Annotated in this window: 60 protein-coding genes, 1 tRNA gene and 1 pseudogene (1 of these 62 running past the window's edge); 17 read left to right on the top strand and 45 right to left on the bottom strand. The window is 50.8% G+C overall.

All coding sequences use genetic code 11. From position 1 onward, the window contains the following. A protein-coding gene (locus M6D81_RS20115) for a S1C family serine protease (RefSeq protein WP_262678797.1) crosses the window boundary here: on the bottom strand, nt 1-640 show its 5' portion. It extends 725 nt beyond the left edge of the window; 640 of the gene's 1,365 nt are visible here — the first part of the coding sequence; its start codon is at nt 638-640; the stop codon falls past the left edge of the window. A gap of 205 nt (nt 641-845) precedes the next feature. Between M6D81_RS20115 and M6D81_RS20110 the strand changes: the two genes are divergently transcribed. Beyond that, nucleotides 846-1,157, top strand: a complete 312-nt coding sequence (locus M6D81_RS20110; protein WP_410795765.1) for a hypothetical protein — start codon at nt 846-848, stop codon at nt 1,155-1,157. Here the strand turns inward: M6D81_RS20110 and M6D81_RS20105 are convergent. From M6D81_RS20105 to M6D81_RS20040, 14 genes are all read right to left on the bottom strand, one after another. After that, the gene (locus M6D81_RS20105) at nt 1,126-1,932 is read right to left on the bottom strand and encodes an MBL fold metallo-hydrolase (RefSeq protein ID WP_262678796.1); all 807 of its coding nucleotides are present in this window, start codon (nt 1,930-1,932) and stop codon (nt 1,126-1,128) included. The genes M6D81_RS20110 and M6D81_RS20105 overlap by 32 nt on opposite strands. A gap of 33 nt (nt 1,933-1,965) precedes the next feature. Beyond that, nucleotides 1,966-2,751 carry a two-component system regulatory protein YycI gene (yycI, locus tag M6D81_RS20100; protein WP_262678795.1) on the bottom strand — a complete coding sequence of 262 codons (786 nt, stop codon included), beginning with the start codon at nt 2,749-2,751 and terminating at the stop codon, nt 1,966-1,968. A gap of 13 nt (nt 2,752-2,764) precedes the next feature. Beyond that, the gene (locus M6D81_RS20095) at nt 2,765-4,480 is read right to left on the bottom strand and encodes a two-component system activity regulator YycH (RefSeq protein WP_262678794.1); all 1,716 of its coding nucleotides are present in this window, start codon (nt 4,478-4,480) and stop codon (nt 2,765-2,767) included. Next, nucleotides 4,477-6,324, bottom strand: a complete 1,848-nt coding sequence (walK, locus tag M6D81_RS20090; protein WP_262678793.1) for a cell wall metabolism sensor histidine kinase WalK — start codon at nt 6,322-6,324, stop codon at nt 4,477-4,479. The genes M6D81_RS20095 and walK overlap by 4 nt, the downstream gene beginning before the upstream one ends. After that, the gene (gene yycF, locus M6D81_RS20085) at nt 6,321-7,067 is read right to left on the bottom strand and encodes a response regulator YycF (protein ID WP_262678792.1); all 747 of its coding nucleotides are present in this window, start codon (nt 7,065-7,067) and stop codon (nt 6,321-6,323) included. Before yycF ends, walK begins: the two co-directional genes overlap by 4 nt. Before the next feature lie 120 nt (nt 7,068-7,187). After that, entirely contained in the window at nt 7,188-8,780 is a 1,593-nt protein-coding gene (locus tag M6D81_RS20080; protein WP_262678791.1) for a M23 family metallopeptidase, read from the bottom strand. A 138-nt stretch (nt 8,781-8,918) separates the two neighbouring features. Beyond that, nucleotides 8,919-9,635 (bottom strand): hypothetical protein, encoded by a 717-nt coding sequence (locus M6D81_RS20075; protein WP_262678790.1) that lies wholly within the window; start codon nt 9,633-9,635, stop codon nt 8,919-8,921. A gap of 178 nt (nt 9,636-9,813) precedes the next feature. Further along, on the bottom strand, nt 9,814-11,100 hold the full coding sequence (locus tag M6D81_RS20070) for an adenylosuccinate synthase (protein WP_262678789.1): 1,287 nt from the start codon (nt 11,098-11,100) through the stop codon (nt 9,814-9,816). Between the two features lie 143 nt (nt 11,101-11,243). Continuing rightward, nucleotides 11,244-12,605 carry a replicative DNA helicase gene (gene dnaB, locus M6D81_RS20065; protein WP_262678788.1) on the bottom strand — a complete coding sequence of 454 codons (1,362 nt, stop codon included), beginning with the start codon at nt 12,603-12,605 and terminating at the stop codon, nt 11,244-11,246. A gap of 49 nt (nt 12,606-12,654) precedes the next feature. Continuing rightward, nucleotides 12,655-13,098, bottom strand: coding sequence for a 50S ribosomal protein L9 (rplI, locus tag M6D81_RS20060; protein WP_262678786.1), 444 nt, complete (start codon nt 13,096-13,098; stop codon nt 12,655-12,657). Next, nucleotides 13,095-15,056: a DHH family phosphoesterase gene (locus M6D81_RS20055; protein ID WP_262678785.1), complete on the bottom strand. Its 1,962-nt coding sequence runs from the start codon at nt 15,054-15,056 to the stop codon at nt 13,095-13,097. Before M6D81_RS20055 ends, rplI begins: the two co-directional genes overlap by 4 nt. Nucleotides 15,057-15,075: 19 nt before the next feature. Then, entirely contained in the window at nt 15,076-15,990 is a 915-nt protein-coding gene (locus tag M6D81_RS20050) for a YybS family protein (RefSeq protein WP_262678784.1), read from the bottom strand. Between the two features lie 123 nt (nt 15,991-16,113). Then, nucleotides 16,114-16,524: a CBS domain-containing protein gene (locus tag M6D81_RS20045; protein WP_262678783.1), complete on the bottom strand. Its 411-nt coding sequence runs from the start codon at nt 16,522-16,524 to the stop codon at nt 16,114-16,116. 19 nt (nt 16,525-16,543) lie between these two features. Next, the gene (locus M6D81_RS20040) at nt 16,544-17,572 is read right to left on the bottom strand and encodes an LCP family protein (RefSeq protein ID WP_262678781.1); all 1,029 of its coding nucleotides are present in this window, start codon (nt 17,570-17,572) and stop codon (nt 16,544-16,546) included. A gap of 193 nt (nt 17,573-17,765) precedes the next feature. On the opposite strand from M6D81_RS20040, the gene M6D81_RS20035 reads away from it, so the two are divergent. Continuing rightward, nucleotides 17,766-18,122, top strand: a complete 357-nt coding sequence (locus M6D81_RS20035) for a DUF4870 domain-containing protein (RefSeq protein WP_317259153.1) — start codon at nt 17,766-17,768, stop codon at nt 18,120-18,122. 109 nt (nt 18,123-18,231) lie between these two features. On the opposite strand, the gene mnhG is transcribed toward M6D81_RS20035, so the two are convergent. From mnhG to M6D81_RS20005, 6 genes and pseudogenes are all read right to left on the bottom strand, one after another. After that, the gene (gene mnhG / locus M6D81_RS20030; RefSeq protein ID WP_262678780.1) at nt 18,232-18,612 is read right to left on the bottom strand and encodes a monovalent cation/H(+) antiporter subunit G; all 381 of its coding nucleotides are present in this window, start codon (nt 18,610-18,612) and stop codon (nt 18,232-18,234) included. After that, complete coding sequence (locus tag M6D81_RS20025; protein WP_410795767.1) at nt 18,596-18,874, bottom strand: Na(+)/H(+) antiporter subunit F1; 279 nt, start codon at nt 18,872-18,874, stop codon at nt 18,596-18,598. Before M6D81_RS20025 ends, mnhG begins: the two co-directional genes overlap by 17 nt. Beyond that, nucleotides 18,874-19,206, bottom strand: a pseudogene (locus M6D81_RS20020) (Na+/H+ antiporter subunit E); the annotation flags it as partial. The gene M6D81_RS20025 and the pseudogene M6D81_RS20020, both read right to left, overlap by 1 nt. Nucleotides 19,207-19,208: 2 nt before the next feature. After that, entirely contained in the window at nt 19,209-20,696 is a 1,488-nt protein-coding gene (locus M6D81_RS20015) for a Na+/H+ antiporter subunit D (RefSeq protein WP_262678778.1), read from the bottom strand. Then, nucleotides 20,689-21,027, bottom strand: a complete 339-nt coding sequence (locus M6D81_RS20010; RefSeq protein WP_262678777.1) for a Na(+)/H(+) antiporter subunit C — start codon at nt 21,025-21,027, stop codon at nt 20,689-20,691. Before M6D81_RS20010 ends, M6D81_RS20015 begins: the two co-directional genes overlap by 8 nt. Nucleotides 21,028-21,029: 2 nt before the next feature. Further along, nucleotides 21,030-23,906: a Na+/H+ antiporter subunit A gene (locus M6D81_RS20005; RefSeq protein WP_262678776.1), complete on the bottom strand. Its 2,877-nt coding sequence runs from the start codon at nt 23,904-23,906 to the stop codon at nt 21,030-21,032. Nucleotides 23,907-24,194: 288 nt separating this feature from the next. On the opposite strand from M6D81_RS20005, the gene M6D81_RS20000 reads away from it, so the two are divergent. The 4 genes from M6D81_RS20000 to M6D81_RS19985 all read left to right on the top strand — a co-directional run bounded on the left by M6D81_RS20000 (nt 24,195) and on the right by M6D81_RS19985 (nt 26,944). Next, nucleotides 24,195-24,428, top strand: coding sequence for a hypothetical protein (locus M6D81_RS20000; RefSeq protein ID WP_262678775.1), 234 nt, complete (start codon nt 24,195-24,197; stop codon nt 24,426-24,428). Nucleotides 24,429-24,546: 118 nt separating this feature from the next. Then, complete coding sequence (locus tag M6D81_RS19995) at nt 24,547-25,212, top strand: potassium channel family protein (RefSeq protein WP_262678774.1); 666 nt, start codon at nt 24,547-24,549, stop codon at nt 25,210-25,212. Continuing rightward, nucleotides 25,196-26,587, top strand: coding sequence for a TrkH family potassium uptake protein (locus M6D81_RS19990; RefSeq protein WP_262678773.1), 1,392 nt, complete (start codon nt 25,196-25,198; stop codon nt 26,585-26,587). The genes M6D81_RS19995 and M6D81_RS19990 overlap by 17 nt, the downstream gene beginning before the upstream one ends. A gap of 177 nt (nt 26,588-26,764) precedes the next feature. Continuing rightward, nucleotides 26,765-26,944, top strand: coding sequence for a hypothetical protein (locus M6D81_RS19985; protein WP_262678772.1), 180 nt, complete (start codon nt 26,765-26,767; stop codon nt 26,942-26,944). Nucleotides 26,945-26,990: 46 nt separating this feature from the next. On the opposite strand, the gene M6D81_RS19980 is transcribed toward M6D81_RS19985, so the two are convergent. The 5 genes from M6D81_RS19980 to rpsF form a co-directional block, all read right to left on the bottom strand. Further along, complete coding sequence (locus M6D81_RS19980) at nt 26,991-27,419, bottom strand: universal stress protein (RefSeq protein WP_262678771.1); 429 nt, start codon at nt 27,417-27,419, stop codon at nt 26,991-26,993. A 22-nt stretch (nt 27,420-27,441) separates the two neighbouring features. Next, nucleotides 27,442-28,893, bottom strand: coding sequence for a SulP family inorganic anion transporter (locus tag M6D81_RS19975; protein ID WP_262678770.1), 1,452 nt, complete (start codon nt 28,891-28,893; stop codon nt 27,442-27,444). Nucleotides 28,894-29,158: 265 nt separating this feature from the next. Then, complete coding sequence (gene rpsR / locus M6D81_RS19970; protein WP_262678769.1) at nt 29,159-29,458, bottom strand: 30S ribosomal protein S18; 300 nt, start codon at nt 29,456-29,458, stop codon at nt 29,159-29,161. Between the two features lie 24 nt (nt 29,459-29,482). Then, nucleotides 29,483-30,022, bottom strand: a complete 540-nt coding sequence (gene ssb / locus M6D81_RS19965) for a single-stranded DNA-binding protein (protein WP_262678768.1) — start codon at nt 30,020-30,022, stop codon at nt 29,483-29,485. Nucleotides 30,023-30,061: 39 nt separating this feature from the next. Continuing rightward, nucleotides 30,062-30,346 (bottom strand): 30S ribosomal protein S6, encoded by a 285-nt coding sequence (gene rpsF, locus M6D81_RS19960; RefSeq protein ID WP_262678767.1) that lies wholly within the window; start codon nt 30,344-30,346, stop codon nt 30,062-30,064. Nucleotides 30,347-30,379: 33 nt separating this feature from the next. Between rpsF and M6D81_RS31870 the strand changes: the two genes are divergently transcribed. Further along, on the top strand, nt 30,380-30,796 hold the full coding sequence (locus M6D81_RS31870) for a YjzC family protein (RefSeq protein WP_410795764.1): 417 nt from the start codon (nt 30,380-30,382) through the stop codon (nt 30,794-30,796). A 377-nt stretch (nt 30,797-31,173) separates the two neighbouring features. Here the strand turns inward: M6D81_RS31870 and M6D81_RS19950 are convergent, their stop codons facing one another. Further along, nucleotides 31,174-31,353: a hypothetical protein gene (locus tag M6D81_RS19950; protein WP_262678766.1), complete on the bottom strand. Its 180-nt coding sequence runs from the start codon at nt 31,351-31,353 to the stop codon at nt 31,174-31,176. A 155-nt stretch (nt 31,354-31,508) separates the two neighbouring features. Here M6D81_RS19950 and M6D81_RS19945 point away from each other — a divergent pair, with 155 nt between their 5' ends. Next, on the top strand, nt 31,509-31,985 hold the full coding sequence (locus tag M6D81_RS19945) for a small multi-drug export protein (RefSeq protein WP_262678765.1): 477 nt from the start codon (nt 31,509-31,511) through the stop codon (nt 31,983-31,985). 292 nt (nt 31,986-32,277) lie between these two features. On the opposite strand, the gene M6D81_RS19940 is transcribed toward M6D81_RS19945, so the two are convergent. From M6D81_RS19940 to M6D81_RS19925, 4 genes are all read right to left on the bottom strand, one after another. Next, nucleotides 32,278-32,366: transfer RNA gene (locus tag M6D81_RS19940), tRNA-Ser, on the bottom strand. A 105-nt stretch (nt 32,367-32,471) separates the two neighbouring features. After that, complete coding sequence (locus M6D81_RS19935; RefSeq protein WP_262678764.1) at nt 32,472-32,693, bottom strand: DUF951 domain-containing protein; 222 nt, start codon at nt 32,691-32,693, stop codon at nt 32,472-32,474. A gap of 3 nt (nt 32,694-32,696) precedes the next feature. Beyond that, a complete protein-coding gene (locus M6D81_RS19930) occupies nt 32,697-33,551 on the bottom strand; it encodes a mechanosensitive ion channel family protein (protein WP_262678763.1) in 855 nt (284 codons plus the stop codon). Between the two features lie 26 nt (nt 33,552-33,577). After that, a complete protein-coding gene (locus M6D81_RS19925; RefSeq protein ID WP_262678761.1) occupies nt 33,578-33,811 on the bottom strand; it encodes a putative Se/S carrier protein in 234 nt (77 codons plus the stop codon). A 117-nt stretch (nt 33,812-33,928) separates the two neighbouring features. On the opposite strand from M6D81_RS19925, the gene yyaC reads away from it, so the two are divergent. After that, nucleotides 33,929-34,537: a spore protease YyaC gene (gene yyaC, locus M6D81_RS19920; RefSeq protein ID WP_262678760.1), complete on the top strand. Its 609-nt coding sequence runs from the start codon at nt 33,929-33,931 to the stop codon at nt 34,535-34,537. 19 nt (nt 34,538-34,556) lie between these two features. Here yyaC and M6D81_RS19915 read toward each other — a convergent pair whose 3' ends face one another. The 12 genes from M6D81_RS19915 to rpmH form a co-directional block, all read right to left on the bottom strand. Beyond that, nucleotides 34,557-35,039 (bottom strand): DUF4446 family protein, encoded by a 483-nt coding sequence (locus M6D81_RS19915; protein WP_262678759.1) that lies wholly within the window; start codon nt 35,037-35,039, stop codon nt 34,557-34,559. Nucleotides 35,040-35,057: 18 nt separating this feature from the next. After that, on the bottom strand, nt 35,058-36,230 hold the full coding sequence (locus M6D81_RS19910; RefSeq protein ID WP_262678758.1) for an aminotransferase class V-fold PLP-dependent enzyme: 1,173 nt from the start codon (nt 36,228-36,230) through the stop codon (nt 35,058-35,060). An 86-nt stretch (nt 36,231-36,316) separates the two neighbouring features. Further along, on the bottom strand, nt 36,317-37,168 hold the full coding sequence (locus M6D81_RS19905; protein WP_262678757.1) for a ParB/RepB/Spo0J family partition protein: 852 nt from the start codon (nt 37,166-37,168) through the stop codon (nt 36,317-36,319). Beyond that, the gene (locus tag M6D81_RS19900; RefSeq protein WP_262678756.1) at nt 37,149-37,922 is read right to left on the bottom strand and encodes a ParA family protein; all 774 of its coding nucleotides are present in this window, start codon (nt 37,920-37,922) and stop codon (nt 37,149-37,151) included. Before M6D81_RS19900 ends, M6D81_RS19905 begins: the two co-directional genes overlap by 20 nt. Before the next feature lie 328 nt (nt 37,923-38,250). Continuing rightward, a complete protein-coding gene (gene noc, locus M6D81_RS19895; RefSeq protein WP_262678754.1) occupies nt 38,251-39,069 on the bottom strand; it encodes a nucleoid occlusion protein in 819 nt (272 codons plus the stop codon). A 248-nt stretch (nt 39,070-39,317) separates the two neighbouring features. Continuing rightward, the gene (rsmG, locus tag M6D81_RS19890) at nt 39,318-40,040 is read right to left on the bottom strand and encodes a 16S rRNA (guanine(527)-N(7))-methyltransferase RsmG (RefSeq protein WP_262678753.1); all 723 of its coding nucleotides are present in this window, start codon (nt 40,038-40,040) and stop codon (nt 39,318-39,320) included. Then, nucleotides 40,041-41,930, bottom strand: coding sequence for a tRNA uridine-5-carboxymethylaminomethyl(34) synthesis enzyme MnmG (gene mnmG / locus M6D81_RS19885; protein ID WP_262678752.1), 1,890 nt, complete (start codon nt 41,928-41,930; stop codon nt 40,041-40,043). A 13-nt stretch (nt 41,931-41,943) separates the two neighbouring features. Further along, nucleotides 41,944-43,323 (bottom strand): tRNA uridine-5-carboxymethylaminomethyl(34) synthesis GTPase MnmE, encoded by a 1,380-nt coding sequence (mnmE, locus tag M6D81_RS19880; protein ID WP_262678751.1) that lies wholly within the window; start codon nt 43,321-43,323, stop codon nt 41,944-41,946. 76 nt (nt 43,324-43,399) lie between these two features. Beyond that, complete coding sequence (jag, locus tag M6D81_RS19875) at nt 43,400-44,023, bottom strand: RNA-binding cell elongation regulator Jag/EloR (RefSeq protein WP_262678750.1); 624 nt, start codon at nt 44,021-44,023, stop codon at nt 43,400-43,402. Beyond that, on the bottom strand, nt 44,020-44,799 hold the full coding sequence (locus M6D81_RS19870; protein WP_262678749.1) for a YidC/Oxa1 family membrane protein insertase: 780 nt from the start codon (nt 44,797-44,799) through the stop codon (nt 44,020-44,022). The genes jag and M6D81_RS19870 overlap by 4 nt, the downstream gene beginning before the upstream one ends. Before the next feature lie 87 nt (nt 44,800-44,886). After that, entirely contained in the window at nt 44,887-45,264 is a 378-nt protein-coding gene (rnpA, locus tag M6D81_RS19865) for a ribonuclease P protein component (protein WP_262678748.1), read from the bottom strand. Nucleotides 45,265-45,606: 342 nt separating this feature from the next. Further along, a complete protein-coding gene (rpmH, locus tag M6D81_RS19860; RefSeq protein ID WP_168123258.1) occupies nt 45,607-45,741 on the bottom strand; it encodes a 50S ribosomal protein L34 in 135 nt (44 codons plus the stop codon). 582 nt (nt 45,742-46,323) lie between these two features. On the opposite strand from rpmH, the gene dnaA reads away from it, so the two are divergent. The 6 genes from dnaA to gyrB all read left to right on the top strand — a co-directional run bounded on the left by dnaA (nt 46,324) and on the right by gyrB (nt 52,622). Beyond that, on the top strand, nt 46,324-47,676 hold the full coding sequence (gene dnaA, locus M6D81_RS19855; protein ID WP_262678747.1) for a chromosomal replication initiator protein DnaA: 1,353 nt from the start codon (nt 46,324-46,326) through the stop codon (nt 47,674-47,676). Nucleotides 47,677-47,845: 169 nt separating this feature from the next. After that, nucleotides 47,846-48,988: a DNA polymerase III subunit beta gene (gene dnaN, locus M6D81_RS19850; protein ID WP_262678746.1), complete on the top strand. Its 1,143-nt coding sequence runs from the start codon at nt 47,846-47,848 to the stop codon at nt 48,986-48,988. Nucleotides 48,989-49,031: 43 nt separating this feature from the next. After that, nucleotides 49,032-49,247 carry a S4 domain-containing protein YaaA gene (gene yaaA, locus M6D81_RS19845; protein WP_317259152.1) on the top strand — a complete coding sequence of 72 codons (216 nt, stop codon included), beginning with the start codon at nt 49,032-49,034 and terminating at the stop codon, nt 49,245-49,247. A gap of 28 nt (nt 49,248-49,275) precedes the next feature. After that, nucleotides 49,276-50,394 carry a DNA replication/repair protein RecF gene (gene recF / locus M6D81_RS19840; protein WP_262678745.1) on the top strand — a complete coding sequence of 373 codons (1,119 nt, stop codon included), beginning with the start codon at nt 49,276-49,278 and terminating at the stop codon, nt 50,392-50,394. Nucleotides 50,395-50,410: 16 nt separating this feature from the next. Beyond that, complete coding sequence (remB, locus tag M6D81_RS19835) at nt 50,411-50,662, top strand: extracellular matrix regulator RemB (protein WP_262678744.1); 252 nt, start codon at nt 50,411-50,413, stop codon at nt 50,660-50,662. A gap of 49 nt (nt 50,663-50,711) precedes the next feature. Continuing rightward, nucleotides 50,712-52,622, top strand: a complete 1,911-nt coding sequence (gene gyrB / locus M6D81_RS19830; protein WP_262678743.1) for a DNA topoisomerase (ATP-hydrolyzing) subunit B — start codon at nt 50,712-50,714, stop codon at nt 52,620-52,622. Nucleotides 52,623-52,676: 54 nt separating this feature from the next. On the opposite strand, the gene M6D81_RS19825 is transcribed toward gyrB, so the two are convergent. Further along, nucleotides 52,677-53,444 (bottom strand): YheC/YheD family protein, encoded by a 768-nt coding sequence (locus tag M6D81_RS19825; protein ID WP_262678742.1) that lies wholly within the window; start codon nt 53,442-53,444, stop codon nt 52,677-52,679. A gap of 272 nt (nt 53,445-53,716) precedes the next feature. Between M6D81_RS19825 and gyrA the strand changes: the two genes are divergently transcribed. Both gyrA and M6D81_RS19815 read left to right on the top strand, forming a co-directional pair. Continuing rightward, nucleotides 53,717-56,203, top strand: a complete 2,487-nt coding sequence (gyrA, locus tag M6D81_RS19820) for a DNA gyrase subunit A (RefSeq protein ID WP_262678741.1) — start codon at nt 53,717-53,719, stop codon at nt 56,201-56,203. A gap of 54 nt (nt 56,204-56,257) precedes the next feature. Continuing rightward, on the top strand, nt 56,258-57,331 hold the full coding sequence (locus M6D81_RS19815) for an HD-GYP domain-containing protein (protein ID WP_262678740.1): 1,074 nt from the start codon (nt 56,258-56,260) through the stop codon (nt 57,329-57,331). 89 nt (nt 57,332-57,420) lie between these two features. On the opposite strand, the gene M6D81_RS19810 is transcribed toward M6D81_RS19815, so the two are convergent. Beyond that, the coding region (locus M6D81_RS19810; protein WP_262678739.1) for a hypothetical protein at nt 57,421-57,671 on the bottom strand (251 nt) is incomplete at its 5' end.

The raw sequence follows: 57,671 nt of genomic DNA, 5'->3' as shown, positions 1-57,671 counted from the left end.
TCGCAATGACGAATTCAGCCTCACGCAGCTTGGAGGAATCGCCAATCTCCGCCACAGTGTCGACACCCTTGCTGTCGATCTCCAATACGGCAAGGTCGGTTATAGGATCTTCGCCAACGATGGCCGCTTCGCGAATTTCGCCGTTCATAATAACCGCCTTCACCTTCTCGGCACCTGCCACGACATGGTAATTGGTGACAATATACGCCTTGCCGTCCCTCTTCTCGATGATGACACCAGAGCCTACTCCAGCTTCCCTCAGCACGCCTTCTTCCTCATCGCCTTCTACTTTCTTGCTCCCGAGGCCAAGCGAGAACTTCTGCTCGTTAATAATGCTGACGACAGCCGGCCTCACCTTCGCTGTTGCATGAATCGTCCATTCCGAAGGGTCGGCGCCGCCGATCGAAGCACTGGCTGCGGGCACGCTCGATCGGTCTGCAGCGCTGCCGAAGCCGAATATGAACCCGAACAGCAGGCATGCGGCTATCGCGCTTACGAGAGAGGAGACCAGGGCAATCCGAATAGTGGACCACTCGCCAATCGGCGCCCACTTCGGCGCGGCATCTTCTTTCTTCTTGAACTTGCGAACCGTACGCCTGGATACTCTGGTGGAGAAAAAATCATCATCGAACAGACTCATCTATTACCCGCTCCTCTCAATGTCATAGACATTAAGAATGTATTCGCACATATAGGAATGTTTTCGGTATATATGACTACAATATTAATAGAGACCAAGCCTATAAACAGAGTTTATGAAATCATCATAATGCATTCCACACCCGCCCGCCAGTGTTATTTCACAATCCCTCCGACCAAAAAAAGGATAGAAGGAGCGATCATTCATGAACACAAATCGCTTGAACGGTTCCAATCATTCGAGCAGCCCCGCCGACGCTTGCGGCAGCGATAGCCGGCAAGACGGTTCCAGAACAACGAACATCGGCTCATCCCCCGCCTGGGAGCAGGTACGCCTCGCCGCCAAGCTGGCGGATCTGAAGGAGGAGCATTACCGTACCGTCCTGACCCTCAGCGCCATGCTGGAGCTGTTCGTCGACAAGGGACTGCTGACCCGGGAGGAACTGGACGAGAAGTCCGCCACGCTGGACCGGCAGCTGGAGGAGCTTATTTCCGCATCACTTCATCCCATGGGGTAGCGCGGTCCGCATAGGTTTTGCGCAGCGGGAACTCCTCTTTCTTATAAAATATTCCGTTATTCTCCAAGATAGAATTGACTGTCAGCATCGCCAGATCCATCTGGTTGTGGTCGAGGCTGAGATGGGCCAGATAGACCCGCTTCGTCCGGTCCGTCATTAGCTCGATCAGCGCTTCGCCCGCCGCCACATTGGACAGATGGCCGACATCGCTCAGAATGCGGCGCTTAATATTCCATGGATAGCGCCCCATTCGCAGCATCTCCGTGTCATGATTGGATTCCAGCACGAGCACATCGGAATCGATAATATGCTGCTTCACTTTATCGCTCACATAGCCCAGATCCGTCGCCAGGCTCAGCTTCTCGCCATTCTCCTGAAAGCAGTAGCCGACGGGCTCTGCCGCATCGTGTGAGATCGGGTAAGATTGCACCCGCAGAGTCCCGAACTCCAGCTCCTCCCCCGTCTCGATGTACACCCGCTTCTCTTGCTCGATCTTGCCGACATGTCGCTCCATCGCTCCCCAAGTCGCCTCATTGGCGTAGATGGGCAGCTCGTACTTGCGGGCGAATGCGCCCAGCCCTTTAATATGATCGGAATGCTCGTGCGTCACAAGCAGCGCGTCGATATCATGACCGGATATGCCTTGTCCCCGCATCAGCTCGTCCAGCTTCTTGGCGCTAAGCCCTGCATCGATCAGCACCGTCCGCTCGCTGCCCTGCACAATGGTTGCATTCCCTGTAGATCCGCTTGCCAGAATGGTAAATCGAAGTCCCATAACCGTTTTGTCCTGTCCTTTCTCCCCTAACTTTCACTGGTCCGCTTGGCTCAGCGTCGATCCGCTGCCGCTTTCCGTATCGCCATCTTCCCCTTCTTCCTTGTCCGTCGCCACTTCACCGCTAATCGCGTGGACATAATACACTTTGCCATCCTCCAGCATCACCCGCCACGAAGGAGCAGCCACCTGCTTCTCGGAATCGAAGATTTGTCCATGATAGCCGAGCTGAATATCGGAGATGACCGCTCCCGCTTCCAGATATGTCTCTATCAGACTGGCCACGACCTTCGCAGCCGGCAGCACTTTATTCTGCTCGCCGGTGCTGATCAGCTCCACAAGCTGCTGACGATAGCCCGTAATCTTCAGGTTGCTGATGTACAGCTCCAGTCTCACATTGAACATCGGACGTCCTTCGAATACCCGATACATGACGAATACGCCATCGCGGTTGCTATGCAGATCGTAGCTGTACTCCTCAAGATCAGGCACCTGATCGCCAAGCGACTTCATCAGTTCCGACTTGGTGAATATATCGGCGCTATCCACCGGTTCAAGCAGCTGCACTGGCTCTTCCCCCTGCGCATCGTCTTCATGAAGCAGATAGGTCAGATCCCCGAGCTTCGGGGTTTCCGACGGCAGATTGGCCGTTAGCGATATTCGCTTCTGCTGCATGAGCTTCAGCTTGTCCTGAGGCAGCTCCGCTGTATTCATATTGGCGTCCAGCTGCGTTCGAATGTCCAGCCAGAGCTGATACCCCAGCAATATATTCAGCATCAGGAATGAGATAATAAGCACACTCTTCGCCCTGCCCCAATCCATCCATCTTCACCCCCTACTCTGCAGCAGCTAGCTGCTCTTCAATCTGATCTTCTGCGGGATCGCGGCCCTGCCCCTGATCCAGGCCCTGATTCTTGCTCCGATCCTTGTCCTTCGCTTGCTCTTGATCACCAGGCTCCTGTCCCTGCTCCGCTTCCGCCACAGGCTTCTCGTTCTTCCCGACCGCCAATGGCTTATCTGCCTCCGAGTCGCGTTCATCGGCTTCGTCTGATGTCTCTCCGTCGATACCTTCCGAGGCAGCCGCACCTTCTGCGGCGCGATCTGCCGAAGAATCGACCGTATCCTCGTCATGCTTGCTGTCCGCATTCGACTCGGAGCCCGTGCCGGAACGATTCGCAGCCGCGTCGTCCTGGCTTCCTTCCTCGGAAGTCGCCTCGACCTCTTGCGCCACTGATTCCTCCGGCGGCTGGAAGCCCGCCGGCAGCGCTTCGGACAATACCGTCTCCGTGCCGTCCTCATGTCTTGCCACCCATACCGGCGTGAAGCCCATGCGCTGATCTTCCAGCGGTCTGGCTTTCAATGCGGGATAGAGAGAAGTAACCTCATTGATCCGTTCATACCGCTTCAAGCGTTCCTCCAGCTGATCTCCGCCTTGCAGCCACCTCTCCCTCCTGGACTCCGAACGCGGGGACAGCGTAATGAGCGAACGCTCGTATTCCGTTACGGTGCCCTTCTGCAAGACCAGCCGCATATAGCCATAATGGAAGTAAGGGTCGCCCACGACGGGATACTGCTCGATATATTGGCGGAATTGCACATACTTCTTCTCCTCGGCAGGCTGCAGACTCATCAGGCGATGGGTGCCATCCCAGCCGCCATGCGTGTTAATGAAGTCAATCGAAGCATACACATTCTCGCCCAGCTCCACATCGCTGCTCTTCGTCGCCGCCGGATTCGTGTAGTTGATCCATGTCCCGTTCTGCTTCACCTGCAAGCCGCGCTTGCCGTCGGTAATAATCTGCGAGCCGCCGCGATCCTCCCAGGCAATCGTCGTGCCGGGATCGAAGAACAGGTTGCGCTGCATCTGCTGAGGGGAATACGTCTCATACGGAATGATCATTTCCGTAGCCTGTAAGAATGTCTCCGGAATATAGAGACCGCCCTTCGTCATCCGATATACCGGCATATATTCGCCGAAGCCGACATAATCCTCCACATCCCGGATCGTCAGATCCGCTCTCACCGATTCATAGACGGTCATGCCGTCGCTGCTGAAGAAGAATGTGCGTATCTCTTCGGCCACTGTCGTCTTGAATATCCAGATGCGATCAATCCGCTCGTTCAGGAACAGAGGATCTCCCTCCACCTTCAACAGCTTCTGCAGCAGCTCGATCGAGATGCCGCCATCGAACCGGAGCTCGACGCCAATCTCTTTCTCCCGAATATATTCCCAATCCATCAGACTGAGAGGACTGCGCTGGAAGCCCTTGAACTCCCGCCCCGCAATACGCTGCTTCAGAATCATATCGTAGAACTGCGTACCGGGATAGATGACCGCATGCTTGTTGTCCCCTCTATGCAGGATTAATTCGTTGGGGAAGATCATCTCTTCTACGTTCGCGGACTTGCCTAGCCGCTCGGTATGAAAATAGTCCTGATCGCTCCGAACCGTTGCTCCGAGCCCCGGCATCCGATAAGCCAGGAAGTAGCTCTGCAGCAAGCTCAAGGCAACGAGCGCAATAAGCAATCCCGTCTTCAGTCTCTCCATCATGCCGGCTCCCCCCCTTCCTGCAGCAGCGGAAGCGTGAACGTAACGGTCGTTCCCTCGTTAAGCTCGGATTGGAGAGAGATCGTGCCGCCATGCGCCTTGACAATTTCCCGGGCAATGGACAAGCCAAGCCCTGTACCGCCCATATTGCGCGATCTTGCCTTATCCACCCGATAGAAACGGTCGAAGATGCGAGCCAGATCCTTCTTCGGAATGCCTATTCCGGTATCCTTCACGCTAATCTCCAGCTCGGCTCCGTCCGTCGACTTGCCCGCAGTAAGCTTGATCGTGCCGCCATCCAGCGTATATTTGATCGCATTGGACAGCAGATTGTCCAGCACCTGATCAATCTGATCGCGGTCCACCCAGGCCGTCTTCAAGCCCGGCTCCACACGCACCGATGCTTTAATAGACTTCTGACGCAGCTGGAAGGAGAAGCGATCGGCCACTTCATCCAGCATCTCGTGTATCGGCGTCGGTCTCCGCCTGAGCGGAGCCCCGTTGGAATCGAATCGCGACAGATGCAGCAGATCGGTTACGAGCCTGATCATCCGCTCCGTCTCATTGCTAATGACGCCGACGAAGCGCTCCGACAGCTCGCGCTCCTCCAGCGCTCCGTCGTTCAGCGCCTCTGCATAGCTCTTGATCGTCGTCAGTGGCGTACGAAGCTCATGGGATACGTTCGCGACGAATTGACGGCGTGACTGCTCCAGCTTCTCTTGCTCCGTCACATCCTGAAGCACGACGATCGTACCGGTAACCCCCCGGTCTCTGCGATGTATCGGCGTGAATGTCACCTTGAGCAGACTTTCGCTCACTTCGCCCGCTTCCCTTTCCTGCAGCTCCTTGGTTAGCAGTATCGTCTGCACGCGTCCCTGCTCCAATTGCTCCAGCTTGTCTGCCGGAAGGCTCAGTACGTCGTACAGCTCCTTGCCTTGCACCGACTCCGCATCCAGCAGCTCCAGTGCCCGCCGATTCCAGATCATAATGACGCCGTACTCATCGGCGGCTATGACGCCGTCGCTCATATTGGACAGAACCGATAAGAGCTTCTCGTTCTCCTCCTCATTGGCGGAGAGCGCCTCCTTCAGCCGGATTGTCATGACGTTGAACGCCATGCTCAGCCGTCCGATCTCATCCTCTCCCAGCACCGGCGCCTTCAGATCGAACCTTCCGTCGGCGACCGCCTCCGCTTGTCTGGTCAGTCCTTGAATCGGCACAGTTATGGTATGCGCGAGAAGAATACCCAGCACACCCGTCAAGCCGAGCGCAATCAGGGTGCCGGAGAAGAAGATCTGGTTCACCCGGTTGACCGTTTCATACAGCTCCGTCATCGACGCGACGACATAGACGGCTCCGACTATTTTATCGTTGTGGGTAACGGGAAGTGCGATCGACTTCTTGCGCGTATTATCCTCGTCGATGAATTCTTCTTCATTGTCCGGAATATTCTGCAGAGCGCGGCTGACGGCCAACGACTTGTTCTTCTGCCCGATACGCGACTGATGCACCTGCAGCGATGTCGCGACAAGCCTGCCGTTCGCATCCAGCACCTGCACTTCCGCTCCGCTAATGCTGAACAGATTGCGAACGACAAGATTAAGATCCTCCGTCTTATTGTCCGGGGAATCGTTGTCCGTCTCCATATTGGGCGAGAGGCTGGGAGCCGCGAAGTTCGACAGGATGTCCGCCTGCTCCTTCAGATTGGTCGTAAAGCTGGTAATAAGCGAGTTCTTTACCGTGCTGATGAAATAAACGCCGATCAGCTGCATGGCGACGAGTATAAGCAGAAGGTAGATTATGACGAGCTTTACCTGAATCGTGCGGAAGAAGCTTCGCCATCTCATCCGTAGCCGAAGCCTCCAGACTTGGGATTGCGCATCAAGTAGCCCAGCCCCCGTCTCGTCATAATATACTCCGGTCTGCTGGGATCGTCCTCGATCTTCTCGCGCAGCCTTCGAATCGTCACATCCACCGTCCGCACATCGCCGAAGTATTCGAAGCCCCACACCGCCTGCAGCAGATGCTCTCTTGTCATGACCTTGCCGCTATTGCGGGCCATATAATGCACAAGCTCGAATTCGCGGTGGGTCAGATCCAGCGGCTCTCCGTTCTTATAGACGACATACATATCCGTATCGATGAACAGGTTGAACAGCTTGAGTCCTTGCTGCTCCTCTTCCAGCTCCTGCTGAACGCCTGTCGCCTCCGCTGCCTGCTCCGCTTTCTTCTGGCGGCGCAGATGTGCTTTCACCCTCGCGAGCAATTCTCTGGTGCTGAACGGCTTCGTCACATAATCGTCCGCTCCCAGCTCAAGGCCGAGCACCTTGTCAATTTCGGTATCCTTGGCCGTCAGCATAATAATGGGCATATTGAGCTTCGTCCGCACTTCGCGGCATACATCCATGCCGTCTTTCACGGGAAGCATCAGATCCAGCAGGATAAGATCGGGCTCTTCCTCCATCGCGAGACGCACCGCTTCGCCGCCGTCGAAGGCGCATATGACCTGGTACCCTTCCTTCTCCAGATTGAACTTCAATATATCCGCTATCGGCTGTTCGTCGTCGACCACAAGTATTTTTCCGTGCATCGTTACACACCGCCTGTCGCTTGTCCTATTTACTGTACTTATTTTAACATACGTGCGCCCCGGCTTCACAATGAAAAAAGCACCGCCGAGGCATGAGCCTCAAACGATGCTTGTCCATCATTATAAATATTTCAAAGGATTTTGAAGAACGCCGTTTTTATGAATTTCGAAATGCAAATGAGTGCCTGTGGAATTTCCTGTATTGCCCATAATGCCGATTGCGTCGCCTTTTTCCACCTTGTCGCCCTTGCTCACCTTAAATGAGCTCAAATGACCGTATACGGTTTTGAAGCCGTTCTTGTGGTCGATAATAATGGCATTGCCCAGACCTTGCTTCCTGCCTACGAACTCGACAACGCCGGAATCGGCGGCCATGATCGTCTTGTTGCCGATCATGTCAATGCCGTTATGCATGCGGCCCCAACGCTTGCCGAACTTGCTCGTAATACGGTAGCCGGATACCGGTATCGCGAAGCGTCCCGTGCCTTCGCCCAGCACGACCATGGTGCCCTTCTCTACGACTGCTGTAACAGGCTCCTGAATGACAACCTTGTCGATCAGCTCCTCCGATACCACATAGCCGTTCTGCTTCTCGATCAGATAAGTGAGGCTTTGCGTACCGTCGACGCCTTCCGTAATCGTCTTGCTCTCGCCGACGCGCATCTCATCGTTCTTGACAATCTCTACCGGTGCGGAGATCGCCTCGTGCTCGACCACCTTCTCCACCGTTCTGACCGTTACCTCCGGTTGAATAACCGTAAGGTCCAGCTCGTCGCCGACCGTAATGCGGTCGCCCTCAATCCATGAGTTGTTCTCGTAGATCACTTGCGGGGAAATATCGAACTTCTGAGCGATACACCCGATGCAGTCACCGGCTTGTACGACGTACTTCGTCGGCTTCGTGCTGCCTTCCACAATCAGTTTATAGATATCGTCCGCGCTGGAAATCTTGGCGGGATCAATATCCACCTCGTCGATCGCGACATCCTCTACGAAGCTCACTTCAGTCACTTGCACGCCCGGCTGAGACATCTGCACTTCTTCCTTCGCAGCCGCATCGGCTGCCGCGCCGCCGGAAGACTTGTGAGACAATGTCTTGACGGTTTTGAGCTCCTTCTCCTCATTGACCAGCTCCGGCGCATACTTGCTCTGTACCCGCGCCAGAATATTGTCGGCCGTCTGCTGATCATTAACGACGCCGATTACCTTGCCGTCTACCTTCACCTCAACGCCTACAGCATGGGATGTGAAGCGCTGCTCAAGTGCCGTCAGCGTGGAATCCGTCTCCGGCACTCCCTTGAACACCCGCTCATCCTCATATGTAATTGCTCCGGTATCAAGCACCATCCGCTTGCCCGGATTAGCTTGCGTCAGCTCTTCCGTCTCCAGCGCGACCAGCTTCTCTACCTCTTCCGGATTCCCTACCGTTCCTACCTTCTCGCCATTCATATACACATGATAAATATCGACAGTATTGCGTTCTACGTATGCGTTATATTGCTGTGTACCGACAATGCCGGCAGTCGTGAGCAAGATCAGCGCCCCGCCTATGGCAAGGGTCTGCTTTCTCCGCCATACGGGAAGCACTGCAGCCTCCTCGGCGGAATCCTGCTCGGTCTTACCATTAGAGTCTTGCTCGCGCATAGGACGAAAGTACCGGACAGTCTGTTCCCATACTTTCTTCATATGACGCATGCCCTTGAAACTGGTCATGGTAGTCTCCTTTTCACGATTCTATCAATTTTTTGGTATATATAACATAAAAAAGACGAATTCTCCTGTCGGATCATCCGCCTTTAACTTTAACACATGCTTTACAATAGGAGCAACTCATTCAAGCCGTTAGCAAAATTAATATTTTTTCAGAATTTCCATCATTTCATCGTATTCTTCCTTGTCGAGATGCTGAGCCATCAGCTGTTGAATGGATAGAAGCTCTTCCTCGGACAACCCTTCTTCGACATAATTCGATATAATTTGCCAAGTTTCTTGCGGTAATTTCGTAGATAATATTTCGAATAGTCGAAATTTATCCTCTTCACTTATGGCGTTTTTGACATTTTCTAGTTCTTCCGTCGTAAGTGCCGTCTCCGTTCCTTCTAGGTCTAATGACCCAACACCGTCGGACTCGCTGCCCTCTGTCGAGCTTTCCTGAACGGCGTCTTCCAATCCCTCCTCCGCCGCAGGCGGCTCCTCCTCCAATACCGCTGAGGAGTCGGCATCTCTTCCGCCTTCCGCATGGCTACCCGATCCCAAGCCTATATCCGTAAGAGGCGCATCCGCCAGTTCATCCCGCTGCTCGTCGGACGCGCTTGCCGCATCGTCAGCACGTTCCTCTTCGCTCTCCTCCGTCTCTACCGCCTGTGCCGTCAGCAACGGCTCCGATCCCCACATCCTGCCCCATACCCCCGACATCGCCATTGGCGGCACATCCACCGGAATGTTGTATTGCTTCAGCACCGTCTCTACGTAACTAGTGACAATATAACCCGTCGTCCAGATCGACAGGAAGCTGATCAGCAGCCCTGCAGCCACAATCTTGCCAAGCCAAGCCACACCTCTGAACATACTTCTCCTCCTTCTTCTCGCAAAAAGCGGCTTAGGGTTCTCCTTTCTATCATTATGGTCAACGAAGCCGGCTTGCATTCATAACGGGCATTAAGAGACTCCTCATTCTCTCTTGCAACTTCTTTATATACAAAAAAAGCAGCGGAGGAGCGATGCTCCTGCGCTGCTAGCGTACATCTTATTTATAAATCGTGCGAACCTGGTTCGTCTGCTCGCGGTTGCGTCCTACAGAGAAGATGGAGATCGGAATACCGGTTAGCTCCGATACGCGGTTCACATAGTTGAGCGCGTTCTGCGGCAGATCCTCCAGCTTCTTCACATTGGACAGATCCTCGGACCAGCCCGGCAGATCCTCATACACCGCTTCGCACTCCGATACGGCCTTCAGGCTCGCAGGATAGTGATAGATCACTTCTCCGCGGTATTTGTATCCTGTGCAGATCTTGACCGTCTCCAGGCCGGACAAGACGTCCAGCGAGTTCAAGGACAGCCCGGTAATGCCGCTGACGCGGCGGGCATGGCGCACGACGACCGTGTCGAACCAGCCTACGCGGCGCGGACGTCCTGTTACGGTGCCGTATTCATGCCCTTTATCGCGGATAAGCTGCCCGATCTCGTTGTCCTGCTCCGTCGGGAACGGCCCGTCGCCTACGCGCGTCGTATAAGCCTTCGCTACGCCGATGATCTCCTGAATGCGGGAAGGACCCACACCGGAGCCGATGCAGACGCCGCCTGCGGACGGATTGGAAGAAGTTACGAACGGATAAGTGCCTTGGTCAATGTCAAGCATGACGCCTTGCGCGCCTTCGAACAGCACTTTCTTGCCCTCATCAATGGCATCGTTCAGTATGACGGACGTATCCGTCACATAAGGACGAAGGGTCTCCGCGAAGCCCAGATAGCTGCTGATGATCTGGTCCGCATCCAGCGGCTCGCCGCCGTATACTTGCTGAATCAGCTGGTTTTTCTCCGCAATAATCGCCCGTGCGCGCGATTCGAATTCCGCCGCGTCCATCAGGTCGGCGATACGGATGCCGTTGCGCGACGCTTTGTCCATGTAGCAAGGTCCGATCCCTTTGCGGGTCGTACCGATCTTGTTGTCGCCCTTGCGGTCTTCCTCCAGCGCGTCCAGCACCAGATGATACGGCATAATGACATGCGCGCGATCGCTGATCACCAGATTGTCAGTGGAGAAGCCATTTTCATGGATGTAATTGATCTCGTTAATGAGCGCCTCCGGATTAATGACCATGCCATTGCCGATGACGCATACTTTATTATCGTTGAATATTCCCGAAGGAATCATAGTAAGCTTATATTTCTTGTTATCAATGAGGATGGTGTGTCCCGCATTGTTACCTCCTTGGTAACGGGCAATGACATCGGCTCCCTCCGCCAGGAAGTCCGTAATTTTCCCTTTGCCTTCGTCTCCCCATTGCGTACCGACAACAACTACCGTAGACATGTGTACATACCCCCGTGCGATGTAGAAGCACACCGAAAATTACCGCCTCTTAGGCAGCACTATTAGTGTAGCAGTCCATGATTCATAAGTCAAACGAAAAACGAACAATTGCGGATGCTGCGTTGCAATTGTTCGGATATAAATTATGATGCCTGGGATGGATCGCCGTGCGAGCGGTCCAAACTGACGAATTTATTGAAGTTTTTCAAGAAGACCAGCTCTACCGTGCCGACTGGCCCGTTCCGCTGCTTAGCAATAATAATCTCGATGATGTTCTTCTTCTCCGATTCCTTATCGTAATAATCGTCGCGATAAAGGAAAGAGACGATATCGGCATCCTGCTCGATGGAGCCGGATTCCCGAAGATCGGACATCATCGGCCGCTTGTCTTGACGCTGCTCGACGCCGCGGCTCAGCTGGGACAAGGCAATGACCGGCACTTCCAGTTCACGGGCAATCTGCTTCAGCGTACGGGATATCTCCGATACTTCCTGCTGACGGTTCTCGCCGGCTTTGCCCCGGCCTTGAATCAGCTGCAAGTAATCGATCAGTATCATGCCCAGCCCGCGTTCCTTCTTCAGACGACGGCACTTGGCACGAATATCCGCCACAGTGATGCCCGGCGTATCGTCAATGTAGATCTGGGCTTCCGACAGCGCGCCGATCGCCATCGTCAGCTTCTCCCAGTCGTCGCCCTCCAGAAGCCCCGTCCTCATCCGGGTCGCATCCACGTTCGATTCCGCGCAGATCATCCGCTGAACGAGCTGTGCGGCGGACATCTCCAGACTGAAGATCGCAACCGTCTCGCCGGCCCGCACCCCGACATTCTGGGCGATATTGAGCGCGAATGCAGTCTTCCCGACGGAGGGACGGGCGGCGACGATGATCAAGTCGCTGCGCTGGAAGCCTGCCGTCATTTTGTCCAGATCGACGAAGCCGGAAGGAATGCCTGTCGTGCCGCCGCGATTGGAATAGAGGAATTCGACCTTCTCGAACACTTCCATCAGCACATCGCGGATGGAGATAAAGCCGCTGCTGCTTCGCCTGTTCGCAATCTCCAATATTCGCTTCTCCGCATCGCCGAGCAGGACGCTGACGTCCTCGGAGTTAGCATACCCATCCGATACAATATTAGTAGCGGTGCGAATCAATCTCCGCAGCATGGACTTCTCTTCTACGATTTGCGCATAGTAATCGACGTTGGCCGCCGTAGGCACGGCATTGGCGAGCTTCGCCATGTAGCTGACCCCGCCGATCTCCTCCAGCAGGCCCTGGTCTTGCAGATGGGCGGTGAGCGTAACCAGATCGATAGGCTGATTGCCCTCGCCCAGTTCAATCATAGCTTCGAAGATACGCTGGTGAGCGCTGCTATAGAAGTCCTCGCTTTTCACCCGCTCCATTGCTGTAATGAGTGCTTCCGGCTGTAATAGCACAGCGCCGATGACCGCTTGCTCGGCTTCTATATTTTGCGGCGGAACCCGATCGAACGTCAGCTCCGTCTCCATAAGTCAGCATCTCCTTCCGTTATCTTCAAGCCGTATGTGTATCCGAACTTTACTCTTCTGCCGTTTGTACGCTCAGTGTCGCCTTTACATCCGTATGCAGCTTCACCGGCACTTTCGTTACGCCCAGCGTGCGGATCGGCTCGTCCAGCTCAATCTTCCGCTTGTCCACCTTGATGCCTTGCGCAGCCAGCGCCTCGGCGATCTGCTTGCTTGTGACCGCTCCGAACAAGCGGCCGCCCTCTCCGGCCTTCGCTTTCACGACGACCGTCATCTCTTCCAGACGCTTGCCCAGTGCCTCTGCATCCTCTTTCTCCTTGACTTTACGCTTCTCTTCCGATTTGTTCTGCGCATCCAGCGTCTTCAGATTGCCCTCCGACGCCAGCTTCACCAGACCTTTCGGCAGCAAGAAATTGCGCACATAGCCTTCGGACAACTCTTTAATCTGTCCCTTCTTCCCTTGACCCTTCACGTCCTGCAAAAAAATGACCTTCATTCGAACAACCCCTCTTCCGATTCAATTTGTGCCAGTATCTCCTTCAGCTTCTGGGCCGTCTCCTCTACCGTACCTTCCAGCTGAACGGCCGCATTCGTCAGATGTCCGCCTCCGCCCATGCGCTCCATCACCACCTGCACATTCATATGGCCGAGCGATCGCGCGCTGACGGCGATCAAGCCGTCCTGTCTCTCCCCGATGACGAATGACGCCAGAATGCCCTGCATATTCAGCAGCGCGTCTGCGGATTGAGCGATTAGCAGTTGAGAGTTGCGGCGCCCCGGCTCTACGACAGCTATAGCTATATGATCATAGTACAGCTCCGCATGCTTGATAATCTCCGCCTTGCTCACATAACCCGCCAGGTCCTCCTGCAGCATGCGCTGGATCAGCATCGTATCTGCCCCATTCCGTCGCAGGAACGAGGCAGCTTCGAACGTGCGCGCTCCGGTGCGCAAGGAGAAGCTCTTCGTATCCACTGTAATGCCTGCAAGCAAGCATGTCGCTTCCCTGACATCCAGCGATATGCGGTCATGAATATACTGCAGCAGCTCCGTCACGAGCTCGCAAGTGGATGAAGCGTAAGGCTCCATGTAGATCAGCATCGCTTGATTGATGAATTCCTCGCCCCGGCGATGATGATCGATGACGACGATGCGCTCCGTGCCGGAGATGAGCTTCGGCTCCTTCAGCAGGGATGCCTTATGCGTATCGACCACGACTGCCAGCGTCTGCGGCACGGTTAGCGCCAGCGCCTGCTCGGGCGTGATGAACCGCTGCGACAGCTTCTCATCCTCTCGGATCATCTCCATCATCTTCTCGATGGAGGGATTAACGCCTTCGATCATAATGTAAGCTTCCTTGCCGAACAGTTGCGCGGCCTTCAGCACCCCGATTGCCGCTCCGACAGCATCCATATCGGGAATCTTGTGTCCCATTATGATTACGTTATGGCTCTCGCGAATAAGATCGCGCAGAGCATGCGCCACGACGCGCGCCCGCACCCGGGTCCGCTTCTCTACCGCATTGCTCTTGCCGCCGTAGAACGTCTGTCGCTTCCCTGCCTTCACAGCGGCCTGATCGCCTCCGCGCCCCAGCGCAATATCCAGGCTGCGGTGCGCCCAGCTGCCCAGCTCGATAATATGGTCCGCCCCGGCAGCGAAGCCGATGCTGAGCGTGACGGGAATCTTGCCATCGGCTGTCAGCTCCCTCACTTCGTCCAGAATGACGAATCTGGATTGCTCCAGCACTCTAAGCGTCTTCTGGTCGGTAATGAGCAGGAAGCGGTCGGACGTCAATCGCTTCAAGTAGATCTCGTACTTGCCCGCCCATTCCGTAATTTCCGCCGTCACCTTGGACAGCAGGGAGCTTCTCTGCTGGTCGTCCAGACCTTGCGTCACTTCCTCGAGGTTATCGATCATCACCACGCCAAGCGACAGCTTCTCGTCCTCGTACTTATGACCCAGCTGCCATAGCTCCGTAATATTCCGTACATACAGAATACGCTCTTTCGGCTTGAAAATCAGCTGGTACATATGGGAACCGATCGCGGCCTCCATCGTCCCTTCCCGTTCCTTCACCTGCTGCATCGTCGGGAACAGCTCCGCTAGCTGCATGCCGACGAGGGATTCCCGCTCCATAATATCGGCGATGTAGGGATTGTGCCATTCGATCGTGCGTTCCTCGTTATAAAGAATGATGCCGAAGGGCAGTTCATGGATGATGCTGCCGCCACCCTTCTTGACCCGATAGGAGAGATTCCCCAGATGCTGATGAAGCTCCTTGCGGAATGCCCGCTCCGCCAGGAAGGTGTAGACGGCTACCGCAATCGTGAAGAGGAACCCCGCCAGCGCAAGCAGCCACTCGTAAGGAATGAACGCTGCCGACAATAGTAGCAGACCCGCAATTGCCGCCAGCTGATGCTTACCGTGCCATCTCTTGATCAGAAACTTTGGCATAATACAATTCGCTCCCGTGCTATTGTTTAGTGAACGATTTCCTTATCATCGGAAAAGCCGTATCCAATACGCCAATTAAGCTTAATGGCGGGATCAGCAGCACAGGGATCGCAATGACAATCGGAACCGCCTTGCTCCAGCCTCGCTGGTGAGCGATGAAGAAGAAAAAGCCGATCGCCTGGATGGCGAATACGTAGCTGAGCAGCGGCACCAGATTCATCAATGCGATGGCCAGGAAGGAATCGCTGCCTCGCGGCATGACCAGCTCCACCATATAAGCAATCAGATAATACACGACCAGCACGCGCGGAAGCTTCCACTCCCTTGCTTCCGGGAATGCCGGCACCTCAAGTCCGCTGCCCATCACCGCCCTGCGGGCAATATAATGCGTGATGACGGCGTACAGGAACGACAAGACGATGAACGTGAGCGGAATCATATTGACAATCGTCGCAACGAGCAGCTCCGACATATCCTCATCCCAACCGGTAATGCCGCTCTGCGCCATCACGTCGTTGAAGGTGGCGCCGATCGTATCCTTCATTGCAGCCAGCAATGAGAAATCCAGTATGATCTCCAACATGAGAAGCTCCATCATTAAGAGGGCAAGTATGACAATCGTCACAATGCGCAGCACCTTGGCGGCGGGAACGGCTTTGCGGTACATATGCCCCATGAAGATGCCCGGCACCATGAAGAACAACCCCAGCAGCAATACGAAAGACGGCCCAAGCAGAAACGCGGCAACGAGCCATACAGGAAGTACATGCACAACGAATGACGCCTTGGGCAGCGTCGCATACAGAACGGCATAAGGCACCATCATCAGCAGCATGGCAGGCAAGTTCAAGCCCGGCACGGCCAACAGCAGCAGCAGTCCCAACGCCGCACCGCTCCAGAGTACTGGTTTCAAGCCCGATTTCAATCCATTCACCTCTTGCATCCTCCAATATTTCTTTACCCTGCGCTTACAAGACATTCACCCCTCATTATAGCATAAACTTCTCAGAACGCACTCCATGTCCCGGGATGAAAAAAAAGACTACCCCATGGATAGTCAAACCTTCTGGGATAGTCCTTTTTGACAATAATCAATAATTTCGCTTCGGCGCACGATGCCGATAAAGTGATTGCGGTCATCCACTACAGGAACAAAATTCTGAACCTTAGCCAATGAGATCAAATCGTCCATATTGGCGTCAATATTGACGGTGCGGTTATTCAAGCGCAGCGGTACATCCCCGATTCTAACCTTGTTCGTTCCTTCGAAGGTCAGGTCGGGACGACTCTTCATAAACCACAGCAGGTCGCCTTCCGTGATCGTCCCCACGTACTCGCCTTCATGATTGATGATTGGGACGGCTGTGTAGCGATGATATTCCATGCGTTCCAGTGCTTGCCTAAGCGTCGCGTCATGCGGCAGGCACACCACTTCCCCCTTGGGCAAGAGGAAAAATGCGATATTCATATTTGCCAATCACTCCGTTCTAATTGCCTTGCGGCTGGGCGACCATGCCCTTATCCATCCCATCGTCGCTCGCATACTTCGGCGGCAGAATCAATTGGGAAGACGGCACGTTCGGGTCCAGCCAGTTCTGAATCATTGCTTGCACGTCAGCCAGATCTTCTTCGTCAGCGAAGTAATACCAAGCTCCCCCGCTCTTCAATCGGGCTCCCTTGCCATTCAGGGTATGGCTGTACATCTGAAGCTGTTTGGAGGACAGCATTTGCTGCGCTTGATCCACCAGCTTGTCAGGAGGTATATCCGTACTGAAGTTATCACCCATAATATCAATTAATGATGGTATCTTGCTCCACTGCTTCAGCTTCGTAGCCTTCTCTATAATAGCATGGAGGAACTGCTGATGTCGCTCCGTTCTGTTCATATCGCTATCCTCGCGGTAACGAACGAAGTTCAAGGCATCGACGCCATTGTACAGATCTTGTCCGCCTTTAATGACGAAGTGCTCATGACCGGGATCGTCGTTCACAATGTCATCCTCAATCGGGAGCGCAATACCGCCAATCGCATCGATCACATCTCGGAAGCCCTCGAAATTAATAGAGGCGTAATGATCCACCGGCGCGTCGAACAGCTTCTCCACCGTATCCATCGTCATGCCCGCACCGCCGAACGCGTAAGAATGATTAATCTTGTCCTTCCGCTCTCTTCCGACAAGTTCCACATACAGATCACGCGGAATAGACACGAGCAGCATGCGGCCGTCACTGGGTCTGACCACGGTATACAGCAAGGAGTCCGACCTGCCAATCTCATTGCCACGCTGGTCGATGCCAAGCAGCAGTACGGAGAACGGATCTTGCTTCTTCTTGCTTACAACAGTCGGCTCCCTGCCTTCAAGCGGCTTATAGGTTTCCTTCAGCTTGCCCTCCACATGCCCTTGCAGGAACCAGTCGAAGCCCATCATCGCTAACGCACCGCGGTTCATATAAGCCGTTGTTCCTAGTATGAACAGTAGTGCAATTATCATATAAAAGCGTTTCTTTCTCCACATTCGCAAGACCTTCTTTCTATTCGTCTACACCTGCCCAGAATGCCTCAGCTTCTATCATAGACGAAAGAAAGCGACATCTGGTTACAGAGTGGTGACAAATCTTGTTGACAATTGTGGAAAAAAAAGAGGTATACGCTTCTACTCTATGGAATACTTATGAAGTAGCCAGTACTACATAGAAAGGAAGAGATATATGATGGAACCGACTCCGGTCAATCCAGAACCTTCATCCACGGGACTGGACCCCAAAGTAGCAGGTTTACTTTGTTATTTGCTCGGCTTTATTACAGGAATTATCTTCCTGGTCGTGGAGAAGCAGAGCCGATTCGTGAAATTCCATGCTCTGCAATCCATAGCCGTCTCCGTCATCCTGATTGCGCTTAATCTGATTCTGGGCTTCATTCCCTTTATCGGCGCGCTATTCGCCTTCATCCTGGCGCCGATCGGCTTCATCCTGTGGATCGCGCTAATGCTGCTTGCCCTGCAGGGCAAGCAGTTCAAGCTGCCGGTCATCGGCAATTGGGTCGAAGAACAGGCGCGTAAGTTCTAATCGACGGCTGGAATTGAGAAAGCCCCTACCCCTGAGCATATCGCTTATTGAGGGCAGGGGCTTTCTCTTCTATTGCCTTTCAGCGGGGCCGTCCATCATCGGCAAGCCGTTAGGCCTTGCTGCTTCTCTTCCGCTCTTCCTTCAGCGCCTCCTTGTAATCGTCCCTTACGCTTCCCTTCCAGAGCGAAGTGCCGGACCGATACGCGGCGCGTCCGTTCAGATGTCCCGCCACCGGCGACGTAATAAATACGAAGACGATGCCGAGCAGCAGCTTCACGCTGACGTGATCACGGAATATCCAGAAGTAGAGGAAGGCTCCCGACAGAATAAGAAGCACGCCCATCGTCGCGCTCTTGGTCGCGGCATGGGATCGAAGATAGACGTCGGGCAATCGAATAAGCCCGAAGGCGCTGAGCGCGCATATGAGAGCACCCAGCAGGACGATCACACCAATGACGATCTCAAGCACACTGTTACTCGTCTCCGGCATCGATGACGACTCCCCTCTCCATATATCTTGCGAATGCTGTCGTTCCGATAAAGGTCAGTATGCCTATGACCAGAATAATGTCGAAATAAGCTTCCGTACCGAGCAGTATACTGATAACGGCGATCATGGACAGCAGCAGGATGCCGATTGTATCCAGCGCCGCAATGCGGTCCGGTATAGACGGACCAAGGAACAAGCGGATCAGGCAGCCTAATATCGCCAGCGACAGGATGACCAGACTGGTAATGATTAACGTAGACATCACGCTCTCGTCACCTCCATAATCGCCCGCTCGAACGAGCCTTTAATTTGAGCTGTAAGTTCGTCTACATCGTCAATATCGATCGCATGTATATAGAGCGTGTTCCCATCGCGCGACACATCCAGCGTCAACGTGCCAGGCGTGAGACAGATGAGGCAGGACAGCAGCGTGATCTCCCAGTTCGACTTCAGCTCCGTCTCCATGGCGAAGATGCCCGGACGAATGTTCAGCTTGGGCCGAACGATCTTCAGCATGACGTCGAAGCTGGACAAGACCAGCTCCTTCAGGAACAGCAGCAGCAGCTTGATCGAAGCCCATACCATTCGTATATATCTCATCTCATCCCCTCCTTAAGCACAGCGTCAATATACAAGGATGGATTAATCAGCGTATCGCCCGCCACCGAGACGAAATCATATAGCCATTCCGCGCACAGCCCCATTGTGACGACGATGACGAGCAAGCCCGCCGCCGGAATGAGCATGCTGCGCTGCTGCTTACCACTCATCACCGGCACTTGGCGCTCCTCTCCCCAGAACGCCGACATAAAGATGCGCATAAGCGAATACAGCACGATGAAGCTGGATGCAAGCGATAATGCAACCAGCCAGAACTGCTCATTCTGCAAGCCTCCGCGCAATATCATCATCTTGCCGGGGAAGCCGCTAAGCGGCGGTATGCCCGCAATCGCCAGTGCGGTCACGAAGAACATCCATCCCAGATATGGATAAGTCCTGATCAGGCCGCCCATCCCGTTCAACTTGGTCGTCCTTGCGGCTGCAATGACGATGCCTCCCAGTATGAAGAGCAGAGCCTTGGCCAGCATATCGTGTACCAGGTACAGCACGGCGCCGTCCAGCGAATCCTTGTTGGCCGCTGTCAAGCCGAAGGCGATGAAGCCGATGCTGATCACCACATTGTAGTTCAGAATGCGCGGAATATCCTTGTAGGCAAGCGCGCCGAAGGCGCCGAGTGCCATCGTCGCACCGGCCATCCATCCCATCCATTCATGCGTAATGGAAGGCTCGTGATAGAAGATGAGCGTGAAGGTGCGCAGCAGCGCATACAGTCCCACCTTGGTCAGCAGTGCGCCGAACAGCGCCGTAATCGCCGCAGGAGGCGCACTGTAGGAGCCGGGCAGCCAGAAGAACAGGAACAAGCCCGCCTTCAAGGAGAAGACGATCATGAACATAATGGCGATAACGTTCAGCACGCCGTCTTGTCCCGCTTCCGCTACGCGCTGGGACAGGTCCGCCATATTCAAGGTGCCGACCACTCCGTATAGATAAGCGATCGCCGCTACGAACAGCGCGGACGACAGAATGTTAATCAGAATATATTTCAATGACTCCCTAAGCTGAATCTTCGTTCCCCCAAGCACAATGAGCGCATAAGAGGAGATCAGCATCACTTCGAAGCAGACGAACAGATTGAATATATCGCCTGTCAGGAACGATCCGCTAACTCCGACCAGCAGGAACTGGAGGAGCGGATAGAAGTAGTGGCGCTCCCGCTCTTCGCCAATGCTGCTGAAGGAATAGAACAGACAGAAGGAGCCGATAATCGCCGTCACCAATACCAGCAAAGCAGCAAGCATATCCGCTACGAAGGTAATGCCGTAAGGCGGAACCCATCCGCTCATATACAGCGTCTGAATGCCGTCGGTCTTCACCTGATACAGAATATACCCGGCCGCCGCGACGTTAGCCGCGCTGCCGATGGCGCTGATCCAGCGCTGCAGCGGAATGGATCGCTTCAGGAATATAAGCAGCACCGCTGTACATAGCGGGATGAGCAGCGGAAGTATAAGCAAGTTATTCATCGTCCTTCCCCCTTAGCTGCTCCATATCGTCGGTTCCAAGCTTCTGATAAGCCTTATAGGCAAGAACGAAGAAGAACGAGGTCACCCCGAAGCTGATAACAATAGATGTCAGAATGAGTGCTTGCGGCAGCGGATCGACATACGACTCCGCCTTCTCCCCAAGAAGCGGCGCAGAACCCGTCTTCAGCCGCGACATCGTCAGCAGCAGCAGATGAACGCCGTGCGTCAGGAACGAAGTGCCCAGAATAATGCGCAAGATGCTCTTAGACAAAATCAGGTAGACACCTACCGTGAATAATACGCCGATCGCCAAGGACATATACAGTTCCATCGCTACGTATCCCTCCCGATCGTGAAGATAATCGTCATGGTGACGCCAATAACGGTCAAATAGACGCCTAGATCAAACAATAACGCGGTCGCCAGCTCCAATTCGCCCAATAACGGAATTTGGAAGTAACCGAACGTGTGGCTAAGGAACGGCACATCGAACAGGAACGATCCCATCCCCGTAAGCAGCGCTATCAGGATGCCGAGGGCGGTCAGCTTGCGGAAGTCCATCGGGATAATGCGGTGAACGGACTTCATGCCGTAAGACATCGCCATCAGAATGAATGCGGCTGACGCCATAAGCGCTCCGATAAATCCGCCGCCGGGATGATGGTGGCCGTTGTAGAACAAGTACAGCGAGAATAAGAGAATGATCACGATCGCCAGCTTCGAGACCGTCTTCAGAATGACGTCATTGCTCTTCAAGCCGTAAATATCGTATTTGAACTCGCTCTCTCTAGCAGGCAGCTTGCCGATTTCCTCGTCGCCCTTCAGCTTGAGCTTGATCATCGCATAGATGCCGTAAGAAGCAATGCCGAGCACGACGATTTCCAGCAGCGTATCGAAGCCGCGGAAGTCAACCAGTATGACGTTGACGACATTTTTGCCGCCGGCCAGCTTATAACTATTTTCCAGGAAATAATGAGAGATCGATTCGAACGACCGGCTGCTGCTGGCGCTTAATGCGATAAGTGTCATGATTACGCCTACGCTCACCGCAATAATAAAGTTCCACAGCCGGAACCGCAGCTTCACCATCTCCTTCTTCAGCTTCGGAAGATGATAGAAGCACAGCAGGAACAGCGCCACGGATACCGTCTCCACAATCATCTGGGTCAGAGCCAGATCCGGAGCCCGGAAGATGACGAAGAACAGGGTAACCATGTAACCCGCTACGCCTGTCAGAATAATCGCCATCAGCCTTGTCGTCGCGAACGGAACGGCAAGCGTGGACAAGATGAGCGCAATAATGATCATCGCTTCATAGAATGAAGTGTCCGCGAAGCTTGACGTGTCAACCTGGAAGCTGCCCGTCGCATACATCGTGACGCTCAGCGAGACAACCATGAACAAGAAGATATAGATCAGGTAATGACGTATAGCTCCCGTCATATACAGATTGGTTAGCCGGTTGGAGCCTCTGTCCAGCATGCCCATTCCTTTGTCATAGGTACGATTCAGCGACATTCTGTTGAATAGCGGTGCATGCAGGACCGATGCCTTGCGGTGCATCAGGAACAATGTCGTGCCGAGCGCGACAACGCCCATCGTCATGAACAGCTCCATCGTCCAGCCGTGCCACATCTCAATCTTCACCTTGAACTGTTGTCCCGGCTCCAGCAGAGCGGGATGGACAGCGGCCATGGCCGGCTCGATCAAGGAGTAGGACAGGATGCCCGGGAACAGGCCGAATACAACAGCCAGAGCTACCAGGACGACCGGAGACAGCAGCATGCCGAGCGGCGCTTCATGCGGCTTCTTCTCCAGCTTCTCGAATTGGGGCTTGCCTGTGAACGTACGGAATACAAGCACCATGCTGTACACGAATGTAAAGATGCTTCCCACCCAAGCGATGATCGGAAACAATATGCCCCATGTATCCATCGAGAGCAAGTTCATCTCCGTTATGTTCAAGACGGCGGTGAAGAACATCTCCTTGCTCAGGAAGCCGTTGAACGGCGGCAGCCCGGCCATGGAGAAGGAGCCGATCACCGCGATCGTGAACGTAATCGGCATGACGGCCATCAGGCCGCCCAGCTTGCGGATATCGCGCGTGCCCGTCTCGTGGTCGACAATGCCGACCACCATGAACAATGCGCCTTTGAACACCGCATGGTTGATCAAGTGGAATACGGCGGCCATCGTCGCCTTCGTATAGAAGATGGCGTCTGCCGAGCCCGTATAGAAGGCTGCAGCCGAGCCCAGGCCGAACAAGCTCATAATCATGCCTAGCTGGCTGATCGTGGAGAAGGCGAGCAGCGCCTTCAAGTCAATCTGCTTCATCGCCCGGAACGATCCGTAGATAAGCGTCGCGATGCCGAAGCCGGAGACCAGCCACAGCCATAGCGCTTCGCCCGCGAATATCGGGCTCATGCGGGCTACGAGGTAGATGCCGGCCTTTACCATCGTCGCGGAATGCAAGTAAGCGCTGACCGGCGTCGGAGCTTCCATCGCATCCGGCAACCAGATATGGAACGGGAATTGCGCCGACTTCGTGAACGCTCCTGCCAGAACAAGCACCAGGGCAGGAACGAACAGGTCATGATTCGACCACGTATGAATGCCTTCAATCAACTCGCGAATACTGAACGTTCCGGCCATTACATATAACAGGATGAAGCCGGCAAGCATTGCCAGACCGCCCGATACGGTAATGACCATCGACTTCAGAGCGCCGTAGCGCGACTTCTCACGCTGGTGCCAGAAGGCGATCAGCAGGAAGGATGAGATGCTGGTAAGCTCCCAGAAGCCGTACAGTACCATGAGATTATCCGACAGGACCAGACCGAGCATCGCTCCCATGAACAGCATCAAGTAGACATAGAAGTGCGGCAGCTTCTCCTTGTTCTTGTCCAGATAGAAGATGGAATACAACACAACGAGCGATCCGATTCCCGTTATTAACAAGGAGAACAGAAGGCCCAGTCCATCCAAGTAGACATTGAACTCAACGCCTAACGAGGGCATCCACGGCAGGACTTCGAATATCTTCTCCCTGGCTTGGACGGAGGGGATCAGGCTGAGCATATACGAGAACAGAAGAACGGGAACCGGCAGCATGAACCAGCCTCCATGTACTCTCGGCATAAGCTTCTGCATAATCGGTCCTAATAGTGCGAAGAGAAAGGGCAGAATAATGACAACATGAAGATAAGACAATGTTCATCCTCCTAAATCGTACTCAATAAGTTCCCCAACAGTATTTCCCAATTGAAAGGAAATCAAGCGTCACAACCGACAAAGCTGCTGCCGAACTTGCGTCGGTATGACAAAAAAATGCAAAAAGGAGCCCTTGTTGGCAGGCTCCTCCGGTACTTCAAAGTATTTTAGACATGAAAACAAAACTATTATAGCTTTCTCAAGAAAGATTGTCAAAATGAAATTGGACCGGCCTGGAATGAAAAGAGGCGCTATCGGGGATTACTCTTAAGGAAGGAGTGATGACCGATGCTTCGCAAAAAAATAGGCGTATGTGCTGCCCTGTTTCTTCTTATTATTGTTGTCGGCGCGTTGCTAAACCATGAAGTATATCGACTGAATTACCATTTCTTAATGACGCCGCCCGTTCCTGAAGATAAATTCCGCATATACTCCTCATTCGATCCGGAGTTGTCGGATAGAGAATATATGCAGTATATGCCGCGGGAGTATGTGAAAATTATCGATACGGAACGTCCTTGATCGAGGCAACGTATTAAACCTTTGACAAATACGTAGCTGTCTCCTATCATGTAACACAGCATATGAATTCAAGGCTAGCTGCATGTTGGCATTCCATTCATGTTAGGAAGTGATCTTTATGAAGAAACAGTTTATGGTCATTGGTCTTGGACGGTTCGGCTCAAGCTTGACGCGCACGCTGATCGAGAACGGCCACGAGGTGCTCGCCATCGACAAGAACGAGCAGCCCGTGCAAGAGATGGCTTCCATCGCAACCCATGCGATTCAAGCCGATTGCACCGATGAAAGCGTGTTGCGCGAGCTTGGCGCGTCCAACTTCTCGCACGGCATTGTCTCGATCGGCGACGACTTGCAGGCCAGCATATTGACGACACTATTATTGAAGGAAATGAATATTCCCAAAGTAACCGCCAAAGCCAGAAACGAAATGCACGGCAACGTGCTGAAAAAAATTGGAGCGGATCACGTCATCTATCCGGAACGCGATATGGGCGTACGGCTGGGCAATCAACTAAGCTCCGACAATCTGATCGACTATATCGAGCTGTCGTCGGATTACAATCTGGCTGAGATTATGGCTCCGCCTGCTATGAACGGACGCTCGCTCATGCAGCTCAATATTCGTGCGAAATATGGCTGTACCATTATGGCGATCAAGACAGGCGATAACATCAATATATCGCCGCTGGCTGACGATGTGATACATACAGGCGACATCTTGCTCATTATCGGAAGCAATGAGGATATTCGTCACCTGGAGAATGATTATGAGCGTGCTAAGTAAGTACTTGACCAAAGAAGCATCCTTGGCAGAGAGGCTCGTGTACTATTTCAAGCACCGCATGAGCCCGCCCCAGCTTATTATGCTCGTATTCTTCATTCTGAGCTGGGTCGGCGCCATTCTGCTCAGTATGCCCTTCTCCTCCAGCGACGGTAAATCGATAGGACTTATTAATGCATTGTTCACTTCAGTATCAGCCGTATGCGTGAATGGGCTCGTCGTGCTGGATACCGGCACGGCATTCTCGATGGCAGGTCAGATCATCATTATGATTCTTATTCAGATCGGCGGCATCGGCTTCATGACGCTCGGTGTCATGGTCGCCATAGTGCTCGGCAAGAAGATCGGACTGAAGCAGCGTCTCATCATTCAGCAGACGACCCAATCCACATCCGCGCAAGGCCTGGTCAAGCTGTCCTTGTACATGGTGCTGATCGTATTCGCCTTCGAATCAGTCGCGACCATCATTCTCACCTGGCGCTGGTCCGACGATATGGGTTGGGGACAAGCCGCGTACTACGGTCTGTTCCACTCTGTATCGGCATTTAACAACGCGGGCTTCGCCCTCTGGTCGGACAGCTTGACCAGCCATGTCGGCGATCCCATCGTGAACTTGACAGTCATTACGTTATTTGTCGTAGGCGGACTGGGCTATATCGTCATCGTGGATATATTCCGCAAGCGCTCATGGAGGAAGCTGTCGCTTCATTCCAAGGTTGTCCTGCTGGCATCGGCAGTTCTGACTGTTGTCGGCTTTCTGCTTATTTTCCTGCTGGAGAGCTGGAATAAGGCTACCTTCGGCGACCTGACGCTGGGGGAACGAATCTACGCCTCCATCTTCCAGAGCCTGACGCCGCGCAGCGCCGGCTTCAATACGATCGATATCGGCAGCATGCTTACCGCTTCGCAGTTTCTGCTCATCATATTGATGTTCATAGGAGCTGCATCCGGCGGTACCGGCGGCGGAATTAAGACCAATACGGTAGTCGTGCTTGTCCTCGCCACGATCAATACTTTCAAGGGCGGCGGACAGATCCACGCCTTCGAACGGAAGATCGCCCAGGAGACGGTTATGCGAGCGTTGGCCGTCATCGTGACTTCCCTGACCGCTGTGCTGTTTGTCGCCCTGCTTCTGACCGTTACGGAGGATTTGCTGGAGGACCACTTCCTGGAGGTGCTGTTCGAAGCTACTTCCGCATTCAGCACGACAGGATTGTCAATGGGCTTAACCGGTGAATTGTCTTCCATCGGCAAAGTGATTGTCTCCGTCACGATGTTCCTGGGCAGACTTGGCCCGCTTACGCTTGCCTTCGCTCTGTCGCAGCGCAAGCAGACGTCCAAGATTGGCTATCCTGAGGATAACATCCTTATCGGATAAGACTCGTACCATAGCCATGTCAAGCAAGCTTGCTAACGCCTTCGAAGAGACCGCTCTATCGTCAGAGAGGACTCCTCGAAGGCTTTTCTCGCACATTTGATTATTGTCAGAATATTTTGTATAATCAACTTATCCGAAAGCGTTTGCATAACTACCAAACGACAGGAGGAGTCCGCCATGATCTTCGAATCGGACTATAGAAGAAGGGCTATGGCACAATGGAAGCAAGAGAGACAGCAGGAGTTGGAGCAGCTGCGCAGCGATATGCAGGTCACTTCAAGACGCTGGACCTCCTTGCTGGATAGCGTCAGAAGAACGGCTTGCCTGATTCTGCGCATCGGCGACAGACGCATTTAATACCGGAAAGGCTCGCAGTCCTGGGACTGCGAGCCTTCTTTGCCATTTATCGTTTTACAACCAGCACAGGGCAGTTCGCATGATGAAGCACCTTGCGGCTCACGCTGCCCATAATGACTTCGCTTACCGCATTCAGCCCTCGGCTGCCTATAATAATCATGTCCGCATGTTCCTTCTGGCTCCACTCCACAATAACGTCGGCCGGATTGCCGAATGCCACCTTCAGCGTAAAGGGCACCTCCGCCTGCTGAAAGCGTCTCTCCGTCTCCTCAATCGCCTTGTGGGCATCCGCTTCCAGGACGGCCTTCATGTCCAGCCCGGCTTGCATAAGCTCCGAGCGGGATGGCGCTTCATCGCTTACATGAATGATCGTCATCTCCGCCCCAGGCAGCTCCTTCATTAATCCGATAGCAGCCTCGGCTGCTCTTGCGGCATGCGCCGAACCGTCTGTTGCCAGCAATAAGCGCTTATACATCGAACCTCTCCTTGTGAATGACTTAGTGACCGGATGATGCCGACAAACCGATGCGATCGACGATCTTTTGACTTTCCGCATTTAATCCGATCAGGACGACATGCTTATCCACTTGTTGATACTTCGATATCACCTTCGAGATCGCGGTAACCGCGGAGTGATCCCACACATGCGATGCCGAGAAATCAATGATGACTTCATCAGGGTCGTGCTCCGGATCGAACAGATCGGCGAAGTGGCTCATCGTACCGAAGAACATCTGGCCTTGAATCGCATAGCGCTTCGCTCCGCTGTCGGTCATTGCAGCTTCCGCCTTAATCTGTGCCATCCTCCAGCCGAAGATCAGCGCACTCATAATAACGCCTACGAATACGCCCAGCGCCAAGTTATGCGTGTAGATGACAATTGCGACTGTCGTAACCATTACAACGGTATCCGTCACGGGAATGCGTCTTACATCCAGGATGGAGCGCCAATCGAAGGTGCCGATAGACACCATGATCATGACGCCCACCAATGCGGCCATCGGAATCTTCGTCACGACATCGCCCAGCACCATAATCAGGAACAGCAGAAATACGCCCGCCACCATCGTGGACAGTCGGCCGCGTCCGCCTGACTTCACGTTAATGACGGATTGGCCGATCATGGCGCAGCCGGCCATTCCGCCGAAGAAGCCGGTAATGGTATTGGCAATGCCTTGCCCTCTCGCTTCCTTGTTCTTATCGCTCTTCGTGGCAGTCGCTTCGTCAACAATGGTCGCCGTAAGCAGCGATTCCAGCAAGCCGACGACGGCAAGCGCCAGCGAGGTCGGCAATAGAATCATCAATGTCTCCCAGGTGAGCGGCACATCGGCAATGTGGAATACAGGCAGTTGTCTTGCTATTTCGCCCATATCTCCTACCGTGTTCACCTGTAGACCGCCGAATACGGTAACGCATGTCATGACAATAATGGCGACCAAAGCCGACGGAACGGCCTTCGTAATTCTCGGCAGGCCGTATATAATGACAAGCGTCGCAGCCACCAGCGCATACATGAGCCAGCCTTGTCCCTCGAATTGCACGAGCTGCGTCATGAATATAATGATGGCCAGCGCATTGACGAATCCAATAATGACCGAATGCGGCACGAACGTAATGAAGCGGCCCAGCTTCAACACGCCGATTATAATTTGAATAATGCCTGTTAATACCGTTGCGGCGAACAAATATTCAATGCCATGGTCTTTCACCAACGTCACCATAAGCACGGCCATTGCCCCTGTAGCCGCCGAGATCATACCGGGACGGCCGCCGACAATGGAGATAATGACGGCAATGCAGAATGAAGCGTACAGACCGACCATCGGATCTACGCCGGCAATGATAGAGAAGGCGATTGCTTCCGGAATAAGCGCCAATGCGACGGTAATTCCAGCCAGTATGTCCGCTCTTGTATTAAAGAACCAGTTGCTTTTCAATTTTTGCAGCAATAGTAAAGTTCCTCTCTTTCGTTATCTAGTTGTTGACCTTCCACTCTCAGAAAGGTCGGGGCCGATGTGCAACAGGTTCTATTATACACAACTCTATTAATTTTTCTATAGATTCCGGACAATTCATCCAAGTTAAATGTTTGTATCGCAGCCAACTAAAATGACCCCACAAAGTGGGGCTTTGCTTCGAAGCTTACTCAGGTACTTTACTATAATAAAAAGAGTCACCCCGAAGGATGACTCTTCTTAAGCCTGCTCCTTGCGACTATTCAGTCGTATAAGGAAGCAAAGCAACTTGACGGGAACGTTTAATGGCAATAGTCAGCAGACGCTGATATTTTGCGCTTGTGCCCGTTACACGGCGTGGCAAAATTTTACCGCGCTCGCTGATGAACTTCTTCAGCAAATCCGTGTCTTTATAGTCAATGTGTGTAATTTTGTTTACAGTGAAGAAACAAACTTTACGACGCTTGTTGCGTCCGCCTTTGCGAGTGAACTTGCGTTCTGGACGCTCAGGACGCTCAGAGCGCTCTGGACGAGCAGTTGTTTGTTGTTGTTCGCTCATGTGAACCCTTCCTTTCGTTAGAAATTAAAATGGCAAATCGTCTTCGGAAATATCAATTGGGCGTCCGTCATCCTTGAATGGATCATTATTGTCGTTCCGCTGATTGTTCGAAGACCGATTCCCGCCACCGCCGCCATAGCCGCTGCCGCTGTTGTTGCTCATGCCACCGCTATTGCCGCCATATCCTCCGCCGCTATTGCCGCTGTAGCTTCCACTATTCTCCTCACGCGAAGCTCCGCCCTCACGATTGGATTCCAAGAACCGGACGTTGTCCGCTATAACTTCCGTTACATAGACACGCTTGCCCTCATTGTTCTCGTAATTCCGCACTTGAATGCGTCCTTCTACAGCCGTCAGACGGCCTTTACGCAAGTAGTTGGCACAGGTTTCAGCCAGCTGGCGCCAAGTGACGACCGGAATAAAGTCAGCTTCACGTTCGCCCTGATTCGTCGTAAACGGACGGTCTACAGCGATCGTGAATTGGGTTACTGCAACTCCGGCAGGTGTATAGCGAAGCTCAGGATCTCTAGTCAGTCTGCCAATCAATATTACACGGTTCAACATTTGTTCGACCTCCCCATTGAACAATCCGAAAATTCAGGCTTAGGCTACGTCTCTGACGATCAACGAACGAATGACTTCGTCGGAAATCTTCATGATACGGTCAAGCTCATTCACAACTTCATTCGTTGCATTGAAATGAACCAGCACGTAATAACCTTCACGAAGCTTATTGATCTCATACGCAAGGCGACGTTTGCCGACCACGTCAGTCTTTGTGACCTCTCCGCCATTAGAGATGATGCCATTGAATTTCTCAACGAGAGCTTGCAGGTTCTCTTGTTCAACATCCGGACGGATGATATACATCACTTCATATTTGCGCATTTATTTCACCTCCTTTTGGACTAGCGGCCCCATATGGAGCAAGGAGCGAGTTTTTACCCGCATCTGCAAATTATATCAATTCCACCGCCCAAAAACAAGTGCTATTTCCGCGTTCCACAATTTCGCTTCGATCCCCTTCCTGTTACAAATGCATGCACCGTTATCTGCTATTCATGGTCTTTCTCAGGCCTGCGCATCCTATATGGAGCATGGTCGGGACTGCTTGCTCCGATCAGGCAAATAATAGTGCTGGAGGTGATGACGATGGGCGAATTCACTACTTTTTCTCCCGGCGACCGTGCTCCCAACAACGGCACATACATCGAGACCGGAGTGAACGATTATCACATGGGCATTGAGAACCCCAAAAAAGTGAGGCTGAACAGGGGCGAAAAATTCCCCGATACGAGCAACCATGAACGAAAATGGAAAAAGATGCCGAAGGATTAATGTTCGATTGTGTATAAGTTTTTAAACAGAAGGCCATATTAAACTCGACGGTGCAAGAGAGGTGTGGTTCCGTTGGACCAAAGGGTGCATGGATCTTATGAGGTAATACAAACACTGAAGTAATGAACGGAGGGACGTGCTAAAGACTACGTCTGAAACACACTCATTCTAACTGTCGTGCAGCGTTAACCGTACATTCGGACTACGCAAGCGACAACCAGTATGGATGAATCGATTGGCAGCTTCAGCTGCTATAGATTCGGATATAGAGAATGAAGCTTCTTCTGATTCGCTGAAACTGATGTGTCATGTCATTGACTCAGTTATACCATCAACCACCGTCAAGAAGAGGGCTCCTCGGAGTCCTCTTTCTTGCGCTACGGAATCGTAATGGCAAATACCGCGGATGAGCTCCCTTCCGATCCCCACCATGCCGAGACGGAATAATAGTAGGTTCCGCTCTTCTTCGGCGCTTCCATCACACCATCCTGAATAGGTATCTTCGTGTTTTCACCGTCTTTGAACGGCATGAATGCGATGACTACGCTAAATAACACTAACCACTTCCTTACATTCTAAGTCCCCCATTCCGAAAAAAATCCATTCTCTTGTTGACAGCTATTCGCACCGTGTATATACTGTGTATATAGATATAAACAGTATATACACATGCACACCGCATATCATCAATGAGAAGGAGAAGTGAAAAAAAATGAATTTCTTACAAGATGTGAATGAGGTTTGGCAATATGTGCTTGTCTTTCTGTTAGGGTCAATACCCTGGGTTGAGATCGCTGCCATTATTCCCATCGCGATTATCGTAGCGGGCATGAATCCTATATTGGTCGGTCTGCTTGCCTTGCTGGGCAACTTGGCTACTGTATACCTGGTTATCCTCTTCTTCGAGAAATTCAAGCAATGGAGAACTAGCAAGAAAGGAGCTGGCAATGGAAAGTCGAAGCGAAGAGAACGTGCTGAAGCTGCTTGGAATAAATATGGCATGCCTGGTCTCGCCTTGCTGGGTCCCCTGCTTATCGGGTCGCATATTGCAGCATTTGTCGGCATCCTGTTCGGTGCAAAGAAGAGAAATGCCGTCATCTGGATGACGTTAAGCTTGATCGTCTGGACCGCCGTGTTAACGATTGCTTCTCACTATGGCATTAACGTGATTGACTTTATTCGAGGATAAGCAAGTACTCTCTATTATCGGCAATTGGAGAACTTATCAATTCTATTGCAATATTAGGGGCTGCTCCTCCATTAGTCACATGACGGGCAGCATTCCCTCACATATACAGAAGGACCCCAGTCTCTACAACTAAGTGGAGACTGGGGTCCTTTCTCGAAGAAATCCGTACTCAGGAAGCTTTCCGTAAAATGACAACCTCATTTTCAGGACATCTCTTATTGCTTTGCAACAAAAAAAAAACCCTGCAATTTACAGGAGATCTATCGTTCAATTGCCCATTGTAGATAAGCAACGGAGAAGGTGGGATTCGAACCCACGCACGCTTTGACACGCCTAACTGATTTCGAGTCAGTCCCCTTATGACCACTTGGGTACTTCTCCGCATGTAAATAATAATATAACATATAGCTCGTCTTCATGCAATAGTTTCTGCAAGGGATTTTTCGAAACAATTTCCCCTGGACATTCGCTCTTACTCCATTGCTTTTACTGCTGAGCCTGATCGGCTTCTCCATCTGCTGTAGAACGGAGCACCTTCTTCATATTTTTCTCGAACTTGGCCCTCGGGATGAGTACGCTATGCTGGCATCCGACGCATTTAATCCGAATGTCCATCCCCATGCGAATAATCTCCATCTCATTGAAGCCGCAAGGGTGTTGTTTCTTCATCTGCACGATATCGCCTAATTGAAATTGCTTTCTTTCCATCGCTTACGCCCCCTCATATTTTCGCTGATAGGTAATCATCTTCGGATAGGGTATTTCAATGCCGTGCTTATCCAACGCTTCTTTCACCGCTTTATTCATCGCTCTGGTCACAATGGCATGTGTATTCGGCATACATTCTCCTACAATACGTATGGAGACGGAGGATGCATTAAGCATCTGAACCCCCAGCACTTCTGGACGCTTCACCAGATTTTCATGTGTCAGTTCATCCATCGTCGCATTAATCACCTCAATTGCCCTTTCGATATCAGCTTCATAGGCTATTGACACATCCACGACCGCAAGCGTGTTTTTCAATGAAAAGTTGGTGACCTCGTTAATCATACCGTTAGGAATAATATGTACTTCCCCAGTCCAGCTTTGAAGCTTCGTAGTACGAAGCCCTATAACCTCAACAGTGCCTTTAAATTGTCCGGTCTGTATAACGTCACCAACAGCGAATTGATCCTCTAATATAATAAAGAAGCCTGTCAGAATATCTTTCACCAGACTTTGCGCACCGAAGCCGATTGCAATGCCGACGACACCTGCACCTGCAAGCAGCGGTCCAAGATCCACTCCGAATTCTGAGAGCACCAGCATGCCCGCAATGAAGTAGATTACATATGAAACACCATTGTTTAGCAGCCTGCCAACTGTTGTCATTCTTCGCGTCTCGTTGGGCTGTTTCTTTCTTGTCTGCTCATTGACGATGCGATTTACCGTCTTATGCAACAACCAAATCGCAATTCGCGCAAGCACAATGATGAGCAGAATTCGAATGATCGGCTGCCCCAGCATATCCCACAGGTTTATTTTCTGCAGCCAGTCCAGAGTTTTTTCGTACCATTCCCTCATCGACATGGCCACCTCCCTCTTCTCAACTAAACTTCCCTATAGTCGCTTCCATCCTGTTGGAATATCCCTCTAATTTCGACCTTCTGTTCCACAATAACTTTTTTCACCATCATCAACTCTTGATCGGGAAATTGTATCGATAACGCGCAGCCAGCCGTTATTTCCTTCGGTGTTGGACAAATATCGATCTCCACTTCCGCATATTCCAGCAACATCTCTGCCCGCAATGCTTGCTGGGTTGAATCGAACGCAATGAGCATAGCTCAGCTCCTCCTCTTCCTCCTTATCCTTTATTCCCTGAAAGCAAGTATAAAATGGTTGTCCCATCCATATACTAGTAGCATATGAGCACTTTCAAAGCTATCGGAGGGGATTCTATGAAATTGCCGTTTATGAAAGATTCGCCATTCAAAATGCCGTACACGACACCGAACATTGTAAGTCACCTCGTGAAACGTCTATTGTCCCTTCTGGAGAGCGTTCCGGCACAGCGTCCAATCGTTATCGTCTGCATCGGCACTGACCGTTCCACAGGCGATTGCTTGGGTCCGCTCATCGGCACCTCGCTGTCGAAGCACAGCAGCCGTCATTTCCATGTGTTCGGCACATTGGCCGAGCCTGTCCATGCCATGAATCTTGATGATACCCTGCAGCAGATCAATACGCAATTCGACAAGCCCTTCTTGATCGGCATCGATGCTTGTCTCGGACAAGTGGCCAGTGTCGGTTGCATTCAGGCCGGCAATGGACCGGTACGTCCTGGCGCGGGAGTGAATAAGGATTTGCCGCCAGTGGGGGACATTCACATTACCGGCATCGTGAATGTCGGCGGCTTTATGGAGTATTTCGTACTTCAAAATACGAGACTTCATCTGGTTATGTCCATGTCGGAGATCATCTCTTTGGGCTTGTTTACAGCGATCAGCAACTTCCATGTATCCCGGACTTCAAGGGGCGAGACGGCTGCTTCCGACTACACTTCTTAGCATGGCTTTCACTGCTTGCCTACTTTGCTTCCTCAATGGCTTTAAGCTCTTCCGGCGTAAGCGGATACGAGGAATCACCTTTGCTCACAGGCTTGGCATACACATAGGTGTTCTCCCTGCTATGCAATCCCGAGAATACAAGCCCATCCTTCTCATCGTTGACAATGGCGATTGAGAAGCTCAGATCGCTGCCTCCTTCTCCGAAAGCATTATAGCGATGGACACCCGTTTTGCTTTTTAGCTGAGGCAATGTCATTCGGACCTCTTCCAGTTGCTTGCTTATCTCATCTATTCTTACCCGCTCATCATCGAGCTTGCTCTTCAGTTCGATAATGACACTCTCGAAGTTGGTTACACCCGTATTCCCCATCACGGCTACATACTGCCGCCTTAACTTCTTCAGTCTTCTTCCCAGCATAATCAATCCAATGGCAAGTACGACCGTCACACCTGCCATCAAGATCACAATGATATGCAGCGGTTCAAATGTTTCACTACCCATTACTTCGACCTCATCCCTCTACACATCATATTGCTCTACAATTTCACTTACGGCCGCAATTAATGCCGATATATCATCTTCTGTCGTATACACGCCCACACTTGCCCGTACAGCTCCTGTCCCTTCCGTCCCGGCACAATGATGCGCGAGTGGCGTACAGTGATAACCGGAGCGTACCGCTATACCATAATACTGATCCAAAATGAACGCCATCTCCGAAGGATCAATATTGGAAGCTGTAAAAGAAGCGATACCTGTTCGCGGCTGGTTCAATTCCGGCCCTAACAGCCGAATACCATTCACGGATTTCAACCCCTCCATCAACCGTTGCGCAAGCGCCCACTCATTAGTATGGATTTTCTCTACCGTCTCATTCAGAATGTACTGCACGCCTGCTTGAAGACCTGCTAATCCAGGCGTATTCTGCGTCCCCGCTTCATACCTGTCAGGCCTCACCAGAGGCTGCTGGAGAGCCTCTGACTGACTGCCGGTGCCTCCATGCAGAAGCGGCTCCAACTCAAGCTCAGAAGCGATATACAGCCCTCCTGTGCCCTGTGGACCCAGCAACCCTTTATGCCCGGGAAATGCTAGCATATGAATACCCATGGCTTCCACATCAATTGGCAACACCCCTGCACTTTGGGCTGCATCAACAAGTAGTTTTACGCCATGCTTCTTCGCTACTTCACCAATATCCGAGACGGGCAGAATTGTCCCAAGCAGATTGGAGCTGTGATTCACGACAATCAACACGGTATTGGATTGAATAGCCGCTTCGATCTCCTTCACATCAATGAGCCCTACCTCGTCGCCTTCTATATATGTCACTTGAACTCCTCTGCTCCGCTCCAATTCATACAGAGGTCTTCTAACGGAGTTATGCTCGACAGAAGTCGCAATGACATGATCGCCTTGCTTCAACCATCCCTTTATCGCCATATTCAAAGCCATCGTCGTATTGCTTGTAAACGCAATATCGTTCGGGTTTTTTATATGGAACAACTTCGATAACTTCTTCCTTGCGTCGAACAGTATTCTGCTCGCTCTCACCGCCATTCGGTGACTCCCTCGTCCCGGATTAGCCGCATCATCTTGCATAGCTTTCACTACAGCATCTATAACTTCAGGAGGCTTAGGCCATGACGTTGCTGCATGGTCGAGATATATAATTTCATTATGTTGCAAGGACATCCCCTCCCCCTTCTCATAAACAAACAATGGCATATCTTAGTTTAATCCTTCGCCAGAAAGATTACAACTACGATATGCCATCCGTTTTACGCTAATTCCTGTAGCAGTTCAAGCAGTCGCTCCAAATCCTGTTTGTTGTAATATTGAAACTCGATCTTCCCTTTTTCTTTTTGCTGCTTGATTTTTACCGTCGTTTTAAATCGCTCTCTAAGCGTTTCTTCAATATGATCAATGTATGGATCACGCTTTTTCTGTTTTTGCGACTTTGCGCTCGGTTTTTCTTGCGTATCGAGCTTCTTGACTGCCTCTTCCAGCTCTCTAACGCTCCACTCCAAGCTTACAGTCATGCCGGCCATTTCTTTTTGAACTTTAACATCCTTAATACCCGCCAACGCTCTCGCATGTCCCATCGACAATGTTCCACGTGAAACATTATCTTTTATTCCCTCCGGAAGGCTAAGCAACCTTACAAAGTTAGCGATATGCGACCTTGATTTCCCAACTTTAAGTGAAAGCTCTTCTTGTGTCAATTGGAATTTGTCCATTAAGGATTGGTAGGCAACAGCTACTTCTATCGCATTCAAGTCTTCTCGCTGCAGGTTCTCAATAAGCGCAATCTCCATTACCTGCTGGTCGCTGAAACTTCTGACTACAGCAGGAATCGTTGTATTGCCGCAATATTGAGAGGCTCTGAAGCGCCTTTCCCCTGCTATGATTTCATAACCACGCAGAACGGTTCGTACAATAATAGGCTGAATAACGCCATGTTGCTTTATGGACTCGGCCAACTCTTTTATCGAATCTTCATCGAATGATTTGCGAGGCTGATATGGGTTAGGTCGGAGCTCCGACAAGGATACATCTATGACCTTATCATCATCGCTAACGGATAGCGACGGAATAAGCGCATCCAGACCTCTACCTAGCCGCTTGCTCATACATGATCACTTCCTTCGCGAGTTCAAGATATACTTCTGCCCCTTTTGATCTTGGATCGTAAGTAATAATAGCCTGACCATGAGAAGGCGCTTCGCTTAACCGTACGTTGCGCGGGATTATCGTTTGGTATACTTTCTGTTGGAAGTACTTTTTAACCTCTTCAATAACTTGTATCCCGAGATTGGTCCTCGCATCCAGCATAGTCAACAGCACACCTTCAATTTGCAGAGATGTGTTGAGATGCTTTTGTACAAGCCTTACTGTATTCAATAACTGGCTAAGCCCTTCAAGCGCATAATACTCACATTGAATTGGTATAATGACAGAATCAGCAGCTGTCAGAGAATTGATGGTCAGTATCCCCAATGAAGGCGGACAATCAATAAGGACATAATCAAAGTCACCCTTCACTTGCTGCAACGATTTTTTCAGACGCAATTCTCTGGATATAGTAGGCACTAGCTCAATTTCTGCTCCTGCCAATTGAATCGTCGCCGGAATTACTGTTAATCCAGAAACGCTGGTCTCGAACATCGCATCTCGAGGGTGCACATCGTTTATTAATACATCATAAATACAATTACTAACATCCGCTTTGTTTATGCCAAGACCACTGGTCGTATTCCCTTGCGGGTCAATATCAATTAACAGCACCTTCTTGCCTAGAGAAGCAAGACAAGCTGCCAGATTGACCGACGTTGTCGTTTTTCCGACACCGCCTTTCTGATTGGCAATCGCAATAATTTTGGACAATTCTAACTCACCTCATGTGCGAAACTTTTGGAGAAACGGCTTTGCCGCCTTCGTTCAAAAGGCGGCACCCATAGTGTTGTAATCTATTATAGCAACATTTTTTGTTTCATACGTGCTTGATAAAATGAGAATTCATTCATAGAGGATGCTATTTTCTTCTTATCAATTAGGAAGGAAAGTTCATTCTCACGTGGTAGTCATCTAGAATGGATAAGTTTCCGCAGTCAAATGGTGTACTGTCTTGTCAACGTACTTACTCATTAAACTTGAAAATCATAACGCCAAATGCTTGGTCACTTATGTTCTAAAGCCCCCGACAGCAATAAGGTTATCTCTTTGGAATTTGAATAATGATTTCATAATGGTCTTCATGGTCTTTTTCATTGGTTTTGATTGGCAGTCCTGAACCGGAGACCATATCAATCGATTGTCTGATCGTATTTAGAGCCAAGCGTACATCCTTGGTGAAAGAAATTCGTTTCGCCCGCTTAGCTTTTGCCGATTCTTTCAAAAAAGCGATGCGTGCTTCCGTCTGCTTGACATTCAACTCTTTTGTCACGATCTCTTCCAGCACTTTCAACTGCATTTCCTCAGTATCAAGCGATAACAACGCTCTCGCATGCCTCTCCGTAATCTTTCTTCCCATTAATGCTAGTTTAATAGGTTCAGGCAGCATAAGCAAGCGCAGTTTGTTCGCAATCGTAGATTGGCTCTTTCCCAATCGTTGCGCCAAGCTTTCCTGCGTCAATTGATGCAATTCAATAAGTTTTTGGTACGCTACAGCCTCTTCAATTGCAGTAAGACCTTCACGTTGCAGATTTTCTATCAGTGCGATCGACGCGGTCTGTGCATCATTGAATTCACGCACAATAGCCGGAATTGTCTCATATCCAAGCTTCGTTACCGCACGCCAACGCCTCTCACCTGCTATTATTTCATATCTATCATTCCGCATGCGTACAACGATAGGTTGAATAACCCCGTGAGTTTTGATCGTTTGACACAGCTCTTCTATACGCTCATCATCAAATATCGTACGAGGTTGGAAGGGACTGGTATCTATATTGGAAACTGCAATTTGACGCACTTCTTCATTCGTACTGCGCTGCTCGGAAAAGCCGAACAAACGAGAGATTTGTTCTTTCATAGTGTTCATAACCACCCGATCATATGATGAAAACTTTAGCAACTGACGATGGAACAATGTGCATACAAAAATACAATGCATAGCTTTCACCTCTGAACCGCAACTATGTCCCGTTTCGCATCGTCAACTGCTGGTTTGGTTCATTCAACTATGCTTGTACCGCTCTATTTCCTTCAAATTAATACATTCGACTATTATCATCGGAAATCCTGCTTGACGCGATGAGATGTTTCACGTGGAACAATACTCTACACTAACGGTTGTTTTAATGGTGTTCCTGCTTTTCTAGGATATTTCTTAGGCGTGGGTGCCGTCTTCTGTATGATGACAATATGCCGTTCTGAACCCTCGTTCGGAAGTTGCATAGCATGTTGGTGTACAAAATTTCCTTTCAATTCCTTGAAACTGAATGTCGCCTCCCGGATTTCTTCATCTGATTGCGCTCCCTTCATTGCTGCGAACAAGCCGCCTTGCTTAACAAAAGGAAGGCAGAACTCATTCAATACGTTTAATCTGGCCACCGCTCTTGCTGTTGCCAAGTCGTATTGGTCGCGATGCTCGCTGCGTCTGGCGATATCCTCCGCTCTTCCGTGAATACACTGCACATCGTGCAATTGCAGCCTATTGACAAGCTCCGTCAGGAATTTAATCCTTTTGTTAAGTGAATCCACAATAACAACCTTCAAATGCGGAAAACAAATTTTTAATGGAAGACTTGGAAATCCTGCTCCCGAACCAATATCGGCAATTCGTTCGATTTTTTGTAGATCTATAAAAAAGGAAAGCGTAATGGAATCATAGAAGTGCTTCTCGAATACTGCATCTCTTTCCGTAATCCCTGTTAAGTTCATCACCGAATTCCATTCAACCAATGTTTCATAATAAATCTCTAATTGATGCCATTGTTGAGGAGAGAGCTTAACGCCTCTCTCCTCCAGCTTTGCATCGAACCACTGTTTTGTATTATCCATTTATGACCCTCTTGCTGCTGTTACGCGATTATAGTGTTCCAAATAGACAAGCAGTATGGAAATATCCGCTGGCGTAACGCCTCCGATGCGTGATGCCTGTCCGATAGACAGTGGTCGAATTTGCCCCAGCTTCTGTCTAGCTTCGGAAGCCAACCCCTTCACTTCCTCATACACAATATCGTCCGGAATGAGCTTTCTCTCCATTTTGTTCAGCCGTTCCACCTGAAGCAGCTGTTTCTCGATATAGCCGGCATATTTGACGCTGATTTCCACCTGCTCCTTCATCTCTTCGCTTAATTCATCGGGTGTTTCGGCGATCGACTCCAGCATCGTATAGGCAATCTCCGGTCTGCGAAGCAGCGATAACATATCCACTGTTTGCGTGATTGCAGCAGATCCGGCAGCTTCCAAGATCGGATTCGCTTCTTCCGGCTTTACCTTTAACGTGCGGAGTCGCTCTACTTCTGCCTCCACCAGTTCCTTCTTCTTGACAAACTTCGCATATCGCGCTTCAGAGATAAGACCTATCTCATAGCCAAGAGGAGTCAGCCTCAAATCCGCATTGTCGTGTCGAAGCAGCAAGCGGTATTCCGCGCGTGAGGTAAGCAGACGATACGGATCATTCGTCCCCTTAGTCACCAAATCATCGATCATAACACCGATGTAACCTTGTGAACGTCCGATAATGACCGGTTCCTTCCCTTGTACCTTGCGAGCTGCATTGATACCTGCAATAATGCCTTGTCCTCCCGCTTCCTCGTATCCGGAAGTGCCGTTGATTTGCCCTGCTGTGAAAAGCCCGTCAACCGCCTTCGTCTCCAGCGATGGCCATAGTTGTGTGGGAATAACGGCGTCATATTCGATCGCATATCCGTTCCGCATCATCTCCACTTTCTCCAATCCCGGGATAGAACGCAGTATGTCCAACTGTACATCTTCCGGCATGCTTGTCGATAATCCTTGCACGTAATACTCGGATGTATGTCTGCCTTCCGGCTCCAGGAATATTTGATGCTTCGGCTTGTCTGCGAACCTGACGATTTTATCCTCGATAGAAGGACAATAACGTGGTCCCGTCCCTTCAATTACCCCGGAGAACATTGGCGCACGGTGAAGATTATCATTTATAATTTTATGGGTCGTTTCAGAAGTATAGGTCAGCCAGCAAGGCAGCTGTTCGTTGTCGGAGTATTCCGTTTCGTAGGAGAAAAATTTCGGATTCTCATCCCCAGGCTGAATCTCGGTCTTGGAGAAATCGATCGTATCCCTGTGCACGCGAGGCGGTGTGCCGGTCTTGAAGCGTACCAGCTCCAGTCCGTTATCCTTCAGGCTCTGTGCCAATCGCACCGAAGGCTGCTGATTATTCGGACCGCTCTCATAAATGAGCTCGCCCATAATGATTTTACCGCGCAGGTAGGTTCCCGTTGTCACGACAACAGCCTTCGCGCGGTACTCGGCTCCGGTCTTCGTAACAATACCTACACATCTTCCGTCCTCCACGATCAGCTCTTCCGCCATCCCTTGACGAAGCGTCAAATGCTCTGTTTCCTCAATCGTCTTCTTCATATAATGCTGATACAGAAATTTGTCCGCTTGCGCTCGCAACGCATGAACCGCAGGTCCTTTGCCTGTGTTCAACATCCTCATTTGAATAAACGTTTTATCAATATTGCGTCCCATCTCGCCGCCTAACGCATCAATCTCACGAACGACATGACCTTTCGCCGGGCCGCCGATGGAAGGGTTGCATGGCATGAACGCCACCATATCCAGATTAATCGTAAGCAGTAATGTTTCGCAGCCCATTCGAGCAGCTGCCAACGCCGATTCACAGCCGGCATGTCCCGCTCCGATGACAATAACATCAAATTCACCAGCTAAATATCCCATTATTCCTACCTCCTTACTTTCCTAAACAAAATTGCGAGAAGATTTGATCGATCAATGAATCTCCCGCTTCATCGCCCAATATCTCGCCAAGCGACTCCCAAGCGAGTCTGGCATCAATCTGAATGACATCGATCGGAATACCCGCATAGGTCGCCTCGATCGCTTCAAGCAGCGACTGCTTGGCACGCTTCAGCAAGGCAATATGCCTCGCATTGCTCACATAAGTCAAGTCCCCGCCTTCCAGCCCTCCGCTGAAGAACATATCGGTAATCGTACGCTCAAGCCCCTCTAGTCCCTGCTGCTCCAGCATGGACATCATAACGATTGCATCCTCGGGCACATATCGCTTCACTTCATCCAGATCCAGAGCGGCCGGCAGATCCGTTTTATTGATAATGACAATAACCGATCGGCCGCGAAGCTGCTCCAGCAGCTGTTGATCGTCCTCCTGCAGCTGCTCGTTATAGTTAAGCACGTACAGAATCAGGTCTGCGCCTTGCAGTGCGTCGCGTGAGCGCTCTACACCAATCTTCTCCACGATATCGCTTGTTTCACGAATGCCGGCCGTATCCAACAGTCTGAGCGGTATGCCGTTCAACGTAATAAATTCTTCGATAACATCCCTTGTCGTGCCGGGAATATCGGTTACGATAGCTTTATTCTCTTGCGCCAAAATATTCATGAGCGACGACTTCCCGACGTTAGGCCGCCCGACAATCGCCGTAATGATTCCTTCACGCAATATTTTTCCTTCGTTCGCCGTTTTTAACAATCTGTCGATCTCTTCAATGGCGGACTGGCACTGCTCGCGAATATAAGCGCTCGTCATCTCCTCCACATCGTGCTCAGGGTAGTCGATATTGACCTCGATATGGGCAAGCAACTCAATTACGGTCTGGCGCAGCGCTTTAATCTGCTTGGATAATGTCCCTTCCGCCTGCTTGCGTGCAACCGTGAAGGCTCGATCCGACTTGGAACGAATCAAGTCGATGACCGCTTCCGCTTGCATCAGGTCGATGCGTCCGTTCAAGAAAGCTCGCTTCGTGAACTCACCTGGCTCGGCCGCTCTCACACTGTCCAGTTGAAGCACCTGGTCAAGCACCTTCTTCACGGCGATAACCCCGCCATGAGCGTTAATTTCTACAACGTCCTCAGCCGTGAACGAACGCGGACCCCTCATAAGAGTGACAATGACTTCTTCTACGCTCTCTCCCGTGGCCATATCCATAATATGCCCATAATGGACCGTATGGGAATCGGCCTCCATCAAGCGCTTCCTTGAGCGGAAGATGCTGTCCACACCGCTGATCGCTTGCGGTCCGCTTACACGGATAATGGCAATGCCGCCCTCCCCGATTGCCGTAGCTATCGCTGCAATTGTATCATGTTCCACGTTCCTCAACACCTCTCGAATGGAAAAACAGCAATGACCGCGAAAGCGCCATTGCTGTGTACACTATTTTCTTAGATTATGATCGAAGCGAGATAACGACCCGTCTGTTGGGCTCATCACCTTTGCTCATCGTTTTCACCTTGGGGTGATTCTGAAGCTGGGAATGAATAACCTTGCGTTCATGCGGCGACATCGGTTCAAGCACGACTTCTTTCCTCGTGCGGATGACGCGCCCAGCGAGACGTTCCGACAACTCCTCGAGCGTCTTGCGCCTGCGCTGGCGAAAATCCTCTGCATCAATAACGATTCGAATATGACTGTCAGAATAACGGTTAGCCACAATGTTGACCAAGTATTGCAAAGCGTCCAGCGTCTGTCCGCGGCGGCCAATAATCATGCCAAGGTCTCCCCCGCCCGATACGGACAAATACAAGCCTTCTTTCGTTTCTTTGCGATCCACGCTTACCCGAAGCCCCATCGCGCTTGCCACTTCCATCAGGAAGTTCTCCGCTTCTTCGTAAGGGTCTGGGATAAGCTCCAGTTCCACCTTCGCTTCCTTCACGCCGATTAAGCCGAACAAGCCTTTCGACGGCTGCTCCAGTACGACAACATGAACCCGGTCTCTCGGTACTTGCCATTGTGCAATTCCACTATGTACAGCTTCTTCTATCGTTTTGCCTGATGCGACGATTTTCTTCATTTTGCAAGGACCTCCTTCTTACCCTTGTCAGATGAACGTACATACAGGAAGTAGTTTTGAACGATTGTATAGATGTTGCTGAACACCCAGTACAAAGGCAGCGCCGCAGGGAACGACATCGACATGACGAAGATCAGCACAGGGAAAATCGTCAAAATGATCGACATGCCGGGCATTGTCTGCGTTTGCGATTTTTGCATCATCTTAGACTGTACAAAGGTTGTGGCGGCCGCCAAAATAGGCAGGAAATACCACGGGCTCGGTTCTCCGAGCACAAATCCGAATATATCATCGGTACGAATATCTTTATTCCAATAGATCGCATTATACAGCGCGATGAAAACCGGCATCTGAACAATTAGCGGCAGACATCCCGCCATCGGATTGACTTGATGCTTCTGATAAAGCTTCATCATTTCCTCTTGCATCTTTTGAGGATTGTCCTTATGCTTCTTGCGGATCTCCGCAATCTCCGGCTGCAGCTTTTGCATCGCCTTGGAGCTGCGATATTGCTTCAAGGTAAGCGGCAGGATAAGCGTTCGGACAATAATCGTCAGAGTCAATATCGCAAGCACATAAGAGCCGTTAAACCAGCCAGCGAACGTATCCAACGTTATGGCGAAGTAATAAACGACGTTTTTCTCCCAGAAATTCCCGTGAAGCAGGTCGCTGGTTTCCATCGTATGGTCAGTCGGTACGCAACCGGCCAATAACCCCATCATCATGATTAGTCCGATCACTAGGAGCCATTTTTTCTTTGAATTACGAAACAACATGAAATCTCCTCTCTAAAGAGCTAATCGCATTCTATTCCAAAATAGACTATACCATATTTTATACAACAAAGAAACAAGCCTGGCAGCTCATTCGCACCCTTTTGCGGAACGATCCTTCTGCTTGTCCGTCTTCATAAGGCCCGCTTTCTTCAGCACATGCAGAATGCTCTTCTCCATCTGCTTCGCATTCATCTCGACCGCAGGTTTCCTTACGATTAATATGAAGTCCGTCCCGGGAACAATCTTGTCCTCCTGATGCCGCACAATCTCCTTAATCATTCTTCGCATACGGTTGCGGACGACGGCATTCCCGATCTTCTTGCTGGCGGATACCCCGAGCCGGAAGGGATCGGCTTCTTGATGCCGGGACCAGTACACCACGAATTGACTGTTGGCGAACGACTTGCCACGCCGGTATATGCGGCTAAAATCCTCGCGATTGCGAAGGCGCAATGATCTACGCACGTCAGCTACTCACCATTCCTTTATGATCTCATCAGTATTGCCAATTCATTGGCACATAAATCCTGCAGAAAACGAGAAAAACCTCTAATCGAGGTCATTTCAGAATGAGCGACCGCGGTTAGAGGTAGTTTTTATCGCCAATAAGAAATTTATGAGTTCAAGCATCTCGAGAACCAATCATTTCTTAATGTGATGAAAAAACCTCTATCGAGGCCTTTCGAAGATGAGCGACCGCGTTCAAAGGTTGGTTTATCGCCAATAAGAATTTTTTCATTTCGAGCATCTCGAAAACATGTAAGCTCTTATATGGTAAAAAAAAGACCACAAGCGTGGCCTTGATCGTTATGCGCTCAGTACTTTTCTGCCCTTTTGACGACGAGCTGCCAAAACTTTGCGACCGTTTTTGGAACTCATACGCTTGCGGAAACCATGCACTTTCGCACGTTTTCTAACATTAGGTTTAAATGTAGGTCTCATTACGCTGCACCTCCTATTTCACAAAACATAACTGTCGTAAACCGGCACATCGGCCGATGACTGCACACTCCAGCTCAAAAAAAATCGCTTTTTCAATTAAACCATGATTGTAAGCAAAAGTCAATGATGGATCAAATCAAGAACGGAAGAGGGATCACAACTCATCGCGTTGTGGATAACCTACCAAAAAACAGCGGTCGGGAATAAATTAATAACATGTGGATAAAATTATGGGGTTGAGAACGAACTTTGTCGAAAGTCCAACAGCTTATAAACAATATCTTGTGTTGTAGATAACTTCTATGCACAACCTATTGACAATGTGGATAAAATCCGGGAATTCGTTGAAATATAAGGGATCCTTTGCTATGATTATTATGTTTTTGTTGTGGATTATGCCGTTATGCTCACAATCTTATCAACACCCTGTGGATAACTTTGTGAACAACATTAACGGCTATTTATAACTCTATGTGCATAATTCCGTCATAATGTGGATGTTATCACACAACCTCTATACATTTCGACATTTTTCTGCGTAACAGCGCCTTTGCGGCGATTGAAGATAAGGAGTGACAGTCTGTGGATAGCCATACTTATGATTTATGGCAGCAAGTATTGTCAATCATCCAGACGAAATTAAGCAAACCGAGCTTTGACACCTGGTTCAAAGCGACAAAGGCTTCTTTCATAGATGATTCCGTACTTGAAATTACGGCGCCGACAGCATTTGCAGCGGAATGGCTGGAAGGACGCTATACCAAATTGATCCGATCGACGCTATACGAATTTTTAGGCCGGCAGGTGGATGTCCGATTCTCCATCGAAGAAGCCAAGACAGCCGACCAGAGCGTCGTCCTTCCGCCCAAGCCGGTACAGCAGCCTGTCGTGAACGACGAGCCGCATACCCATATGCTGAACCCCAAGTATACGTTCGATACATTTGTCATAGGAGCGAACAACCGATTTGCCCATGCCGCATCTCTTGCCGTTGCGGAAGCGCCGGCGAAGGCATACAATCCACTGTTCCTCTACGGAGGCGTAGGACTGGGCAAGACGCATCTGATGCATGCGATCGGGCACTATATTATGGATCACAATCCCAATACAAGAGTGCTCTATATCTCATCAGAGAAGTTCACTAACGAGTTCATCAACGCCATCCGTGACAGCCAAGGGGAGAGCTTCCGTACGAAATATCGGAACATAGACGTCCTTCTTATCGATGACATTCAATTTCTCGCCGGGAAAGAGCAGACGCAGGAAGAGTTTTTCCATACCTTCAACGCACTGCATGAAGAACGCAAGCAGATTGTCATCTCCAGCGACCGGCCGCCGAAGGAAATTCCGACGCTGGAAGACAGGCTTCGTTCGCGCTTCGAATGGGGATTGATTACAGACATTCAGCCTCCCGATCTGGAGACGCGCATCGCCATATTGCGCAAGAAGGCGAAAGCGGAGAATCTGGACATCCCGAACGAAGCGATGAACTATATCGCCAATCAGATCGATACCAATATACGGGAGCTGGAAGGCGCGCTCATTCGTGTCGTCGCTTACTCCTCGCTCATCAATGCCGATATCACGTCACATCTGGCCGCAGAAGCGCTTAAAGACATTATCCCGTCGAGCCGGCCCAGAATGATTACGATCGGCGACATTCAGAGCAAAGTCGGGGAATATTATGGACTTCGCCTGGAGGAGTTCAAAGCGAGAAAACGAACGAAGGCTGTTGCATTCCCAAGGCAAATTGCCATGTACTTGTCCAGAGAGCTAACCGACTTCTCGCTGCCGAAGATTGGCGAAGCGTTCGGCGGACGCGACCATACGACAGTTATTCACGCGCACGAGAAGATCACGCAGCAATTAAAAACAGATCAGGAGCTGTACAAAGTTATCCAGAACCTGACGGAAAAAATAAAAAATCATATGTGAACAACCAAGCAAGCCTATGCACACGATATGCACATGTGGATAGGCTTGCTTTATCCCTATTCTCCTGGGTTATCCACATATTCAGGGCCCCTACTACTACGTCTACTATTTTTTTAATAAATATCATCATATCTAAAAGCAATCCAAAAAAGTCGAAACGGGTGAAACTATGAAACTTACGATCAACAAAAATGAATTAAACGATGCCATCCAGCAAGTAGCGAAAGCCGTATCCTCCAGACCGGCCATTCCCATACTGGGAGGCATTAAAATAGACGTAAATCACCAACATGTCACACTAACGGCAAGTGATACAGATATATCTATTCAAAGCTTTGTCGCAGTAGAACAAAAAGATATGATTATTGCACATGTGGATAAGCCCGGAAGCGTCGTGCTTCCTGCTAAATTCTTTGTGGAAATCGTAAAGAAACTGCCTTCCGATCAAGTTATGCTCGAAGTAGGTGTGAACTATCAGACGACCATACGTTCCGGCTCTTCAGAAATTCAAATGGTCGGTCTCGATCCGGAAGAATTCCCGGTACTGCCTCCGATTGAACAGAACAATGTGCTGCAATTGCCGGGAGACTTGATCAGATCCATGATCAGACAGACGATATTGGCTGCTTCAACAAGCGAGCAAACGCCGATACTAACGGGAGTGCTGTGCAATCTGAACAACGGCGTGCTGACCTTCCTCGCCACAGACCGCCACCGGCTGGCCAGCCGCAAAACCAAAACAGATACGGACGAAGCGATGTCCTTCCACAATGTTGTCATAGCGGCTAAAACACTCAATGAATTGTCCAGGCTTATTCCGGACCAGAATACAATGGTGGATATCGTAGTAGCCGACAATCAGGTTCTCTTCAAAATTGACAATATTCTGTTCTATACCCGTATTCTGGACGGAATGTTCCCGGATACCTCGAAGGTTGTTCCACAGTCTTATGTGACGGAGATTGCGTTGAACACGAAGGAATTCATGGATGCTATAGATCGTGCTTACCTGATGTCGCGCGAGGAGAAGACGAATGTGGTAAGGTTGTCCACACTGGATGACGGCATGATCCAAGTATCTTCCAGCTCTACGGAACTGGGACGAGTGACAGAGCAACTGGAAGCGAAGGAGTTAAGCGGCGAGCCGCTTCGCATTGCCTTCAACTCCAAATATATGCTGGATGTGCTCAAGGTCATCGACAGCGAGCAACTGGTCATGGGATTCACCGGACCGATGCGTCCGATTATCATTCGTCCGACCGACCATGATTACAGTACCTATGTCATATTGCCTTACCGTACGACGGACTAGGCGATCAAGGAATGAACCGGTTCAAGAAGGGTGGTGCGGAATAATGAAAGAAATAGCGATTAATACCGAATATATTGCGCTCGGCCAATTTTTGAAGCTGGCGGATTGTATATCCACAGGAGGACAAGCGAAGTTTTTTCTTCAGGATAACGAAATCGTCATTAATGGAGAGCTTGACAACAGACGGGGCAGAAAGCTGTATGCGGGCGATCGGGTGAAAGTGGAAGGATGCGGCGAATTTGTCGTCGTCAGCTCGTGAGACTGGCAATGGACCGGGGGTCACATAAGTGTTATTGAAAAACATCGCATTGCATAATTATCGGAACTACGGCGGATTGGAGCTGGCAACGCCGCATATGGTAAATGTGTTCCTCGGTCCCAATGCACAGGGGAAGACGAACCTGCTGGAAGCCATATTCGTACTGGCCCTATCCAAATCCCATCGCACTTCCAAGGACAAGGAGCTAATCGGATGGGAAGCGGATACCGCTCGCATAGCGGGTGAAGCGGAGAAGCGGTACGGAACGATCAAGTTGGAGCTGATGTTCTCGTCCCAGGGCAAGCGAGCCAAGCTGAACGGACTTGAACAGAGGAAGCTTAGCGATTTCATCGGCTCTGTCAATGTAGTCATGTTCGCTCCCGAGGATCTGGAGATTGTCAAGGGCACGCCGGGTGTCAGAAGACGCTTTCTGGACATGGAGATCGGACAAGTACAGCCCAGCTATCTGCATACGCTGCAGCAATATGGCAAAGTACTTCAACAGCGCAACAACTTTCTGAAAGCGTCGGGCCCTGGCGGCGTTGATGTCAATATGCTGGATGTATGGAATATGCAGCTTGTCGACCTTGGTGTTAAAATTATGAAAAAAAGGAAACACTTTATATATAAACTACAAGGATATGCTCATCAAATTCATCAAGGCATTACAAATGGCTCGGAACTGCTCAGCATTCAATATCGCCCTTCCTTCGACGCTGACCTGGAGCAAGATGAAGCTGTCTTATTTGAGCAATTTATGATAAAGTTATCACAGGTGAGAGATCAGGAACTGCGGCGCGGCATGACGCTCGCAGGGCCGCATCGGGACGATCTGGCATTCTTCATTAACGAGAAGGAAGCGCAAATATACGGATCTCAGGGACAGCAGCGCACAACGGCCTTATCCCTGAAGCTGGCAGAGATAGAGCTGATTCACGAGGAGATCGGCGAATATCCGCTGCTGCTGCTGGACGATGTGCTGTCGGAGCTGGACCAGAACCGGCAGACGCAGCTGATTGAGACCTTTCAGAGCAAAGTGCAGACCTTTATAACAACGACCGGCCTGGAGAGCGTCAATATGAGCAAACTCCACGATGCCGGTATCTATCATGTGAAGGAAGGCAACGTCACGGCCCAAAGCAATTAAGAGAGGTGAGCGGAGGATGTATATTCATCTAGGCGGGGAGAAAATTATTCGATCTGCTGAATTGATCGCGATATTCGACATTTCCATCGAGCAGTCATCCAAGCTGTCCAAGCAGTTCGTTGCCGGCGCGCGCGAGCGCAAGGACGTTGAGACGATAGGCGAAGAGGAAGCCAAGTCGATTGTCGTTACGAAGCAGAAGGTGTATTATTCGCCCATATCATCCTCGACGTTGAAGAAGAGAGCTCATCAATTTATAGATAACGGTTAGCGGGACGGTTAAATGCGCTAAGAGCAGTTGAGAGGAGCAGTGAACTTGTATGTCGTTGGAACAACATACGTATGATGAGAGCCAGATACAGGTTCTGGAAGGATTGGAGGCAGTCCGCAAGCGTCCCGGCATGTACATCGGCTCTACGAGTGTTAAAGGCTTGCACCACCTCGTATGGGAAGTCGTAGACAATAGTATCGACGAAGCGTTGGCAGGCTATTGTACAAAAATCGAAGTGATCGTTCATGAAAATAACAGCATTACCGTTATTGACAACGGACGGGGAATTCCCGTAGGCATGAACACCAAGCTTCAGAAGTCGACGCTGGAAGTCGTTATGACGGTGCTGCACGCCGGCGGCAAGTTCGGCGGAGAAGGCTATAAAGTATCCGGCGGTCTGCATGGCGTCGGCGTCTCTGTCGTCAATGCCCTGTCGGAGCAGGTCATCGTGCAGGTGCAGCGCGAGGGCAAGATCTATCAGCAGGAATACCGCAAGGGCGTTCCGCAGTACGAGGCTAAAGTTGTCGGCGATTCGGACAAGACAGGGACGAAAACAACCTTCCTGCCCGATCCCACTATCTTCACCGAAACAACGGTATACGACTATGATACGCTGCAATCCAGAATAAGAGAGCTCGCTTTCCTGAATAAAGGTATCGAGATCGTGCTGACGGACGAGAGGACAGGCGTATCCAACTCCTTCAAGTATGATGGCGGCATTATCGAGTTCGTTAGCTTTCTGAGCCGCAATCGTGAAGTGCTGCACGAGACGCCGATTTACGTCGAAGGCTCCAAAGACCATATTCAGGTGGAAGTTGCGCTGCAGTACAATGATAGCTTCGCCGAGAATATTTACTCCTTCGCCAACAACATCAACACACATGAGGGCGGAACGCATGAGTCAGGCTTCAAGAGCGCGCTTACCCGGATCATTAACGAGTACGGGCGCAAGAAGAATCTGATCAAGGACAACGATTCCAACTTCTCCGGCGATGATGTGCGCGAAGGCTTGACGGCGATCATCTCTGTGAAAATTCCGGAGCCGCAGTTCGAGGGCCAGACGAAGACCAAGCTTGGCAACAGCGAAGTGCGGGGCATTGTAGAATCCTTGTTCGCGGAGAAGCTCCAGGAATTCCTGGAAGAGAACCCTTCCGTATCGCGAAGAATAATAGAGAAGAGCTTACAGGCGGCACGCGCACGGGAAGCTGCAAGGAAAGCGCGGGAGATGACCCGGCGCAAGAGTGCTCTTGACGTCGGTTCCTTGCCGGGCAAGCTGGCCGATTGCTCATCGAAGGATGCCTCCATCAGCGAACTGTACATCGTCGAAGGCGACTCCGCGGGCGGATCGGCCAAGCAAGGCCGTGATCGTCACTTCCAGGCGATACTTCCGCTGCGGGGAAAAATCCTGAACGTCGAGAAGGCGCGGCTGGACCGCATTCTGAGCAATGCCGAGATTCGAGCCATCATTACCGCTCTGGGGACGGGAATCAGCGACGATTTCGACATTGCCAGAGCGCGTTACCACAAAATTATTATTATGACGGATGCCGACGTAGACGGAGCGCATATACGCACCCTGCTGCTTACCTTCTTCTACCGGTATATGCGTCAAATCGTGGAAGCCGGCTTCATCTACATCGCTCAGCCGCCTCTGTTCAAAGTCGAGCGCAACAAGGTCGTTCGCTATGCGCTTACGGAGAGGGAGCGGGACAACATTATCGCCGAATTCGGCGAAGGAGCGAAGATCAATATCCAGCGTTACAAAGGTCTTGGAGAGATGGATGCCAACCAGCTTTGGGAGACGACGATGGACCCCGAGAGCCGTACCATGCTTCAGGTAACGATTGAGAACGCCATGGAAGCCGACAAGATGTTCGATACGCTGATGGGCGACAATGTGGAGCCGCGGCGTGATTTTATACAAGAACATGCCAGATACGTCAAAAATTTGGATATCTAGCAGGCGCAACAGCCATTCCTCTTTGAGAAGGAATGGCTGTTTTTACGTACCTGATCAGGACCGCTTTTTTTTCATTCCTCCGTAAGCGAGAGAATAGCGGCGCACCCGATCATATACCCTTTTATCGGACATCCAGCTGAACACGTAGGGATGCGGCTTCGTATTCACTTCCAGCACCCATGGATGCAGCTTCGTATCGATCGCCACATCGACGCCAAGCTCTTTTAATCCGGGATAATCCGTTGCCAGCTGCTTGCCTATCGATACCCCAAGTATCTCCAATCGGCGCTTGTAAGCGGCGATTTCCGATGAGTTGCAATGCTTGGCCATGAGCTTCTCGAACGGTTTGATCGTGCCGCCGCTATGATAATTGGTGACGATCCGTTCCGGATGCGCTAACCGGCCAATAATGCCGGTCGTTTCCCATTGATTTTTCAAGTTGCGCTGCACCATTACACGAATATCGAATCGCCTTCCATTGTGCTTGAGCAGGTATACGCCTCGCTGAATCAAGTAGCATTTAGCTGACGTGTAGCTTTGCAAAGCGCGGTAAACCTCATCGAGCGAGGCCACATGATGCGTCTCCTTCTTAATCTGATAGCGGTAGCCGGACTCCGGCTCAGCCACCTTCTCAAGCCTGATGACGCCTTTCCCGAATGTTCCGCTGTCCGGTTTAATGTACACCATATCGAACTGTTCCATCATGGAACGAAGAGATTCGCGGTTGTATCTTTTCGTCAGAGGAATAAATGCTCGCAGGTCGTGCGCCCTCATTAGCGTCTTCGTCTTTGACCACTTGCTCCTTACACGCTGTATTGCCAATCGAGGCTCTCCTTTCCTTTTCAATCATATGAAAATATCCGTCTGTAAACGTTCAGGTACAAGACATACTTTGGAATGAATGATATAATAAAAGTTGGGTCTGTTTAATTTATGTCTCTTATTGTGATATGGGGATTGGATAGAGGGCCTATTTTTTAGTGAATGGAGCTTTCAGAGGATAAGCAGGTTTAACAAGGCTCTGAATGTGAAAGTAATATAATGGAATTGGTTACGGAGGCGTTCATTCTAAGAGGGCGTCAGGGAGGTTAAGCATGGCAGAAGAACAACGTATGTCAATTAAGGATCGAGATATAGGCACGGAGATGCGCGATTCATTCATGGATTATGCCATGAGCATCATTGTAAGCCGTGCTTTGCCAGATGTAAGGGACGGGCTTAAGCCTGTACATCGCCGCATTCTGTATGCGATGTCTGAGCTGGGGATGTCCCCGGACAAGCCTTACAAGAAGTCTGCAAGAATTGTAGGAGAAGTGATCGGCAAGTATCATCCGCACGGCGATTCCGCCGTATACGAATCCATGGTGCGGATGGCACAGGATTTCTCTATGCGATATATGCTGGTTGACGGCCACGGCAACTTCGGTTCCATTGACGGCGACATGGCTGCAGCCATGCGTTATACGGAAGCGCGTCTATCGAAGATTGCGATGGAGCTGCTGCGGGACATCAACAAGGAAACGATTGACTTCGCCCCTAACTATGACGGGGAAGAGCAAGAGCCCGTTGTGCTTCCTGCGCGCTTTCCCAACTTGCTGGTCAACGGCGTAACGGGAATAGCAGTAGGCATGGCGACCAATATTCCGCCACATAATCTGAACGAAGTAATCGACGGTGCATTGGCGCTTATTCGCAATCCTGAGCTTACGCCAATCGAGTTGATGGAATATGTGAAGGGGCCAGATTTCCCGACGGCTGCATATGTCATGGGGCTGTCCGGCATACGCCAAGCGTACTTGACAGGGCGCGGCTCCGTCACGATGAGAGCGAAGGCCGTAATTGAGGAAGATGGCGGGAAGGCAAGAATCATTGTCCATGAGCTGCCTTATCAAGTCATCAAGGCCAGACTCGTGGAGAAGATTGCGGAACTGGTACGCGAGAAGAAGATAGACGGCATCACGGATCTGCGGGACGAGTCCGATCGCAACGGTATGCGCATCGTCATTGAGCTGCGCAGAGATGTCAATCCTAGCGTTGTGCTTAACAATCTGTATAAGCAGACACAACTGCAGACCAACTTCGGCATCAATATGCTGGCGCTGGTCAACGGCGAACCGAAGACGCTCAACTTGCGTGATATGCTGTACCATTACCTGCAGCATCAGATTGAGGTCATCAGACGTCGCACCGAGTTCGACCTCAAGAAGGCGGAAGCGCGTGCTCACATTCTGGAAGGCTTGCGGATTGCCCTTGATCATCTGGATGAAGTGATTGCGCTTATTCGTTCCTCTCGCACGACCGAAGAGGCACGCGAAGGCTTGATTACGCGATTCTCGCTTAGTCTGGAGCAAGCGCAAGCGATTCTGGACATGCGCTTGCAGCGCCTGACAGGTCTCGAGCGCGACAAGATTGAGGCGGAATATGCGGAGCTTCTGAAGAAGATAGCAGAATATAAAGCGATTCTGGCCGACGAAGCTCTTGTGCTGGAGATTATTAGCGATGAGCTTACAGACATTAAAGAACGCTTCGGAGACGAGCGGCGTACGGAAATTACAGCGAGCGATGAGGAAATTCTCGATGAGGATCTGATCCCAAGAGAGGATGTCATCATTACGATTACGCATTCCGGCTATATTAAGCGTCTGCCTGTTACAACATACCGCAGTCAGAAGCGCGGCGGCCGTGGCGTAGTAGGGATGGATACGAAGGAGAATGACTTTGTTGAGCATCTGTTCGTGACCAACTCCCATCACTTCTTGCTGTTCTTCACGAACAAGGGCAAGGTGTATAAGCTGAAAGCTTACGAGATACCGGATCTTAGCCGGACGGCACGCGGCACGCCGATTATTAATCTGATTCAGATTGAGCAAGGCGAGATGATCAATGCGGTTATTCCGGTTGAAGGATTCGGCTCTGACCAGTACCTGTTCTTCGCCACGCAGCATGGCGTTGTGAAGAAGACGCCGCTTGACGACTATGCCAATATCCGCAAGGTGGGATTAATTGCGATCTCGCTTCGCGAAGATGACGATCTGATTGGCGTCAGACTTACAGACGGCAATCAGGAGATCATTATGGGGACGGCGCATGGGATGTCGATTCGTTTCTCGGAAGATGATGTCAGGTCGATGGGACGCTCGGCTACAGGCGTGAAGGGAATCGGTCTTGACGAGGGTGACTCGGTCATCGATATGGATATCGTGGAGTCCGGGAAAGACGTACTTATCGTGACGGCCAATGGCTATGGCAAACGGACGCCAGAGCATGAATACCGCATACAAAATCGCGGAGGCAAAGGGATCAAAACGTTGAATGTTACGGATAAGAACGGTCCGATCGTTGCTCTGAAAGTTGTGGAGCAAGACGAAGACCTCATGATTATGACTGCCTTGGGCACACTCATTCGTACAAGTATGGAGGGCATCTCTTCCATGGGAAGAAATACGCAAGGCGTAAGGCTCATTCACACTAGGGATGATGATACGGTAGCCACCGTTACTCGCGTAGCGAGAAGCGAAGAAGTGGATATCGAGTCTGATGAGGATGAGGGTGAAGAAACGGACGTTTCTGCCGATAATTAAAGTATAGCTGTACAACTCGACATCGACATTCATGCATAAGGGGAGAGGACGCCTGTGGGTACGGTCATGGTTGCACAACTGAAGCTGGGTGACAAGATTGGGGAAGATGTCCTCACTCCTCTTGGCGGTGTGCTGTTTCACAAAGGAACGGTTATAACAGCCAGGGATATGGAAATCTTGCAAGCCTTCCTCGTGACTTCCGTGACAGTAGAAAGCAGCTTCAGCGAGTTGCAGACAGAAGAAGCAGCCGAGGATAAAGGGAGCGCGAACTTTGCTGCTAAAACTCCGGCTTCTCCCCTCCTTCAAGAATATGCAACGATGGTAGAAGTGCTGCGAAAGGTGCACAACACATATGTGACGGGACAAGGGCTGCCTGTCATGGATATCAGATCGCAATTGGACAAATTGCTGCAGCATATCAAGTCGTATAATGTGTTGACGTTCAATCCGGGCGTGGTTCAAGAGCGGGACTATCTGCTTCACAATAGTGTCGCGTCGGCATTAACCTCCTACCTGATTGCTCAATGGGTAGGCTTGCCGCAGAAGGACTGGATGCAAGTTGCTCTGGCAGGTCTGTTAAAAGATATCGGCAATGTGCGTATTGACCGCTCCATCCTCAACAAGCCAAGTAATTTGACGGAAGTGGAATTGGAAGAGATGAAGCGGCATACGGTTCATGGCTATCAATTGCTTAAGAACGTTGCTGCTCTGAATGAGGGCGTTAAGCTTGCTGCCCTGCAGCACCACGAGAAGATCGACGGCTCGGGGTATCCATTAGGCATCGATGCATCGAAAATTCATACCTATGCCAAAATTGTGAGCATAGCGGACATTTTCCATGCGATGACACTGAATCGTTCTTACCGCAAAGCCGAATCGCCGTATCTTGTGCTGGAACAAGTGCAAAGAGACGCTTTCGGCAAGCTGGACCCTTCTTATGTAAGGACATTCATTGAACGGGTGACACAGTTCCATAATGGGACGCTTGTTCGGCTTAGCGATGAGCGGATTGGAGAGATTGTATTCTCCGATAACAATCATCCGACAAGACCATGGGTATCCGTAAACGGACAAATTGTCAATCTGATTACAGAGCGGCAACTGCATATAAAAGAAGTGATGAGATAGTATCGAACGCCTAAGCATTCTTCTTGAATCGTTCAAGGAGAATGACTAAGGCGTTTTCTCTTTTAGTATGATTCTAGTGCATAAATTCATCATTGCATTTGTAAATAATGAGTGAAGGAGAAGTACAAAACGCATTCGAATAACGTGGTATTAAATATTTTAAAAAAATACTTGCAATATTCTAGGTACCTGTGATATATTATTAAAGTCGCCGCTGGGACATGGGCGGCACGCAAGAGGAGAGATTGTTCCTTGAAAACTGAACAACGAGCGAAACTGCCCCGTTTAAAGGTTTGCGAAGCAAATCCTGCATCGTAAGCATTTGACGGAAAAGCAATAT

It is taken from the genome of Paenibacillus sp. J5C2022 (genome assembly GCF_025567625.1).
Lineage (GTDB): Bacteria > Bacillota > Bacilli > Paenibacillales > Paenibacillaceae > Pristimantibacillus.
This window is presented reverse-complemented; position numbering and strand designations above follow the sequence as displayed.

Bases quoted from the DNA above. Each gene is read 5' to 3' on its own strand.
- M6D81_RS20110 (WP_410795765.1), top strand. From the start codon at position 846: ATGAACACAAATCGCTTGAACGGTTCCAATCATTCGAGCAGCCCCGCC.
- M6D81_RS20105 (WP_262678796.1), bottom strand. From the start codon at position 1,932: ATGGGACTTCGATTTACCATTCTGGCAAGCGGATCTACAGGGAATGCA.
- yycI (WP_262678795.1), bottom strand. From the start codon at position 2,751: ATGGATTGGGGCAGGGCGAAGAGTGTGCTTATTATCTCATTCCTGATG.
- M6D81_RS20095 (WP_262678794.1), bottom strand. From the start codon at position 4,480: ATGATGGAGAGACTGAAGACGGGATTGCTTATTGCGCTCGTTGCCTTG.
- walK (WP_262678793.1), bottom strand. From the start codon at position 6,324: ATGAGATGGCGAAGCTTCTTCCGCACGATTCAGGTAAAGCTCGTCATA.
- yycF (WP_262678792.1), bottom strand. From the start codon at position 7,067: ATGCACGGAAAAATACTTGTGGTCGACGACGAACAGCCGATAGCGGAT.
- M6D81_RS20080 (WP_262678791.1), bottom strand. From the start codon at position 8,780: ATGACCAGTTTCAAGGGCATGCGTCATATGAAGAAAGTATGGGAACAG.
- M6D81_RS20075 (WP_262678790.1), bottom strand. From the start codon at position 9,635: ATGTTCAGAGGTGTGGCTTGGCTTGGCAAGATTGTGGCTGCAGGGCTG.
- M6D81_RS20070 (WP_262678789.1), bottom strand. From the start codon at position 11,100: ATGTCTACGGTAGTTGTTGTCGGTACGCAATGGGGAGACGAAGGCAAA.
- dnaB (WP_262678788.1), bottom strand. From the start codon at position 12,605: ATGGAGACGGAGCTGACGTTCGATCGGGTTCCGCCGCAAAATATAGAA.
- rplI (WP_262678786.1), bottom strand. From the start codon at position 13,098: ATGAAGGTCATTTTTTTGCAGGACGTGAAGGGTCAAGGGAAGAAGGGA.
- M6D81_RS20055 (WP_262678785.1), bottom strand. From the start codon at position 15,056: ATGCCAAAGTTTCTGATCAAGAGATGGCACGGTAAGCATCAGCTGGCG.
- M6D81_RS20045 (WP_262678783.1), bottom strand. From the start codon at position 16,524: ATGAATATCGCATTTTTCCTCTTGCCCAAGGGGGAAGTGGTGTGCCTG.
- M6D81_RS20040 (WP_262678781.1), bottom strand. From the start codon at position 17,572: ATGTGGAGAAAGAAACGCTTTTATATGATAATTGCACTACTGTTCATA.
- M6D81_RS20035 (WP_317259153.1), top strand. From the start codon at position 17,766: ATGATGGAACCGACTCCGGTCAATCCAGAACCTTCATCCACGGGACTG.
- mnhG (WP_262678780.1), bottom strand. From the start codon at position 18,612: ATGCCGGAGACGAGTAACAGTGTGCTTGAGATCGTCATTGGTGTGATC.
- M6D81_RS20025 (WP_410795767.1), bottom strand. From the start codon at position 18,874: ATGTCTACGTTAATCATTACCAGTCTGGTCATCCTGTCGCTGGCGATA.
- M6D81_RS20015 (WP_262678778.1), bottom strand. From the start codon at position 20,696: ATGAATAACTTGCTTATACTTCCGCTGCTCATCCCGCTATGTACAGCG.
- M6D81_RS20010 (WP_262678777.1), bottom strand. From the start codon at position 21,027: ATGGAACTGTATATGTCCTTGGCGATCGGCGTATTATTCACGGTAGGT.
- M6D81_RS20000 (WP_262678775.1), top strand. From the start codon at position 24,195: ATGCTTCGCAAAAAAATAGGCGTATGTGCTGCCCTGTTTCTTCTTATT.
- M6D81_RS19995 (WP_262678774.1), top strand. From the start codon at position 24,547: ATGAAGAAACAGTTTATGGTCATTGGTCTTGGACGGTTCGGCTCAAGC.
- M6D81_RS19990 (WP_262678773.1), top strand. From the start codon at position 25,196: ATGAGCGTGCTAAGTAAGTACTTGACCAAAGAAGCATCCTTGGCAGAG.
- M6D81_RS19985 (WP_262678772.1), top strand. From the start codon at position 26,765: ATGATCTTCGAATCGGACTATAGAAGAAGGGCTATGGCACAATGGAAG.
- M6D81_RS19980 (WP_262678771.1), bottom strand. From the start codon at position 27,419: ATGTATAAGCGCTTATTGCTGGCAACAGACGGTTCGGCGCATGCCGCA.
- rpsR (WP_262678769.1), bottom strand. From the start codon at position 29,458: ATGAGCGAACAACAACAAACAACTGCTCGTCCAGAGCGCTCTGAGCGT.
- ssb (WP_262678768.1), bottom strand. From the start codon at position 30,022: ATGTTGAACCGTGTAATATTGATTGGCAGACTGACTAGAGATCCTGAG.
- rpsF (WP_262678767.1), bottom strand. From the start codon at position 30,346: ATGCGCAAATATGAAGTGATGTATATCATCCGTCCGGATGTTGAACAA.
- M6D81_RS31870 (WP_410795764.1), top strand. From the start codon at position 30,380: ATGGAGCAAGGAGCGAGTTTTTACCCGCATCTGCAAATTATATCAATT.
- M6D81_RS19945 (WP_262678765.1), top strand. From the start codon at position 31,509: ATGAATTTCTTACAAGATGTGAATGAGGTTTGGCAATATGTGCTTGTC.
- M6D81_RS19935 (WP_262678764.1), bottom strand. From the start codon at position 32,693: ATGGAAAGAAAGCAATTTCAATTAGGCGATATCGTGCAGATGAAGAAA.
- M6D81_RS19930 (WP_262678763.1), bottom strand. From the start codon at position 33,551: ATGAGGGAATGGTACGAAAAAACTCTGGACTGGCTGCAGAAAATAAAC.
- M6D81_RS19925 (WP_262678761.1), bottom strand. From the start codon at position 33,811: ATGCTCATTGCGTTCGATTCAACCCAGCAAGCATTGCGGGCAGAGATG.
- yyaC (WP_262678760.1), top strand. From the start codon at position 33,929: ATGAAATTGCCGTTTATGAAAGATTCGCCATTCAAAATGCCGTACACG.
- M6D81_RS19915 (WP_262678759.1), bottom strand. From the start codon at position 35,039: ATGGGTAGTGAAACATTTGAACCGCTGCATATCATTGTGATCTTGATG.
- M6D81_RS19910 (WP_262678758.1), bottom strand. From the start codon at position 36,230: ATGTCCTTGCAACATAATGAAATTATATATCTCGACCATGCAGCAACG.
- M6D81_RS19905 (WP_262678757.1), bottom strand. From the start codon at position 37,168: ATGAGCAAGCGGCTAGGTAGAGGTCTGGATGCGCTTATTCCGTCGCTA.
- noc (WP_262678754.1), bottom strand. From the start codon at position 39,069: ATGAAAGAACAAATCTCTCGTTTGTTCGGCTTTTCCGAGCAGCGCAGT.
- rsmG (WP_262678753.1), bottom strand. From the start codon at position 40,040: ATGGATAATACAAAACAGTGGTTCGATGCAAAGCTGGAGGAGAGAGGC.
- mnmG (WP_262678752.1), bottom strand. From the start codon at position 41,930: ATGGGATATTTAGCTGGTGAATTTGATGTTATTGTCATCGGAGCGGGA.
- jag (WP_262678750.1), bottom strand. From the start codon at position 44,023: ATGAAGAAAATCGTCGCATCAGGCAAAACGATAGAAGAAGCTGTACAT.
- M6D81_RS19870 (WP_262678749.1), bottom strand. From the start codon at position 44,799: ATGTTGTTTCGTAATTCAAAGAAAAAATGGCTCCTAGTGATCGGACTA.
- rpmH (WP_168123258.1), bottom strand. From the start codon at position 45,741: ATGAGACCTACATTTAAACCTAATGTTAGAAAACGTGCGAAAGTGCAT.
- dnaN (WP_262678746.1), top strand. From the start codon at position 47,846: ATGAAACTTACGATCAACAAAAATGAATTAAACGATGCCATCCAGCAA.
- yaaA (WP_317259152.1), top strand. From the start codon at position 49,032: ATGAAAGAAATAGCGATTAATACCGAATATATTGCGCTCGGCCAATTT.
- remB (WP_262678744.1), top strand. From the start codon at position 50,411: ATGTATATTCATCTAGGCGGGGAGAAAATTATTCGATCTGCTGAATTG.
- gyrB (WP_262678743.1), top strand. From the start codon at position 50,712: ATGTCGTTGGAACAACATACGTATGATGAGAGCCAGATACAGGTTCTG.
- gyrA (WP_262678741.1), top strand. From the start codon at position 53,717: ATGGCAGAAGAACAACGTATGTCAATTAAGGATCGAGATATAGGCACG.